General features: G+C 36.6%; 44 protein-coding genes (2 of these 44 only partly in view). 6 read left to right on the top strand and 38 right to left on the bottom strand.

Features of this window, described 5'->3' with window-relative positions; genetic code table 11:
* The 11 genes from BN853_RS02130 to BN853_RS02080 all read right to left on the bottom strand — a co-directional run.
* A protein-coding gene (locus BN853_RS02130; protein WP_030004296.1) for an NHL repeat-containing protein crosses the window boundary here: on the bottom strand, nucleotides 1–246 show its 5' portion. Its footprint begins 1,191 nt before the window's first position; only the first 246 of its 1,437 coding nucleotides appear in the window; the start codon lies at nucleotides 244–246; its stop codon lies beyond the left edge, outside the window.
* Between the two features lie 8 nt (nucleotides 247–254).
* Nucleotides 255–1,163 carry a carbohydrate ABC transporter permease gene (locus BN853_RS02125; RefSeq protein ID WP_030004295.1) on the bottom strand — a complete coding sequence of 303 codons (909 nt, stop codon included), beginning with the start codon at nucleotides 1,161–1,163 and terminating at the stop codon, nucleotides 255–257.
* Nucleotides 1,164–1,166: 3 nt separating this feature from the next.
* Nucleotides 1,167–2,087 (bottom strand): carbohydrate ABC transporter permease, encoded by a 921-nt coding sequence (locus tag BN853_RS02120; protein ID WP_030004294.1) that lies wholly within the window; start codon nucleotides 2,085–2,087, stop codon nucleotides 1,167–1,169.
* Nucleotides 2,084–4,951: an extracellular solute-binding protein gene (locus BN853_RS02115; RefSeq protein WP_030004293.1), complete on the bottom strand. Its 2,868-nt coding sequence runs from the start codon at nucleotides 4,949–4,951 to the stop codon at nucleotides 2,084–2,086. Before BN853_RS02115 ends, BN853_RS02120 begins: the two co-directional genes overlap by 4 nt.
* A gap of 78 nt (nucleotides 4,952–5,029) precedes the next feature.
* Entirely contained in the window at nucleotides 5,030–5,434 is a 405-nt protein-coding gene (locus tag BN853_RS02110) for a hypothetical protein (protein ID WP_157869925.1), read from the bottom strand.
* Nucleotides 5,431–5,700 (bottom strand): hypothetical protein, encoded by a 270-nt coding sequence (locus BN853_RS02105; protein ID WP_030004291.1) that lies wholly within the window; start codon nucleotides 5,698–5,700, stop codon nucleotides 5,431–5,433. The genes BN853_RS02110 and BN853_RS02105 overlap by 4 nt, the downstream gene beginning before the upstream one ends.
* Before the next feature lie 73 nt (nucleotides 5,701–5,773).
* Nucleotides 5,774–8,005 (bottom strand): immunoglobulin-like domain-containing protein, encoded by a 2,232-nt coding sequence (locus tag BN853_RS02100; RefSeq protein WP_030004290.1) that lies wholly within the window; start codon nucleotides 8,003–8,005, stop codon nucleotides 5,774–5,776.
* A gap of 141 nt (nucleotides 8,006–8,146) precedes the next feature.
* Entirely contained in the window at nucleotides 8,147–9,850 is a 1,704-nt protein-coding gene (locus BN853_RS02095) for a beta-N-acetylhexosaminidase (RefSeq protein WP_030004289.1), read from the bottom strand.
* Entirely contained in the window at nucleotides 9,847–11,661 is a 1,815-nt protein-coding gene (locus BN853_RS02090) for a phosphodiester glycosidase family protein (RefSeq protein ID WP_030004288.1), read from the bottom strand. Before BN853_RS02090 ends, BN853_RS02095 begins: the two co-directional genes overlap by 4 nt.
* A gap of 2 nt (nucleotides 11,662–11,663) precedes the next feature.
* Nucleotides 11,664–12,581 carry a hypothetical protein gene (locus BN853_RS02085; protein WP_030004287.1) on the bottom strand — a complete coding sequence of 306 codons (918 nt, stop codon included), beginning with the start codon at nucleotides 12,579–12,581 and terminating at the stop codon, nucleotides 11,664–11,666.
* 99 nt (nucleotides 12,582–12,680) lie between these two features.
* Nucleotides 12,681–13,391, bottom strand: a complete 711-nt coding sequence (locus tag BN853_RS02080) for a GntR family transcriptional regulator (RefSeq protein ID WP_030004286.1) — start codon at nucleotides 13,389–13,391, stop codon at nucleotides 12,681–12,683.
* A gap of 123 nt (nucleotides 13,392–13,514) precedes the next feature.
* Here BN853_RS02080 and BN853_RS02075 point away from each other — a divergent pair, with 123 nt between their 5' ends.
* The 3 genes from BN853_RS02075 to nagB (BN853_RS02065) all read left to right on the top strand — a co-directional run bounded on the left by BN853_RS02075 (nucleotide 13,515) and on the right by nagB (BN853_RS02065) (nucleotide 16,461).
* On the top strand, nucleotides 13,515–14,390 hold the full coding sequence (locus BN853_RS02075) for an ROK family protein (protein ID WP_030004285.1): 876 nt from the start codon (nucleotides 13,515–13,517) through the stop codon (nucleotides 14,388–14,390).
* Between the two features lie 194 nt (nucleotides 14,391–14,584).
* Entirely contained in the window at nucleotides 14,585–15,730 is a 1,146-nt protein-coding gene (gene nagA, locus BN853_RS02070; protein WP_030004282.1) for an N-acetylglucosamine-6-phosphate deacetylase, read from the top strand.
* Nucleotides 15,731–15,735: 5 nt separating this feature from the next.
* Nucleotides 15,736–16,461 (top strand): glucosamine-6-phosphate deaminase, encoded by a 726-nt coding sequence (nagB, locus tag BN853_RS02065; protein ID WP_030004281.1) that lies wholly within the window; start codon nucleotides 15,736–15,738, stop codon nucleotides 16,459–16,461.
* Nucleotides 16,462–16,495: 34 nt separating this feature from the next.
* Here nagB (BN853_RS02065) and BN853_RS02060 read toward each other — a convergent pair whose 3' ends face one another.
* The gene (locus BN853_RS02060) at nucleotides 16,496–18,223 is read right to left on the bottom strand and encodes a family 20 glycosylhydrolase (RefSeq protein ID WP_030004284.1); all 1,728 of its coding nucleotides are present in this window, start codon (nucleotides 18,221–18,223) and stop codon (nucleotides 16,496–16,498) included.
* A gap of 160 nt (nucleotides 18,224–18,383) precedes the next feature.
* Between BN853_RS02060 and BN853_RS02055 the strand changes: the two genes are divergently transcribed.
* The 3 genes from BN853_RS02055 to nagB (BN853_RS02045) all read left to right on the top strand — a co-directional run bounded on the left by BN853_RS02055 (nucleotide 18,384) and on the right by nagB (BN853_RS02045) (nucleotide 20,887).
* Nucleotides 18,384–18,845, top strand: a complete 462-nt coding sequence (locus BN853_RS02055; protein WP_052591138.1) for a GNAT family N-acetyltransferase — start codon at nucleotides 18,384–18,386, stop codon at nucleotides 18,843–18,845.
* Between the two features lie 165 nt (nucleotides 18,846–19,010).
* Complete coding sequence (gene nagA, locus BN853_RS02050; protein WP_030004282.1) at nucleotides 19,011–20,156, top strand: N-acetylglucosamine-6-phosphate deacetylase; 1,146 nt, start codon at nucleotides 19,011–19,013, stop codon at nucleotides 20,154–20,156.
* Nucleotides 20,157–20,161: 5 nt separating this feature from the next.
* Complete coding sequence (gene nagB, locus BN853_RS02045; RefSeq protein ID WP_030004281.1) at nucleotides 20,162–20,887, top strand: glucosamine-6-phosphate deaminase; 726 nt, start codon at nucleotides 20,162–20,164, stop codon at nucleotides 20,885–20,887.
* 77 nt (nucleotides 20,888–20,964) lie between these two features.
* Here the strand turns inward: nagB (BN853_RS02045) and murQ are convergent, their stop codons facing one another.
* The 26 genes from murQ to BN853_RS01915 all read right to left on the bottom strand — a co-directional run.
* Nucleotides 20,965–21,864, bottom strand: a complete 900-nt coding sequence (gene murQ, locus BN853_RS02040) for an N-acetylmuramic acid 6-phosphate etherase (RefSeq protein WP_030004280.1) — start codon at nucleotides 21,862–21,864, stop codon at nucleotides 20,965–20,967.
* A 4-nt stretch (nucleotides 21,865–21,868) separates the two neighbouring features.
* The gene (locus BN853_RS02035; protein WP_030004279.1) at nucleotides 21,869–22,786 is read right to left on the bottom strand and encodes an N-acetylglucosamine kinase; all 918 of its coding nucleotides are present in this window, start codon (nucleotides 22,784–22,786) and stop codon (nucleotides 21,869–21,871) included.
* Complete coding sequence (gene nagZ / locus BN853_RS02030) at nucleotides 22,776–24,347, bottom strand: beta-N-acetylhexosaminidase (RefSeq protein ID WP_030004278.1); 1,572 nt, start codon at nucleotides 24,345–24,347, stop codon at nucleotides 22,776–22,778. The genes BN853_RS02035 and nagZ overlap by 11 nt, the downstream gene beginning before the upstream one ends.
* Nucleotides 24,337–25,476, bottom strand: coding sequence for an exo-beta-N-acetylmuramidase NamZ family protein (locus tag BN853_RS02025; protein WP_030004277.1), 1,140 nt, complete (start codon nucleotides 25,474–25,476; stop codon nucleotides 24,337–24,339). Before BN853_RS02025 ends, nagZ begins: the two co-directional genes overlap by 11 nt.
* Nucleotides 25,469–26,110: a DUF624 domain-containing protein gene (locus BN853_RS02020; RefSeq protein WP_030004276.1), complete on the bottom strand. Its 642-nt coding sequence runs from the start codon at nucleotides 26,108–26,110 to the stop codon at nucleotides 25,469–25,471. The genes BN853_RS02025 and BN853_RS02020 overlap by 8 nt, the downstream gene beginning before the upstream one ends.
* A gap of 12 nt (nucleotides 26,111–26,122) precedes the next feature.
* On the bottom strand, nucleotides 26,123–27,136 hold the full coding sequence (locus BN853_RS02015; protein WP_030004275.1) for a carbohydrate ABC transporter permease: 1,014 nt from the start codon (nucleotides 27,134–27,136) through the stop codon (nucleotides 26,123–26,125).
* On the bottom strand, nucleotides 27,126–28,055 hold the full coding sequence (locus tag BN853_RS02010; protein ID WP_030004274.1) for a carbohydrate ABC transporter permease: 930 nt from the start codon (nucleotides 28,053–28,055) through the stop codon (nucleotides 27,126–27,128). The genes BN853_RS02015 and BN853_RS02010 overlap by 11 nt, the downstream gene beginning before the upstream one ends.
* Before the next feature lies 1 nt (nucleotide 28,056).
* Complete coding sequence (locus tag BN853_RS02005; RefSeq protein WP_030004273.1) at nucleotides 28,057–30,627, bottom strand: DUF5696 domain-containing protein; 2,571 nt, start codon at nucleotides 30,625–30,627, stop codon at nucleotides 28,057–28,059.
* Between the two features lie 10 nt (nucleotides 30,628–30,637).
* A complete protein-coding gene (locus BN853_RS02000) occupies nucleotides 30,638–31,279 on the bottom strand; it encodes a YIP1 family protein (RefSeq protein ID WP_030004272.1) in 642 nt (213 codons plus the stop codon).
* Complete coding sequence (locus tag BN853_RS01995) at nucleotides 31,269–32,735, bottom strand: NHL repeat-containing protein (RefSeq protein WP_030004271.1); 1,467 nt, start codon at nucleotides 32,733–32,735, stop codon at nucleotides 31,269–31,271. The genes BN853_RS02000 and BN853_RS01995 overlap by 11 nt, the downstream gene beginning before the upstream one ends.
* 15 nt (nucleotides 32,736–32,750) lie before the next feature.
* Nucleotides 32,751–33,614, bottom strand: a complete 864-nt coding sequence (locus tag BN853_RS01990) for a carbohydrate ABC transporter permease (RefSeq protein ID WP_030004270.1) — start codon at nucleotides 33,612–33,614, stop codon at nucleotides 32,751–32,753.
* Nucleotides 33,615–33,618: 4 nt separating this feature from the next.
* The gene (locus BN853_RS01985; protein WP_157869963.1) at nucleotides 33,619–34,506 is read right to left on the bottom strand and encodes an ABC transporter permease subunit; all 888 of its coding nucleotides are present in this window, start codon (nucleotides 34,504–34,506) and stop codon (nucleotides 33,619–33,621) included.
* A gap of 61 nt (nucleotides 34,507–34,567) precedes the next feature.
* A complete protein-coding gene (locus tag BN853_RS01980) occupies nucleotides 34,568–37,474 on the bottom strand; it encodes an extracellular solute-binding protein (RefSeq protein ID WP_030004268.1) in 2,907 nt (968 codons plus the stop codon).
* Nucleotides 37,475–37,545: 71 nt separating this feature from the next.
* Complete coding sequence (locus BN853_RS01975) at nucleotides 37,546–39,108, bottom strand: extracellular solute-binding protein (protein WP_030004267.1); 1,563 nt, start codon at nucleotides 39,106–39,108, stop codon at nucleotides 37,546–37,548.
* Nucleotides 39,109–39,331: 223 nt separating this feature from the next.
* Entirely contained in the window at nucleotides 39,332–41,713 is a 2,382-nt protein-coding gene (locus tag BN853_RS01970) for a DUF5011/hyalin repeat domain-containing protein (protein WP_030004266.1), read from the bottom strand.
* 160 nt (nucleotides 41,714–41,873) lie between these two features.
* Nucleotides 41,874–44,654 carry an Ig-like domain-containing protein gene (locus tag BN853_RS01965; protein ID WP_030004265.1) on the bottom strand — a complete coding sequence of 927 codons (2,781 nt, stop codon included), beginning with the start codon at nucleotides 44,652–44,654 and terminating at the stop codon, nucleotides 41,874–41,876.
* Nucleotides 44,651–45,691, bottom strand: coding sequence for a serine hydrolase domain-containing protein (locus tag BN853_RS01960; protein ID WP_030004264.1), 1,041 nt, complete (start codon nucleotides 45,689–45,691; stop codon nucleotides 44,651–44,653). Before BN853_RS01960 ends, BN853_RS01965 begins: the two co-directional genes overlap by 4 nt.
* A 1-nt stretch (nucleotide 45,692) precedes the next feature.
* Nucleotides 45,693–49,472 carry a glycoside hydrolase family 10-like protein gene (locus BN853_RS01955; RefSeq protein ID WP_030004263.1) on the bottom strand — a complete coding sequence of 1,260 codons (3,780 nt, stop codon included), beginning with the start codon at nucleotides 49,470–49,472 and terminating at the stop codon, nucleotides 45,693–45,695.
* The gene (locus BN853_RS01950; RefSeq protein ID WP_030004262.1) at nucleotides 49,473–50,684 is read right to left on the bottom strand and encodes a glycoside hydrolase family 10-like protein; all 1,212 of its coding nucleotides are present in this window, start codon (nucleotides 50,682–50,684) and stop codon (nucleotides 49,473–49,475) included.
* A complete protein-coding gene (locus BN853_RS01945) occupies nucleotides 50,665–51,882 on the bottom strand; it encodes a family 4 glycosyl hydrolase (protein WP_030004261.1) in 1,218 nt (405 codons plus the stop codon). Before BN853_RS01945 ends, BN853_RS01950 begins: the two co-directional genes overlap by 20 nt.
* Nucleotides 51,879–53,039 carry an anhydro-N-acetylmuramic acid kinase AnmK gene (gene anmK / locus BN853_RS01940; RefSeq protein ID WP_030004260.1) on the bottom strand — a complete coding sequence of 387 codons (1,161 nt, stop codon included), beginning with the start codon at nucleotides 53,037–53,039 and terminating at the stop codon, nucleotides 51,879–51,881. Before anmK ends, BN853_RS01945 begins: the two co-directional genes overlap by 4 nt.
* Before the next feature lie 141 nt (nucleotides 53,040–53,180).
* On the bottom strand, nucleotides 53,181–54,026 hold the full coding sequence (locus BN853_RS01935) for a MurR/RpiR family transcriptional regulator (protein ID WP_030004259.1): 846 nt from the start codon (nucleotides 54,024–54,026) through the stop codon (nucleotides 53,181–53,183).
* 151 nt (nucleotides 54,027–54,177) lie between these two features.
* Nucleotides 54,178–55,572 carry an FAD-binding oxidoreductase gene (locus BN853_RS01930; RefSeq protein ID WP_030004258.1) on the bottom strand — a complete coding sequence of 465 codons (1,395 nt, stop codon included), beginning with the start codon at nucleotides 55,570–55,572 and terminating at the stop codon, nucleotides 54,178–54,180.
* On the bottom strand, nucleotides 55,573–56,766 hold the full coding sequence (locus tag BN853_RS01925; protein WP_030004257.1) for an electron transfer flavoprotein subunit alpha/FixB family protein: 1,194 nt from the start codon (nucleotides 56,764–56,766) through the stop codon (nucleotides 55,573–55,575).
* 8 nt (nucleotides 56,767–56,774) lie between these two features.
* Nucleotides 56,775–57,563 (bottom strand): electron transfer flavoprotein subunit beta/FixA family protein, encoded by a 789-nt coding sequence (locus BN853_RS01920; RefSeq protein ID WP_052591132.1) that lies wholly within the window; start codon nucleotides 57,561–57,563, stop codon nucleotides 56,775–56,777.
* 54 nt (nucleotides 57,564–57,617) lie between these two features.
* Nucleotides 57,618–57,671, bottom strand: the 3' end of a protein-coding gene (locus tag BN853_RS01915; protein WP_030004255.1) for a phosphodiester glycosidase family protein. The gene runs 1,539 nt beyond the window's last position; the window shows 54 of its 1,593 coding nt (coding positions 1,540–1,593); its start codon lies off the right edge, out of view; the stop codon is at nucleotides 57,618–57,620.

Raw genomic sequence — 57,671 nt, 5'->3', positions numbered from 1 at the left:
AGAGGTCGCATCTGACACATATAGCTTATTCTCATAAACAAACACGTCTCTTAAATCACCAAGTGTAATTGGATTTCTAAGACCGTTAGTATCAACAATATTTGAGTTATCCACGTTTCTTAGTAAATGCATCGATTCTGCTGATGCGATTTGATCCCAGTAAGCGTAATTATACGCAGCTTTTAAATTTAATTGTGAGGCCAGTACTACTGTTAGTGTCAGTACAAATATTAACGTTTTCTTCATACATTCACCTACTTAATCCCTGAGTGTGCCATCGTATCAATGATACGTGATTGGCTAATAATAAATACCGTAATTGGTACAACTAACATTAATAACGCTACCGCTGCTGAAGCACCTGTTCGTGCAATCCCACCGGCAACAATTTGTTGTAATGCGAATGACAGTGGTTTAAGGTTTTCTGTGAAAATATAAGCCCCACCATCGGTAGACCACAGTTGTTGGAACAACAAGATAATCACGGTCAACCACGCAGGTTTCACAAGTGGCATCACTACGATAAAGAAGACTTTATATTCGCCTGCACCATCCATCTTCGCAGCTTCTAACAACTCGGTTGGAATAGTTACCATAAATTGTTTCATTAAAAACAACCCTAAGGTAAATCCCCACGAAGGAATGATAATAGCTAAATGTGTATCGATTAGTCCTAACCATGAAATAACTAAGTAGTTAGGTACCGCTGTTACTAATGTCGAAAACATCAGTGAGTAAACAATTAATTGATTGATTAAGGCTTTACCCGGAAACTTTTGTTTCGCTAGTGGATAAGCCGCAAGTGCCGCTAAAAATACGTGACCCGAAACCCCAACCAAAGTAATGACAAGCGTGTTATAAAAATACCTAGAAATCGGAATTCGAGTGTTACCAATTAAGTTAAATAACGATGTAAAGTTACCAAGTGTAAAGTTTCTTGGAAACAATTTGGGTGGAAATAAGAAAATTTCATCCAGTGGTTTAAAAGCATTAGCAATCGTAAAGACAAGCGGATACGCACTAAACAGACCAAATCCAATCAGTAGGATACTAAGCATCAAATCCCCTTGCCAAGACCGACTAAGACGTTTTTTTCCTTTTTTCTTAATTCTTTTTTTCTTGATACTTTGTAATTTTAAATCTGATATTTGATTTTGATTCATCTCTTAAGTACCTACCCTTCTTAAGATTTTTTGAACCCCAAGGTTTGCAACGATCATTAGCAAGAATAAAATAGTCGCAATCGCTGATGCATACCCCAGCTCCATACGTTGTGAGCCAGCCCCAAAGTCCATCAAGTGAGTGACAATGGTATGTCCTGAATACTCTACTGAAGGAAACCCTAACAATTGTGTTGAAACAGAGGCAATCCCGAACGATGACGTGATTTGCATTAAGGCACCAAACATCAATTGAGGCATCATTTGTGGTAATGTGACATACCACAACTCTTGCCAACGGTTTCTTATACCATCAATTGCTGCAGCTTCATATAAGGATTTATCCACAGTTTGAAGCCCTGCAACAAACGATAAGAAACTAATCCCCAGCGATAACCACAGTTGCACAACAATAATGATAGGTAGTGCGTAAGCTGGTGTTTTTAGCCATTGAATTGGTGCATCAATGATGTTTAAATTGATTAAAAATGCATTTAAATACCCATACATATCCCCATTAAAGATTAACTGCCACAATAAGAATGCCGAGCCACTAATCGATGGCGCATAAAACACAACCGTCAATATCCAGCGAATTTTCGGTGGTAATTCATTAATTAACCAAGCGAAAATGAATGAAGCAGCGTAACTGATTGGTCCAATAATCACTGCGAGGATCAATGTATTTCTAAGTGCAATTAAGAATACGTCGTCATGAAGTAGTAAATACGTATAATTTTCAAGCCAAACCCACTTAGGTGGATTTAACATATCAAACGTTGTAAAGCTTAAGAACAAACTCATTATGACTGGTAATATGGTAAATGTGAAAAATATTACCAAAAATGGAGCCATCATGCCATAATAAACTTTCTTAGCTTTCATTTGTTTAAATAAAGATTGTTTAAATTCCTTGTTTATTGTCATAGGCCTAGCTCTTTTCTCTTTCTTGCGATCTCTTCATTAATCTTTAAATGGTAATGATAGAGCGAGTCTTGCGGAGAGACGTTACTATTTAATACTGCCCTAAAGGCATTATCAATGTGTCTTCCTACAATATAATCCCCTGGCACGGTTGGAATTCCAACCGCTAACTCACGCTGTTGTTTTAACATGAGGTAGTCTTTAATCGGCCAAGGCAATTGTTCGAATGCTTCGATGTTTGCTGTAGGGTATCTAGCGGCCGAACCAATAATGGCTTCCATCCCTCTTGCATAATCGGTTTGTGTGTCTTTTGATAACCACCACTTCAAGAACGTCCAAGACGCTTCTTTTTCTTTGGTATTTGCCATAATAACACTTGATGTGACGGTTGATACACTTTGTTGCATTAACTCCCCGTCTACCACTTTACCTGGAATTAGTCCATAATCCCATTGGCCTGAAATCTCTGGTGCAAATACGCTTAACGTATTATATAACGAATAGTTCGCAATCCCAATTGGCATCTCACCGCTTCTAAAACGGTTAGCGAAGTTCGCTTCAAGTGCGAACTCATAATCAGTAAATAATCTTGTAAAATCCATAAACGCATCTATGTTTGGTTTTTGTAACATACCGGACTCTTTACCTTCTTCGATGTAAAGATCCCCACCATTTTGTCTAATCATTGCATATAAAACCGTTGACATAGACCCTTGAGTGACTGGAATGTAGAACTCTAAATAACGTTTTTGTAACATTGGGGAGATGTCTATAACCTCTTCCCAGGTTTTTGGTAATTGATTAATGCCTACCGATTCTAAAATGTCTTTGCGATAGAACATCACAAGGAAATCTTCTGTATCAGGTAGTGCATAGGTGTGCCCGTTAAAACTTAACGCTTCCAAAGCGGATTGATTAAACCAAGAAGAAACTTCACTAAAGTCATCAAACGTAGACAGGTCAACAATCGCGTTACGAATCCCCCAGTTAACTGGCATTTTTTGATCCACGCCAATCGCAACGTCTGGACCATTACCTGAGAGTGTCGCTTGTAGCAAGACACCCATATTAACCATTTTGAGATTCACGTTAATGCCTTCTTGCGTCGTAAAGGATTCATCAACTAACTGTCTTAAAAGTGTCGTTTGATCTCTACCAGTCCCAATCCACACTTCAATTGTAGGTCCTTCTACGGTTGTGCCTGTTCCAAAGTCCGAATCGTCTTTAAATGAACCAAAGAATAAGGTTAACTCATGCCAAAATTTTTGGAAAATGTTTTGGCTTATTTTAGGCAATTTATAGTTATCACCTGATAATATGATTTGATCAATCGATAATGGTTGTTCAGAGACTGTGATAACCCAAGAACCCAATGCGGAAATGTTTTGTTCGAATTCTCTTAATCCTTTTTGAACGTTCTTCTCGTCGGTTATAAACTTCTTAACCTGATTTGATGTTCGATCAAACGCAGATATCAGTGAGCTTCTACCACCACTAATTTTGATAATGTCACTTCTTAAAGATTGTAACTCTTCTTCAAAGTGTTCTAAACGAGCATCAAAGTTAGTGACGTATCTCTTTAACAAATAATCTTGATACGGATCCGGGTTAAGACCAGTTCTCATTACGACTTCACGGTAAAAACTTCTAAACTCTTGAATCAAGACGTTGACGCGTTGAACGATTGGCCCATAAGTACCGATGTTAGCAGATAAACTGATGGTATTTAATCCCTCATCAAGGTAGACATACATTGCATCTTTGCCACCAACAGTCACGTATCTTAAATTACTATTGTATTTGAATTCTAATTGATTAGCCTCTAAAAATGGCGTTTCACCATTAATTTTTAAACTTCTTGTCGAAGATTGTCCGCTTGAGAAGTTTTGCATGACTTTAAATGATAATTTGTAAAACCCAGCTTCTGTGACGTTAGCTTGCCATGTAATCTCATCACCAGCAATGCGCCAGTTATATCCACCAATCGCGTTGTATCTAGTAACAAATGCTTCATATGGTGTGAACTTAGAGGTTGAAAACTCAGCAATTGGGTTTAGAGACGGTGAACTCTTTAAATACGCTTCTTCCGCTTCAATGGTTAGGTTTTTCTGAGATACTTTCGCACCATTTGATACATGTGTTTGATAGTAGGTATCATAGCTCACTGGTTTTTCTTCTTGGAAAAGATAAAGACTACCAATGACGACTGGTTCTCTCTTCGATTTTAATGTGACGGTATTTACACCGGCATTAAAATAAAATGCGTAAGCTTCGTTATAATAACCTATGCGGTCTTTAAAGGTATCGGTCTGCCATAAATGGACTTCAACTTGCTTTGGTCTGACGTCACTTATGCCTTCTTTACGACCTTCAGAGACTTTATACGCGTCTTTGAATTGACGTAAGAGCGTCACACTTTCAGCTTCGATGAATGGTGATTCGTCATTAATCAAAATTTGACGTTCAATGCTTGAACTTCGTCCAAGTATTGAGTAATAGTCTAGCCCCAAATTATAGTAACCAGCCTTATCTACGTCAACAGTAAATGTCACATCCCCTGATTCAGGAACGTATAGACCGTTTTTCTCAACACCCAAATCATCCTTAAATGATCCTTTATACGGCGCATCATCTGACACTAGGCCGTTTTCATACGTATAAAAATCCAAATCAAGTTCAATGACTTCATTCGGATAGACCGGATCGTATTTCTTTTTATAAGCTTCATAAGTCAGACTAGAAGTTGTCTCTAGTTCGTATATCGAACCATTATAACTACGCATTGTAGCGCTTTCTTCTTCCATATTTAAGATAAATATTCCTGCAGGAATTGCCACAAGTAACAGCAGGATCATGATTTTTTTCATAAGACACCTCATTCATTTTAAGTTGTATAGTCAATTCAAAAATAGTATATCACGAAATCACTTGACTAGTCAAGTTTATCAAGCACTTTCCAAGATTTTTTTTACCTCTTCATCAAGTGCTTCATCAAGTGGTTGAATCCGTTTATAACCGCTTACTAAAGTCACTAGTATAAGTAAACTAAACCCACTCAATCCAATGATTATCCCTAGAATCGGAATTAAAATCAGTGTATAGGTATAGACAAACCCAATAAGAAGTAACAATAAGCTACGAACAATAAACCCAATCGTCAATAAATAGCTGTGTTTTAGAAGTGACTTGACATTTAAATCGTATAACACAGATACGAATAGTCCATGGATGTAGCTCACTAATGAGAACACAAACAAGAACACCATCAATGAAAAACTAATGAAATAAAACCAATCAAACGGCTCTAAACCAAAGTAAAAATAGACCGAATTAAACCCTAGTATCATCAAAATAAATGAAAATACAACGACTGGTTTAATGGTTTTTTAACCACCCTTTTTAACGTTTTAAAGTACACTTCAAACACATTAACGGACGTTTTCTTTAAAATAACCCTTAACGAAATTGACCCTACTAGAAGCGATAATGGTAATCCAAAGACGACAAGTCCTAGTATGGTTGTTGTAATCATTAACACATTAAGTAAAATCATTTTAAAGAAAATATCTGTGTAATGATAAAGCTTTGAGTTGATATAGCGATCAAAAAATGACATACGATTCCCCTTTGTTAAAAACGTAAGAACAAGCAACTCAAAAAAGCTGCTTGTTCGACGTATAATTAATAAATTATTCTACTTCAACAAACGATACAACGGTTGTTGATGCGTCTTTAAAGTTTGCAATACCTGCTCTCCAACCTTGAACACCTGAGGTTGCCGCTGGGAAAGTATCCCATGCATTAACAAAATGATACGCAACAAAGTCTCTTGCTGCAACGGTACCTACAACACCTTGATTGTCATAAGTTACGTTTATCGCATTTTTACCAATTAGAAGCATGTCGCCAGCTTTAACGTATGAACCAAAACCGACCGTTTGTGCACCGTTATTCGCATAAACCGCATCATCAAACCAACCTTGTTCTTTGGTATACGTTTGTTTTGCTAAGATATTTCTAACAACCGTTGCTTGTAAGTCACTGTTTAACACAACGACCGTACCAAACGCTTCGTTATATATACCTGACCATGAAGTCACCGTTTCTAGATTTGTTACTAAGAATAAATAGTCACCAAGTTTTGAAGCGTCCGTTAGATTTCTACGGTTGAAGTAATCTTCTGCCGTCATAACAACCACGTCTGTCTTCATACCACCAATCATCATTTCGGTCACTACTGTTTGGTCAACAGTCACTAAGTTCGAATTTAGTGAATCGGTATGTGTTGCTTGACCAATGCCTTTAACGACATAACCATTCACACCATTATAGGCGGTAAAGCTTGATACATCAAATGATGTTTCTGTGGTGGTTCCTACTAATTTAGTGTAAGTACCTAGTTTTAAGTACACTTCGTATGTAGCTGTCCCTTCGACTGCTTCCCAAGTTAACACATTAGCATTCTCAGTGCTAATTGTTACCACTGGTGCTTCAAGTGTTTGAATTTCAATTTTCTTGTAGACAATTGAATTTGATTCAAGAGATGAACTCCATTGGAATTGATCTTTTGTATTGGCTACGACTGTGATTGAATAACCATCATTCGTAGAAATTTCAAGTTCTAACGATGATAAATCCACTGAAGTGCCTGTGATTGGTTCACCGTGTAAAACACCGTCAACAAATAATTGATAGTTGATTGCATTTGGTACTGCTTGCCATGATAACGTGTGTCTATTTAATTCGATTTCTGGTGTTGCAATTGGATCTGGTAATGCAATTAACACACGATAGTCTTCGATTAATTGTAATTCAATTTCAGTTAACTCAAAAATATCTTGAGCGTCCTTAGTTACTGCACCACCAGTATAACCCGTGTAGAAAAGGTTAGATACTAAGAAAATACGTGCCTTTTGAGGATCCGCTGGGGCAATAAACATAATATAACCACCCTCAGGAATGACTTCTTCAATACCAGTAAATAAGCTTCCGCCACCACCTGTGTTCCAAACAACATCAGTATGTGAAGTCACAGTTTGTCCATCAACGACGTCCATTTGTAGGAAAACACCTGTTTGGAATCTTGCGTGTACGATGTTATGATCTTTGTCTGTAACAATAAGTGACCCGTATGGTAATAATGGTAAGTTACCGTTTGTAGGGTATTCACTACCATGTTCAAGTACTTGTGCACTAAAGAATTCTTTTGACATGACGAATAATTTGTCTACTTGTCTAAAGCGTGCGCCATATGTTCCTGCATTTTCAAATGCGGCATCGTCATTATAGACGTATTCGACCCAATCATCACCAATGACAGCGGCATCAAGCGTCACATCAAGTGCTTCTTCAACAACGACATCACGATCGATTGAGGTTTTATTGCCTGATTTATCTTCAGCTTGATAAGTGATTGTGTAAGTACCAGCAACATCTTTATTGTAGTCTTTTACATCAACTGTGATTGTAACATCATAGTTATCAACGTTGTCTCTAGCTTGTACGCCATCAAGTAAATCAACTTCTCTTGTTTGTAAGTGAGTTAAGGTTGGTAACATACCACCAATTGCGCCCATAAACGCAGGTGCAACTTTGTCTTCTGCCTTAATCACTGTGACAACAAATGTCTTTGTATCGGTTTCGCTACCTAAAGTAAGTGTCGCTGTTAGCGTTACTTCTTTGTTTTGGTTTGGTCTTGAGACCTTACCAGTAGCTGAAATCGCTTGGTCACTTGAGGTCCAAGTTACCGTTACGTCACCAACTTTTTGATCTAACGTTAGGTCTTTAGTAACAGAATCTCTTGTATCACCTGATTGGAAACCCACTTCAAGTGTTTCGATTGCTTCTTTTACTTTGTCTTTGTCTGATTTGCCATTACATGCGGCTAAGCCAAATGCAAACAGTGCGACTAAAGCAACCATTAAGAAACTTTTTTTAATTGCTTAATCGTTTCATTCTTTTTTCTTCCTTTGTGTTAATTGTATATACATCTACCATCATTATAACGAGACTTAATTGTATAGTCAAGTGTTTTTTGAAAGCGTTTTTTATTTTTTCTATAATTACGGTTTGCTCGAAAACGCAATATCAGCGTATTTGACGGACAAATATGGTTCTTTTGATAGATTCTCATCTAAGTAAGGTATTGAATCCCCTTTTTTAAACTGGGTTGTTACCGTTATAAGTTCATCGACCCTTCTTAACTGAGAATATAGCCTTGATTGAATCACTTCAAGACCAAACACTTTATACGTTTGTTTCCACATACGTTCAAATCCTTCTAAGAATGCCATTAATTGTCTTTTCAAATCAGTCGCTATCGTTTCAATGCCAAAGAAATGATGGTCCTTAAAATAACCCCTTAACAATGCCTCTCTTAACTCTAACTTCTTTAACAGTACGAGAAAAAGTGATTGATAATACGAGTTGATATCACTACTTGCTTTTAATTGATACGCGCGAAATGTGCTAATGAGTGACTGAATTTTGTTGAAATCATAGCCAACAAGGTCATTTAAATAGATACCTAGAAGCACATCATCCCATAAGAGCATCACTGGGTCAAAGCCTTGATGCGAAACCAATGATAACATCGTTTGTGCTTTCGTGTTTAGAATGTGATTCTTATCAAGATAGGTTTCATTAAACTTACTGTTAGACAGTAATTTATTGATGTCACTTAAGCCTAGAAAGCTACTATCATAAACAGCATATGCTCCATCGTCATTCCATTGTGTCAAAATGATTTCATCTAATTGATTATTTATACAAGCTCTTATTGCGTGACTTGCCGTTTCTAAGGTTTTCTTTTGATCGTAGGTCAATCTCGTCCAAATCCATGTACCTGAGGCCATAATGACTTTTCTGTTCATTTCTTTATGTTTTTTGATCATTTGATCATAGACTTCATAATTTTTGTTGTAATAATCCCAGTAGACTAATGTCATCTCTTTTGGTAATTGATTAATGAAATCCTCTTCGAATGAAATCGAATAATCGTAATAGTAATTGGTTTTAGAGCGATGTCTAAAAAACATATCAGACCACATACAAATCTCATCAAATCCAACTGCTTTTGCCTTTTCATAAACCACACTAACATGATTCAAAAAAAGTGATTCAGGACTTTGATACCCGTGTAATTTATAATGTGTACCAAATGAAAATCCAAATGTTTCATCTAGTCCCACGTGAATTTTGTTTGTTTGAAACACTTCTTTACAAAATAAAAGCATCTCGTCTATTAATTGATATGTTTGATCAGAAATTAATAAAACATCTCTTTGATCTTTATATGCTTCTGAGGATGGCCATCTTAGGAATTGACTCATGTGACCAAGTGTTTGAATGCATGGCACGAGACGAACACCAAAATGTGCTGCGTAAGTCACTAGTTCAATTAATTCTTCTTTGCTGTACTTACCTCTTAGATACCCGAACTTTGGGTAGTTCTTGAGTTCATAGATATCCTCTAAGTACAACCAAATTTCATTATAGCCTAAAAGTGCCTGTTTTTTAATGACTGCTTTAAAATAATCGACTCTAAACACAGCATTTCTAGATAAGTCGATCATTGTCCCTTTGACTTTTAGCTTGTCATCCTGTAAAGGCGTTTGAAACATAGACAAATGATTCAAATATAATAGTGCGCTTGGAATATTCTTATAGTATAGTGTTGTTTGATCATGATAGGTTCTTTCACTTAAAACAAACGCTGTCATGTTGTGTTTAATATTCAGTTCGCTAAGTAGTTGATTTAGACTCATTTTTTTCTCCCTTTTACTGTAACAATGCCAAAGGTTATCGCTATTAAACCTACTGCTGGTATAATGATAAACCATGCACTGTCGCTATTTTCTTGATTCTCTGATGGCACTTCTATGTCGACCTTCTTATCGTAGGTATAACTTAAGGTGTCTTTCGTTCCATTTTTTAATTCGTAATAAATCGTAAATGTATTTACACCTTCAACAAGCTCATTAAATGTTGCACTTCTTAGCCCCATGTATTTAACTAATGCGACCTGTCTTTCTTCAGTCATTTCATTGATGATGTACATCCGGTCAATCAATTGGTCCGGATCAACAAAAGAAACGTTGATTGTAAACTTGGGGTCGGTAACTACCCCTTCTATTTCGAACGTTGGTAAAACTGGTTGTTTTTCCATCGATTGATAAAATACGGTTTGAAAAGCCACTTGATTACTAAGTTGATTAACCACACTAACAGCAGTCGTCATCGTTTGATCAATTGTGATATTTTTAATATGACTTGTCAGATCTTGTTTGATGTTGTTGACATAAACATCATAATTTAATGATGGCAGTACAAGCGTAAGCATCTCGTTGTTGTAAGAATGATTGATAACGTTTTGTTCGATTGGTTTGATAAAAAGCAAAGCGTTAGCTACTCGTCTATAAGTTGTTCCTGATTTTTCAGATGGCGAGTTGAAGATTTCAAGCGCCCCATTCCGCTTGATTACCGCTTGGGTTGAACCTCCACCATCCAAATTAAATCCCTTAATTACCCCATTTTCTTTCATTATTTGTGCAAACTCTCTTAAATTAACGCCTTGAGAAAAACCGGTTTGTCTTCCGTCAACTGTAAAAAACATTGGTTCGTTGTTTTCATTAAACCCGATACCTGTTCTTGGGTGTCTTGCGGTGTTATTTGAAACACTTTGTCCCCCCATCACATCAAATGAACGAACAATCGCATCTTCAATAATCATCGAGTCAACACCCACCATGGCATTGCCCTCAGAAAACCCTTTAATGGATTTTTGAACCTTCACGTTGACACCCAAATCAAGCAGTTCGTTAACGACCTCATTCGATGATGAAATACTCGCTTTTTGTGTTGTCGTCTGAATTGTATCATTTCTATATTCGCCGTTAATAAGTGAAAATGACAGATGGGACCCACTGACGTTTTTAGAAAAGAAATCAAAACTATAGTGCTTTGTCGTTGTGTTATTTATCGAACTATAGTTATAATAAACCGCCGTTTGATTTACATCTGATATACGCTGATTGATAGGCAGAATTGGTGTGACATACCTAAGTGCATTTGAGTCTTTATCATAAAAAAATGCATAATACGTTTCTAGATTTACTTGTTTATGGGCTTGGATAAAACGCCCAGCCGGGTTTAACTCAATCGAAAAATATTTGTCATGATTCACTGGATTCATAATTCTTGATCCAAAAATGACGTTTGAATTGATGGATTGATTGGTTGTAAAATAGTCACCGTTGATTGCAGCAATCACTTCATATCCCGGATGTTTAAGTTCAAAGTCTTTGGCAATGGTTAGTACGTCTTGATTGATAAGGTTGCCACTTGGATCAAGATAACTCCATGTTGTCGTTTGTAAACGACCGTCGTTTGTCAGAATCGATATGTTTTGAACAGATTCAATGTTCGAGTCATTCGTTACAATAGCTTTTATGTTTTTCGCTATCAGTCCATCGTTTTGATAAATGGTTTCGTCAGTGATTTGATAGCCTAACCCCTGTGCATAAATTTGAATTGGTACTAAAAATAATAACAAACAAATAATCACTAATTTTTTCATAATTAAATCCTCTTTGGTTCAATTGTAATGTTTTGTCTACCCGTTTTTGAATCAATTGCTGTCGTAATAAATCCTTGTTCGTTTGGACAACTCATTGAAACTGATGACGCTTCATTGAGTGGTGTTAAATACTGCTTGCCATCTTCGCTATAAACCAAATGACACTCATGCCATAAAGCGTTATAGACCGATGTCTTTGTAGGAATCGCTGTTTTTCCTTCATTTCTTGCTTGATCAATTGCATTGACTCGCTTATAAGTTTTTGGCATTTTTGTCCCATGCCCCATGGATTGAAACAACGGGCTTACAAAGTCAGCTGGTGTTTTTAGCAAGTATTTCTTTCTAAGATTAACCGAGTAAGGTAATGTTGATACTTCAATCACCTCAATCGTAAGTTGTAAAAAATTAGGTTTGGGACTAATTAAAGTCATCCGCAAGGTATCACCAGGTAAGTAATAGTGTTCACTAAAACTTGGGTGATATTGTGCATAAACATTTTTCATGCCATTGTGGTTTGATAACACACTCGCAGCGTAGTATCTTTGATTTGCCAAATCATAACCACCTTCATCACTAAATTGGTCAGTGATGTATCGCCAAAATGGCCGGTACACACAAGCCCCTTCAGTAATCTGATTGTTTAAGATTGCCCTTGAGAAGGCTAAGCCAACATCTGACTCATCGGTTGCGTGTCCACCCATGTAAATGGAGGAGACATCTAGGTTTTTGTGATTAAAGTCCACCATTTTGTTGTTATTAAATCCATCATCAAATCGTTTGATGAATGGTAAAGGCAGTGTCACAACCCCTGTTATGCCTAAAAAATCATGCGGTACGCTCATCACTTTATGGTACCATGCACCGCCAAAGCAGCGTTGTTTTTCTTTTTTAATGTTGCTAAAGTCAAGTTCTTTTATCATATTCGCCATCCTTAAGTTTTATTCTAATAAAAGTATAACAACTAATTATCAACTTGTCTAGACATAATAAATGGATAAAAAGAAAAAGCGATTGCTCGCTTATCCTTTGACTGCATGTTGTACAAACTTGTATTGATCAGCACGATAGTAAGATTTCACATATTCAAACGGTCTACCATTTGATAAAAACGTATTTCTAACAATCAATAACGCTGGATCGTTTGGTTTAACGTTTAGTGCGTGACTTACGACTTGACTCGTGGTAACCGCTTCAATGGATTGAATACAGTGAGAGATTTGATAGCCCAGTTCTTTTTCAATGTATTCATAAAAAGAACCCTTTAAATCTTTTTCTTCGATAGTCTTAAATAGTTTTGTTGGTATATAGAGTTGTTCAAACAAAACAGGTATATCATTCCCATAACGAACGCGTTCAATATGATACACTTCATCCTTCTTAGATAAAAACAATTTTTCAGCGATTTCAATCGGTGCCACCATTTTCTCAAACGTTAAAATTTGATTGGATACTTTTCGATTAGTCGCAGCCATTTCTTCTGTAAATGAACGGACACCGTGAATATTCTTTTCAATCTTTCGTGAAGAAATAAACGTCCCCTTGCCTTTGTGTCGATACAAGTAACCATCATTTACTAAATTGTTGAAGGCTTGTCTAACCGTCATTCTTGAGACGTTGTATTTTTCTTTTAGTTCATTTTCGGATGGGACCAAATCTCCGGTTTGTAATACACCTTCATTAATGTCCTTTTTTAAATCATTTTCAATTACCTTATAAATTGGAATTGCCATTTTATTCCTTCTTCCTTAATATTTTGATAAGTTATACTTATCCTCATTTGGTTGTTTTTATCTATTGTTTTTTAGTTTTTTACCCATTATAATGAGTATAGATTTCTGAAAGGCGGTTTTTACATGAATCATTATTTAGTATTTGATATTGGTGGTACTGAAATTAAATATGGGGTTATCACAGAGGATGCCACTTTAATATTTAAAGACAAGTTCCCGTCTAGAGGTACAACAGGCGGTAAATACATTTTAGAAGACATTTTAGAGAAAGTTGCTTTATTATCTTCTTATGAGCCAAAAGGCATAGCAATTTCTTCTGCAGGTGTGATTAATTCCTCTACAGGTGAAGTTTTGAGCGCAACCAATACCATCGTCGATTATATCGGCATGAACGTAATTTCATATTTAAAGGATCGAACTAATCTAGACGTTTCCATATTAAATGATGTCAACGCAATGGCCCTTTGTGAAACAAACGTCGGTGCTGCAAAAGATTCTAAGTTCACAATTGCCTTAACTGTTGGAACAGGCATTGGTGGTGCGATTGTCTTAAACAATCGTTTGATTGAAGGTAACGGTTATAACGCCGGTGAATTTGGACTCATGCGGTTTAATAACCAAGATTACGAACAACAAGCTGCTACTTCAATTCTTGTAAAAAATGCACAAGCTGTCTTTGGTGATACTATCAAAAATGGGATTGATGTCTTTAACCTCTATGATCAAAAAGACGAACAAGCCATCAATTTGGTAAATCAATTTTATGACAACCTTAGCGTTGGTATTGCAAACCTCACTTTTGCATTTAATCCAGAAGTAATCGTGATTGGTGGCGGTATTACCGGCAGAGATAGTTTTATTAATGAACTACAATCTCACGTTATGGCAAAACTAACCCCACATCTTCGGAAGTATACCACACTCGTTGCTGCAAAACACAAGAATGATGCTGGTATGATTGGTGCATTCTTCCATTATAAGAATCAATACATAAGATAGATTTACATTATTTATTATATAACTTATCACTTGACTTTACAAGTTAAGATGCCTTATTTTTTCATAAAATATCAATGAAATGGTCAAAGAAGATTTCTTGACCTTTTTTATTTGACTTATTAAACTTGACTAGACAATTCAATCGGTGTAAACTATAGATAGTCTATTAAATTCACAAGGGGGGGTAATTACACATGATTACTTGTATCAAAAATGTCCACATCGTCAAAGAAAACGAAATCATCTTTGGCTCCATTGAAATTGAATCCGGCAAGATAAAATCCATCATTAAAGGCGATCAAGAGAAACAAAGCGAAAGCGAATTCTTATACTTAGTGCCTGGGTTTATCGACCTACACATTCACGGCTCTAATGGCCATGACGCCATGGACCACCACAACAAAGACTCAATCAAAGAAATGGCTAAATCGTTAGTCCAAGAAGGCACCACTGCTTTTCTACCAACGACTATGACTCAAAGTGTCGAAAACATCACCAAAGCGCTAAGCAATATCAAAGCGTATCACGCATCTCAAGATAAGAGCGCCTCAAAAGTCTTAGGCGTCCACTTAGAAGGCCCATTCATCAACGTCCTAGCAGCAGGTGCCCAACCAAAAGAATGTGTGGTTTATCCAACCATCGAACAATTCGATGCCTATCAAACAGCCAGTGGAAACTTAATTAAAAAAGTCTCACTCGCACCAGAGGTCAAAAACGGTCTTGAATTAATCAAACATTTAAAACAAACCGGTGTGGTCGCATCAATCGCACACACCAAAGCACTTTATCAAACCGTCGTTGAAGCCATCGGTTGTGGGGCTACTTCATTAACCCATACCTATAACGCCATGACCCCACTTCACCACCGTGACGTTGGTGTGGTAGGTGCAGCACTTCTACACAACGAACTATCTTCTGAATTGATTTTTGATAAAATCCACGTCAGTGTAGAAGCCGCAAAAATTCTCTTAAATGCCAAAGGCGTTGATCACTTAGTACTCATTACAGACTCTATGAGAGCCAAATGGTTAGAAGAAGGCGTCAGTGAACTTGGTGGTCAAAAAGTCTATATCAAAAATAACGAAGCTCGCCTTGAGGATGGGACTCTCGCAGGTTCAATTCTAAAAATGATTGATGGCTACAAAAATTTAGTCAACGACCTTGGATTAAGCCTCGTTGAAGCCTCAAAACTGGCTTCAGTAAACCCAGCCAAAGAACTTAATGTCTTTGATCACATGGGCTCAATCGATCTTGGTAAAGAAGCCAACTTCGTCTTACTTGATCAATCACTCAACATCAGACAAACCATCATTGATGGAAATATCGTATACAAAGGATGAAACAAATGAAAATACACGTACTTAATAGTAAAGAACTCGTCAACAAAACCGTCAGTGAACACCTGATTAAATTTGTTAGAGAACACAAAACTGGCGTCCTAGGTTTAGCGACTGGTTCAACACCAATTGGCATCTATGAAGCGCTCGTTAAAGATCACAAAGAAAACAATACTGACTACAGTCAAATCAGAACCATCAATTTGGATGAATACGTCAATCTAGATCAAAACCATCCTGAATCTTATTATAGCTTTATGCACCGCAATTTATTTAACCACATCAACGTAAAACCACAGAACATCCACTTGCCAAACGGTAATGAAAAAGACCTTGAAATGGCATGTCAGTCGTATAATGACGTCTTAAAAAATAACCAACCCGACATTCAAATCTTAGGGATTGGGGCTAACGGTCACATCGGATTTAATGAACCTGGTACATCCTTTGATTCTAGTGTACACATCATTGAACTACAAGAACAAACAAGACTAGATAACGCACGCTTCTTTGACTCAATGGATGACGTACCTAAAAAAGCAATCACGATGGGCATTAAAAACATCATGGATGCCAAACGCATCATACTAATCGCCTTTGGTGAAAATAAATCAGAAGCGGTATACCAAATGGTTAAGGGCAAAGTCACTGAAAACTTACCCGCTTCTATTTTACAAAAACACAACAACGTCGAAATTTACTTAGATGAGTCCGCAGCTAGTAAATTATTTTAAGAAAAAATGTCACCTGATTTTGGTGACATTTTTTTTATTGTTTAGAACTAAGCGCGACATCAATATATTTAACAGGTAAATAAGGCTCTTTGACAATCACTTCTTCTAAGAAATCAATTTGACTAATTTGTTTGTTTATGTAACTTTCAATTTGATATTTAGCTTCTTTTACTCTTGAGATTTGAGCGTGTATTCTGGTTTGTAAAACTTCTAATCCGAATGGTTTATTTCGCTTGTGCCAAAGGTAAGTAAAACTATCGTTTACGCTGTTAATCGAGTTTTCTAATTGAGCCAAGTCGATTAGTGCTTGATTAAAGTCTTTGGTCTCAAAGTAAGCCTTTAGCAAGTTCCTTCTAAACGAAAGTTTGAGTCTAAGAAACTCCGCTAAAATACGGGTGTGTCCCAAAGGTTCAGCCGTTAACTCTTTTTCATAATTCACAAGGTTTCTTAGTGGTGTATCAAACTGAAGGTAATCATAACCAGCAAATTGGTTTAAGTAGATACCTAACAACAAATCATCCCAAAGTAAATGTACAGGTGAAAAACCAAGTTCGTTTATTTTGGATGCAACCACGTAATTCTCATAAGAATTTAACCCTATTTTTTCTAGTAGTTTTCGATCGATCTTATTACTTTTTTGTTCATTCATCAAATCAAATAGTCCAAGGTATTGTGTGTCATAGTCACAATAAGCTCCATCATCATTCCACTGGGTCAAAATCACTTCTTTAATGCCTAATTCTTTTGAAAGTTTCAAATGAATTTTTGCTGTTGCGTCTGTTTTTTTCTTATCGTAGTTCAATTTTGTCCATATCCAAGTACCTGAGGCCATAATAACTTTACGGTTCATCTTTAAATGGTTTTCTAGCATCTTTTTTACTAAGTCTTCATTACTATTGTAGTAATCCCAGTAAACCAAACTCACATTCGTCGGTATCTGATTGATTAGTTCGTCACTAAAAGTGATGTTTGGATCATAATAACTATCTGTGACTGAGGCAGTTCTAAAAAACATATCAGACCAAACACATACTTCCTTATAGCCTGCCGACACACAAATGTCATTGACCTTTTTTAGGTGATCAAGGAATATTTGTTTCGGGTTTTTATACCCGTTAATTTTGTAATATCTTCCAAAGCCATGACCAAATGTCTCATCCATCCCGATGTGAATCTTGTCCGTTTTAAAAATGGATTTCATTGTTTTAATCATCTCTTTGATTAATTCAAAGACCGCTTCGTCCTCAGCAAGTAAAATATCGGATTGATCCTTTAACTTCGTGTTAGAAAACCATCTTAGATATTGTCCCATATGACCAAGCGTTTGGATACATGGCACCAAATGAACACCAAATATCTCTGCATACTCAACAAGAACCTCGAGTTCTTCTTTTTTGTATTTTCCCCTTAAGTATCCCAATTTCGGATAGTTTATCAACTCATAAACATCTTCCATGTAAAGCCAGATTTCATTGTAGCCTAGTTGCGCTTGATTCTTGATCACTTGTTTGAAATAGTCGACCGTGAATACCGCATTTCTTGATAAATCAATCATGGTACCAAACACATCAAATGAGTGGTCTTCTAGTTTTATTCCACTTGTGATGTACTGTGAAATAAACAACAATGCACTTGGTATATCTTTATAGTAAAGCACACCATCAATCAATTTTGTTTCATTTTTTTGAATGTAATCATTAAATGGTAATTGATCAACTTTATAGCCCAATTCAACCAATGCTATTAATACGTTATTAGCCATCGTATCATCTCCCTTACCAATAAATTAACACAAGAAATCCCTAACATAAAATCAAGTTATGAAAGAATTAACCAAAAGTGTAAAAATCATTCGAATCAAATGGTTGTTTGATTATAATCTTGTATAATAAAGGTATCAATTAAAAAGGATGGTAGATGTTATGGCAAATTATGATTTATTGGTTGACTTAAATCAAGTCGATTTTAAAGTAGAGACGGAGGTTGCAATCAAGAGAGTACTTTCACCAGATGCGGATGAAGTCGTTGAATTTATTACTGCTCATTTCTCAAAAAAATGGGCATCCGAAGCTAAGGCAGCACTTTATAAACCATTTTCAAGTTGTTTTATCGCTGTAATCGATAAAAAAGTGGTTGGTTTTGCCTGTTATGACGCAACGGCCAAAGGGTTCTTTGGACCAATCGGTGTGGATGAAACCATTAGAGGTAAGAATATCGGCAAAGCACTTCTATTAAAATCGCTTGAAGGGATGAAATACGAAGGTTATCATTACGCGATTATCGGTGGTGTATCCGACCGAGTCTTTACCTTCTACAACAAATCTTGTGGGGCAATTAAAATCGAAAACAGTGCTAAAATTTATTTAAGCATGATCAGCAAGTAATTAACTCATGGAAGTCCTAATGACTTCCTTTGTTTATTTTAGTAGTAGAAAATTATCAATAACTGGCATTTTTTTTCATCTTGACCCTAACCGCTACAAGTCACTTTAAAAAAGTGGTATGATGGATGTATGGTTTTACGATTATTCACAAGGGGGTAATTACACATGATTACTTGTATCAAAAATGTCCACATCGTCAAGGAAAACGAAATCATCTTTGGCTCCATCGAAATTGAATCGGGTAAAATAAAATCCATCATTAAAGGCGATCAAGAAAAACAAAGCGAAAGCGAATTCTTATACTTAGTGCCTGGGTTTATCGACCTACACATTCACGGCTCTAATGGCCATGACGCCATGGATCACCACAACAAAGACTCAATCAAAGAAATGGCGAAATCGTTAGTCCAAGAAGGTACCACTGCTTTTCTACCAACGACTATGACTCAAAGTGTCGAAAACATCACCAAAGCGCTAAGCAATATCAAAGCGTATCACGCATCTCAAGATAAGAGCGCCTCAAAAGTCTTAGGCGTCCACTTAGAAGGCCCATTCATCAACGTCCTAGCAGCAGGTGCCCAACCAAAAGAATGTGTGGTTTATCCAACCATCGAACAATTCGATGCCTATCAAACAGCCAGTGGAAACTTAATTAAAAAAGTCTCACTCGCACCAGAGGTCAAAAACGGTCTTGAATTAATCAAACATTTAAAACAAACCGGTGTGGTCGCATCAATCGCACACACCAAAGCACTTTATCAAACCGTCGTTGAAGCCATCGGTTGTGGGGCTACTTCATTAACCCATACCTATAACGCCATGACCCCACTTCACCACCGTGACGTTGGTGTGGTAGGTGCAGCACTTCTACACAACGAACTATCTTCTGAATTGATTTTTGATAAAATCCACGTCAGTGTAGAAGCCGCAAAAATTCTCTTAAATGCCAAAGGCGTTGATCACTTAGTACTCATTACAGACTCTATGAGAGCCAAATGGTTAGAAGAAGGCGTCAGTGAACTTGGTGGCCAAAAAGTATACATCAAGAATAACGAAGCTCGCCTTGAGGATGGGACTCTCGCAGGTTCAATTCTAAAAATGATTGATGGCTACAAAAATTTAGTCAACGACCTTGGGTTAAGCCTCGTTGAAGCCTCAAAACTCGCTTCAGTAAACCCAGCCAAAGAACTTAATGTCTTTGATCACATGGGCTCAATCGATCTTGGTAAAGAAGCCAACTTCGTTTTACTTGATCAATCACTCAACATCAGACAAACCATCATTGATGGAAATATCGTATACAAAGGATGAAACAAATGAAAATACATGTACTTAATAGTAAAGAACTCGTCAACAAAACCGTCAGTGAACACCTGATTAAATTTGTTAGAGAACACAAAACTGGCGTCCTAGGTTTAGCGACTGGTTCAACACCAATTGGCATCTATGAAGCGCTCGTTAAAGATCACAAAGAAAACAATACTGACTACAGTCAAATCAGAACCATCAATTTGGATGAATACGTCAATCTAGATCAAAACCATCCTGAATCTTATTATAGCTTTATGCACCGCAATTTATTTAACCACATCAACGTAAAACCACAGAACATCCACTTGCCAAACGGTAATGAAAAAGACCTTGAAATGGCATGTCAGTCGTATAATGACGTCTTAAAAAATAACCAACCCGACATTCAAATCTTAGGGATTGGGGCTAACGGTCACATCGGATTTAATGAACCTGGTACATCCTTTGATTCTAGTGTACACATCATTGAACTACAAGAACAAACAAGACTAGATAACGCACGCTTCTTTGACTCAATGGATGACGTACCTAAAAAAGCAATCACGATGGGCATTAAAAACATCATGGATGCCAAACGCATCATACTAATCGCCTTTGGTGAAAATAAATCAGAAGCGGTATACCAAATGGTTAAGGGCAAAGTCACTGAAAACTTACCCGCTTCTATTTTACAAAAACACAACAACGTCGAAATTTACTTAGATGAGTCCGCAGCTAGTAAATTATTTTAATAACCCGCCAAAAGAACACACCCTCATGTGTTCTTTTTTTTCGAAAAAAAACTCAGCACAAATGGCTGAGTTTTTGATTAAATTTGTTTCAAGGATTCACGAATATTCCCGTTATGTTCATCCAGAATGGATCGGATTTTGTCTTTTTCTTCAATTTTTGACATGATACTAAAAATCGCGTACTTAACTGAATTGTATTTCTTTAAATGTGCATCAGCCGTTTCTAAGTCACAGCCTGTGATATCCATTACGATTGAGGTCGCACGGGACACCAATTTATCGTTTGACATTTGAACATCCACCATGAGATTCTCATAAACTTTACCGATTTTAACCATTGATGCAGTCGTAATCATGTTTAAAATCAATTTTTGAGCAGTACCTGACTTCATACGTGTCGATCCTGTTAATGGTTCAGCCCCTGTAATTGCCTCAATAGGGAACTTAGCGGTTCTAGCGATTAGTGAATTCGAGCTTGTCGTAATACAAGCCGTTACGCAACCGATTTCATTGGCGTATTCAATGCCACCAACTGCATAAGGTGTTCTACCACTTGCAGCAATCCCGATAACCACGTCTTTATTTGTCAGTTTGTGTTTCTTTAAATCCTTCATTGCCGCCTTTTTCGAATCTTCCACTTTTTCGATTGGAAAACGAAGCGCTTTGTCGCCACCGGCAATAATACCGTTAACCATGTGCTTCGATACACCAAACGTCGGTGGACACTCTGAGGCATCAAGTACACCAAGACGTCCACTAGTGCCTGCACCAATGTAGAAAAGTCTACCGCCATTTTGAAAGGCAGTTGTCACTACATCAACCACTTTCGTGATTTGATCAAGTGCTTTTTCAACCGCTACAGGTACTAATTTGTCTTCTTCGTTGATCATTTTTAGAATCTCTTTAGTCGAGACAATATCAATGTTTCTAGTGTTTTCATTTCTTTTTTCTGTGCTAATTTTTCCAATATCTACCATAATACTACCCCTTAACTAAAATCGCTTTTGCCAAATGATATGCCCCTACGACAGGCTCATTTGACGTTTCTTCGATTTTATAATTTTTGATGTGTTCATCTAAGTGCTTCTTTAATGCGTCTTTTACATATGGCGCTTCGTTCACAAATGTGCCACGAAGTGCAATTACAACTTCATTATTTTTTATAAAGTTATTGTGAGCAAGCACGATTTGCTCAGCTAATAACTTGCCTTCATTTTCCAACAACGCTTTTGCAACCAAATCCCCTTCAATTGATTGTTTTGCGATAAATCTAGAGAGTTGGGCAAGTTCGGTTTTATTTTTTTGATACACGTAGGATATTAATTGACGATGCGAAGTAATACCTATCAGTTTCATTAATCCAATAGATAATTCACTAAGCGGTCTTTCTTCTTCTGATTCTTTTATCACTCGTCTCAAGGCTTCGATCACTAAATGATATCCAGAACCTTCGTCTCCTAATAAATAGCCGTAACCACCGATAGATTTGATGCGGTTACCCTCTTTTGCAACAACAGCACTTCCGGTTCCCCCGATTGCCATGATTACACTTTGATCTGAGCTTTGACTAACCGAGTATAATCCTATCATAAGATCAGTCTCTAAATTGACAATAGCGTGAAACTTTTTTTCAAAATCACGTTCTAAGGTCGTGGTTTCTTTAATTTTGCTTGCACCTGATATCCCTAATTGAATGTAGAGTTCATAGTCGGTATCGACAATCTTATTTTGTAACTGTTCAATGGTTTTAGAAAGATTATCTGTCGCTTCTTTCTCATCAATCGAAAAGTTTGAAAACCCTTCTTTTACTCGATGAAGTTCATTACCATCAAAATCAAAGAGTACACCTAAGGTTTTGGTGCCTCCACCATCTATACCGATGATGTATTTATTTTTCACGGATTGGCAACCTCCCATCAAAGGAAAGAGCTCCTCTTAAGTATTCGATTAACACTTTAATTGAGTTTGGTGTGTATTCATAAAGACATACATAATTATCAATTTTATCTGTGTAATGAAGGTCGTATGGGTTTCTCATTGATACAACGTATAATTCGTTATCCAATTGACTTAAAGCTTCAATTGCCTTAATTTGATTGGTATAAATGTTACTGTTATATGACGAGATGACCACTTGATCATATAAATTTGCTTTCTTAACTAGACGACTAATATCTTCATCGGTTGGGTTAATCGGTAAATGCATGGTTTCAATTGATGGTAACTCATGTTTAATTTGCTTATTCATATTGTAAGTTCCATCTGTGTCATCTGCCCCAGAAGTCGCTTTTGGTAAAACACCAATAAATAATGTCGTTCCATTTTGTTGGTAGGCTTTACCCTTAACTAGTGTTGCAGCTTTTCTTACCGTTTCTAATGCAAACGCTTGATGTGTCTCATTTTCAACAATTGGCTTTATCATTTCATAAGCCACGTCGTAATATTTATCATTTAATAGTTCTTTATACTTTAAGACACGACTCACACGTTCATCTAAAACAGCCATTGGTAGTTCACCAGTAGCAACCGCTTCTTTAAAGCGTTCAAATGCTTTAAATTGGAGTGCTTCTGTATGACAGATACAAACTTGGTTCGCCCCAGCTTGAACCGCCATTAGACATGCCTCAACGGTGCCATAGTGATCTTGAACTGCTTTCATCTCCATACCGTCAGTCACAATTAACCCTTCAAATCCTAAATCTTCTCTTAAGAATGTGGTTAAACATTTTTCTGATAGCGTGGTTGGTAGTCCATTTTCCGTGAATGCTGGAAAATCAATATGTGAAGACATAATTGCATGAATGCCTTCTTTAATTGCGCGTTTGAATGGTACTAGTTCAATGGATTCTAAACGTTCAATAGGATAATCTACTTTAGGTAACGCCAAATGCGAGTCAACGTTTGTGTCTCCGTGGCCTGGAAAGTGTTTTGCTGTTGCTAAAATAGTTTCTTGTAAGCCTTTGACATAAGCAGTCCCAAAATCAGCAACTACTTCAGCGTTATCTGAATAACTTCTAACACCGATGACTGGATTTTTTGGGTTGTTGTTGACGTCTAATACAGGTGCTAAGTTCATGTTGATACCAAGTGCTTCTAACTCTTGTCCCATATAAACACCATTTAAATATGCGCGGTTAACATTGCTTGTTGCACCAATCGTCATCGCACCCGGAAAGAAAGTTGAGCCTTCAAATATTCTTGTTACCATACCACCTTCTTGGTCAATACTAATGAACATCGGAATGCCTAAATGTGTTAAGGCTTCTTTTTGAAGGTCCTGATTTAATTTGAATAATTGGTTAGGATTGATGCAATTCCTTGCAAACAAGATGACATTACCGACTTTGTAATCTCTAATTAGTTTGATGGTCCGTTCATCAACGACGTCTGATTGAACTCCAAACATAAAGAGTTGTCCGATTTTTTCTTCAATTGTTAGTTTGTCTAAATTATACTTCATAGAGGTGATACCTTTCCTTTATCTTAGTAAATGTTTTTGAGTCTTGATCAATTTTTTCAAATAATTGGTCTAGGCTGTAATGTCCATTAAAAAGGTCATCGCCTGTCAGTAAATTAAAAAATGGTAATTGGTTTTCACGCCAAGGTTTAATAAAGTCAAACTCCTTGTGTAACTCTTTAATCAAATAAACAATCGCAAACCCGGTTTTAACTGGTTTGAATGCTTTTTTATCCGTGATGTAGAGTTCAATGCCCTCACAAAGTGTGTCTTTATGTTTTGAGAATATCGGTGTAAAATGAAGTTTACGATACTTGACACCAGGTAGATTTAACGCTTCTAGTCGCTTGATTAAATTACTTGCATTTAACCAAGGCGCTCCTAATACTTCAAATGGTTTTGTTGTGCCTCTACCTTCACTTAGGTTTGTACCTTCAATTAAACAAGTTGCCATATAGCTATAGATACTCATAGGTGTTGGAATGTTGGGTGATGGCATGACAAACGGCAAACCAGTGTCCACATAATCCATACCACGTTTGTAGCCTTCCATTGGGATTACTTTAAGATTACAGTTAATCTCAAACGCTTCATTAAAATACTTAGCCAGTTCACCGACAGTTAAACCATAACGTTGAACCATTGGATAATACCCAACAAAACTTCGGTATTTTAAATCAAGAATGTTACCTTCAACTTCTAAACCACCAAGTGGATTAGGACGATCAAAGACAACAAACAATTTGTTTTCATCCTTAGCTGCCTGCATACTGTAAGCCATGGTGTAGATAAACGTATAAAAACGTGCCCCAACGTCTTGAATGTCATAGGCTAATACGTCAATGTCTGCTAACATTTCTTTGGTCGGTTTTCTGGTTTCACCATAAAGAGAATAAACCATAGAACCTGTCTTCTCATCCACGTATGGATCAAGTTTCACCCCTGCTTGTAAATCCCCTCTAACCCCATGTTCAGGTGAGAACAAACTAACTAAGTTTGTTTTTTCTTGGAGTACTTCAATCGTGGTTTTAAAATTTTGACAAACCCCCGTTGGGTTTGTAATTAATCCCACGCGTTTATTTTTAAATAGTTCTAAATAGTCATCAATACGTTCGATGCCAACTTTAATCATTTTTTTTACCTAGCCTTTCAAGATAATCAGTAACTTCATTGGTAATCATTACTGCAATAAGTAGCCAAAGTGATACTCCGGCAAAAACAAATATTAAAGATGTGATTGATGAAAATAAAAGTAAGAATGGCACAAGGGTAGAAATAATTAATAACATGGTTCTTATCACAAATTTTCCTGAGACAAAAAATGCCAATTTAATCATTAAACGAAACTTCATTGTTGGATAGACCATCGATACCGGAAACAAATACAAGTACACAATGTACGCGCCTACTAAAAATGATATCGTCACATAATACCCTAAGTGATAAAATAACCCAGCCCCTTGATTTAGGGTCTCAACGTAATAAGTTACGTTAAGATACCCTAAGACAAGGAACAAAGTCATTAATAAACCTAACATCAATCTGGTTTTAAAATATTCTTTAAAATAGGTAAAGAAGCCTGAAAATAGCTTTGTGTTCTTCTTATTAATGTAATCATGAAACAATCGATACCCACTGCTAAACGAATTAAACATCGTTACTAGTGGAATCGAAAATAAGATCACAAGAAAGTTGATCACTACAATTCGAATGATCCAATCCGCTATTTGATTTAATTTTTGAACCAAAGGATTATCAAACTTCATTATTATCACCTATTAACCGACGATACCGGTTCTTTCAATTGATTCAACGAACAAGCGTTGAACGAATAAATACATAATTAATAGTGGTAACATCATCAATAACGCACTAACGTTAGAGATTAATGCCAAGAACAATGGATTTTCCCATACGTCTTGTCCGACTAAATCAAGCATCCCCTCATAAAAGAGTTGTGCTTTCATGTTTTCTGCTGCGTTAATTAAACGCATCGTTAAAATCGGGAACTTTTCAGTTGAAACTTCAAATATTTTGACATAGTAAGCGTCATTCCAAGCCCAAACAAAACTAAATAGACCCACCGTTACCATCGCACCACGTGCGTTAGGTAACATGACACTAAAGAATGTTCTAAAGACCCCTGCCCCATCAATTTGAGCCGATTCTTCTAATTCTTTAGGTAAGCCAGCAAAGAATTGTCTAAAGATGAAGATGAAAATCCCAGAACGAATCCCCATGCCTAATAGATTCATTAACACGATTGCCCAAGGTGTCCCAATTAAATTTAAATTTCTAAAATATAAATATTGAGATAGTGACAACGCTTGTGGCGGAATCACAATGGTCAAAATGACCAGAATGAATAGAATATTTGAGAACTTTGTTTTGAGTCTTGAAAATGAATAACCCGCAAGCGATGTCGCAAATATTTGTAATAACATCGAAACCACGCTTAGGAAGGCCGTATTGAGCGCTGCGTCTTTGTAATCTAGAACACCAATAGCGAGTTTGATATTAAGTGTTGACCAAATCTCAGGAATCCAAATAACTGCTGGGTTATTAACATCTTGAGGTGCTCTTAAGGCTTGTAAGATTTGCTGGATGGTTGGAAACAATATGACAAAGCTTAATCCAATTAAGAAGGCATATCTAAAGAATGACGAACTGAATGCTTGAAAAACTCTTTTTCTTTTCGCGTTCTTTTTTGGATCTTTTAAGAAAGATTCCACACGTTGTAATTGTTCTTCATAACGTTCTTTTGCTTTTGAAACCAGTTCGTTAGTTTTCATAATGTGAGCCTCCAATCTTAAAGAATTTTGCCAGACTGAATACCACAATTAAAATCAGCAAGACGGATAAAACATAAACCCATGACATCGCAGAGGCCAGACCCCATTGTTGTCTACTTAACTCATCTGAGATTATACCTGAGACAGATGAAGTAAGGAATGTGTCAACGAGCGCATAAACGACCACGGTTAAGATATGTGATGATACGTTTGGTAATGTTATCAACCAAAACATTTCATACGAGGTTGCCCCTTCAATACGTGCAGCTTCATACAAGTGTTTTGGTACAGATTGAATACTTGCTAAAAATAGTAAGATAGGTACACCAGCAAGCGCCAAGATGTCGTAAATACGGCCAATTAATCCAACCACAAAAGCGACGATTGCTTGATTTAGACCCGTTTGTACTAAATAATACTCGAGGTCGAATATTTGCCCAATACCTTGTTCTTCTAAAAGCTGTGTTAATACATCACCACCACCAAGTGCTGTTGCAATTGCTGCCGAGTTTAGAATCACAGGTATAAAGAAGATAGCACGTATGACGGCACGTCCTTTAAACTCTGCATTTAACATAACTGCAATAAATAAACTGAAGATTAGTAATACCGGTAAATTAATTGCCGCATCACCCATTGTTGTCAGTAGTTCAACCTTAAATGATGATAAGGTTGTCACGTGTTCATTAAATGCGTAAATGTAGTTATCAAAACCAACAAATTTTGTAAGTAATGCACCAGCTTTTGGCGTTAGTTCAAAGAAACTATAATAAAGTGATTGAATCAGTGGAAATCCAAATAGGAAAATGATCCCTAATAACCAAGGTAGTAAGAATACAACGCCCCAAAATAGTTTTTGTTTTTTGTAACTTGATAGTGGCTTTGTTGACTTAAGTTTGATTGTATTTTCTTTTTCCATACTAAGCCCCCTGTACCACAAAATAATCCATTGAACTAATCGTCTTACCTTGATAAACAATTGGCGACAAGTTGTAATTTAATACAATCGTTAATCCGCTAGAATACGTTACTTTGTAGACGTTGTTGATAACTCTTTCGTGATTAATTAAATACCCCTTATGTATCCCTAGACGATTCAATTCTTCGGTTTGTTCTTTTATATCTTCTACCCAGTTTACATAGTGTGTTGACATGTAATTATTGTATTCAGTATTGATCAGTTCTTTTGAATCATCGTAAGATAACGTGTATTTCAAGTTAGAACCTGTTTCAATCACTTTTAAGAAATTATAGTCAATACTACGATCTGAAGATAAGTTAATTGATGTTGATGAGTAATCCACTAAACCTGATAATACTAATTGAAGCAATGGAATTTGATCATCAATAATTGAGTATAGTGTTGTTTCAGTTGGTAAGTCAGTGATGTAAGACGCATATGGCATCGCAAATCCAAGTGGATTTGATAACATCACTTCTTTATCGATTTGTTTTAGTAACTGTTCTTGTAAATAAATGGCTTGTTCTTTATAAACCACATTTGCCTTATCGTAACTACCTGCGAGTTTTGAACCAATCGTCGCCATATGAATTTGATCATAATCAAAATCTTTTTCAAGTTTATTATAAATGGCTTGATAATAAAGTGGATTGATCACAAAATCATTTGCTGAGTGTTCATAAGTCGTCTCTGTATACGGTAATCTTGAAGGATAATGATAATTAAACGCGAAAGCTTGCTTCCCGTTTAATCGACTTGCTGTATAAGCGTATTGATCAAAGAAACGGTTGTATTTGCTTGCTGTCATTAAATTGACTGAGGCAAACACATCAATGTCTTTTTGTCCAAGTGACTTGACTAGTTGATCAAATCCTTTTTTCCCGCCAAGCACTTTTTCAATGTCAAATGACGCTTCAATGTCGTTACTTAGCCCACCATTAGCAAGGCCAGCATATAATACATTTAGATCATTGATGCCTTCATCTTCAAGGTTTTCTATAATCTTCTTAGCCTGTTTAAATGTCGTTAAACTGCGCGTTGTGTTATAAGGAACGCCTAAGAAGAATTCTTTTTTATCATAAGCACCAAGCATTTCTGTACTTACAACAGTGTTTCTTGTTGTATCGGTTACTTTCATACCAAGTTCTTCTCTTAGATAGTTTCTATAACTGTTTGCAACCCCAACGTATGTGTTGTCACTGCCGGTTAAAAACTCATATGAGACGGTAAAATCCGTATCGACAATCGATTTTGTCCATAACGTAATCCCGTAGGATGAGAAGCCACTGCCTAAGGTAATCGCCTCTGATTCTCTTAATGAAAATGAAACATAAGCGTTATTGTAGGAATCAATACGACCTGAAACATCGGCGTTAATCCAAGCCATTGTGTCACCTTCTGTAATGATTGCAGCAAACCCACCATTTTCTTTTACCATCCCATAAACTGGTATTGTAATATCTTGTTGTTGTTCACGCATCTTATATGGAAGTAAAGCTAAATCTTGACCATAAAGGCGTTTACGGTATGGGTTTTGATAGTATTTACCATTGTTAAATTCAATGATTGCACCTGACCCATCAGGTAAGACAATGTAGCCTTCGGTTTCTTTGTCATCGATGTGTGAGATTGCTGTACCAAAAAGTGGGTATAATGCAATATTCGCAATCTTAACATCCCCAGTTTCTTTGATTGAATCTTTGATAATCGACGTATTAATGCCTTTTTCAGTCAAAAGTACTTGGATTGCAAGTTCAAAGACGATTTTTTCGTATTCTTTGGTATAGCCATACGCTTTATTCTCTTCGATTGTTTGTTCGAGAGTATAACCTAACTCATTATAGAATATTTGGTATAAGCGGTCTCTAACAATACCACTCATTGATTCGTATGCTTTGATTTCATAAGCGTTTTTTTCTTCATCAAAGCCTGTGTAAGCTAAGCTCTCTAAAATTCGACGCTTTTCTAAGCCTTCAAACACATCTTTATCGATGTACTTAGGAAAGAATAAATAATCGATGTCCAGGTTTTCAATTCGATAAAGCACTTGAAACCCACCATCAATGTAATTGATTGAATAAGTTCTAAGCCCATCTTTCGTAATCGCATTACCTGGGTGTGCAATACTCGTTGTGTAATTATTGATGGTTGCAGATGAACCATTCTTGTTTACATATGTCAATTCTAAGGTTGACTTTTGCTTTTCAATTGCTGTGTTTGTAATTGGCTTAGATGGATCTGTTTCCCAAGGATCTTTTTCGGTTGGGTTTGACTGCCATACCTCACCACTACGTTTATCTTCTACCTTGAAATAAGATGTTGTCTCATCAAGATATAAGTTAAATAAATCATTTGAAGCGACTAGTTTATTGTTGTCATTTAATGTTTCCGCATCAACAAAATCTGTTCGTTCAAATTCAATTGTTTGATTTGTTTTTAACGCACTTGCGCTTAATCTAAACCCAAAGAAATACAAGGATAGTAAGCCTAATGCAATTAAAATAATCGCACTTCTTCTGATTAATTTCATATGCATCCTCCTAGTACCTTAACGATATTTCTTCATATATGGACGCAACAAAACTGATAAATTGTTGAATCAAATCAAAGAATAATAATCCTAAAAACATCATCACAATCATTGAGACAAAGGTTGCGGAAAACGCACCAATGGTCTTAGCTAAACCATAATTATGGATGTTCAACATCCCCATAAACAGCATCCACCCAGTCGAAATATAGGCAATGCCCATCGCTAGATTATAAAACGCCATTTCTTCAAGGGTTAAATAGTTCGAAATAAATACCGCTGGAAATCCAATAATTACCAGTGGAAATAGTGCATACCCGGTGACCATAAAGATTTCTTTAAAATTACCTTTACCACTCATTAGTGTGGTCACTGACCAGTTACCAATTGTAAATAAACCAATGAGTAATGCCACTGAGAAGACTTCTTCCAAGCTATTTAATAAGAGTGGGTTACGTTCGTTAATTAAGAACCCTTCGTATTGATAAGTGTATATACGTAAAAACGCATAAAGTATCATTAAACTAATGGCTACACTCATCTTTGCTTTTTTATATCGTTTAAAATCGTCAAACCCATCAAATGGATGGAATAACAAATAACCAGGGAAACTCAAATAGTTGAATCTGAGGTTTGCTAACTTAGTCTTCATATAAAACTGAGCCTCCTTTTTTAATTGTCTTTCTTACCTTAAGGAAAATTAATCCACCCGTTAGTAAGACCACACCACTCATAATCAAGGTGAAGTTGTCTCTAATAATCTCATTTCGATATTCTTTAAACGCTTTTGAATAGTAATACGTATCATGGCCGAGTTTAAAATAGTCCATTGCTTCTTTAAATTCGCCTTCTCTTAATAAGTATTTACCAATTCCGTTATAAGCAATTTCATAGTTTGTATTTAACACTAAGACGTCTTTCCAAATGGCTGCAGCTTCATCAAATTTACCTTGGTCATGAAAACCAATCGCTTGGTTAACTGCGAGTCCAAAATCGGTTAAGCGGTAGACAATTACGGTACGACTCTTTCTATCTAAAACAAGCAAGTCATCCCCTAAATAGCCAATTGCCACACCTTCAGAAAACTTATCACTCTGTTGGCCTTCATCGCCATTAATGTATAATAAGTTCCCTTCTTGATCATAAGTAAATAGTCTTGAACGCTTTTGATCTAAAACAGTATAAATACCATGCTTTGTATAGGCAATATCTGTTAATAATGAAGGTCCTGTGATCACGTAGTTGTTGTTGCCTTCAATGTACTGAACATCTCCCATTGGTGGGTGATAACCATTACGTTTGATGACGTCAACCCCTTTAGGGTTAATCAATTGAATCGTATTTTTTGCATTGTTTTCGGTTGGTCTTGAGGTCGCATAGATGAAGCCTCTTTCATTAATTGAGACGTTCGTATACTCTGTTGGTAAGAATAACTTTAACTTCGCTAATTGTGCTTCAGTCATTAGACTTCTTCTAAATATTTCAAACGGGGTCAATGATACTGGGTTTACCCCTGTGAATCGGTTAAAGTCACCATTTGATCCAAGTTCGATAATACCTTCATAGACGTTTCTTGCAACAACATACATACGTTCAGTCACATCAACAGTCACTTTTCTTGGTTCAAATGCAATCTCATCAAATGTTTTATCATCAACGGTATCAAATACCTCAAGCACTTCAAATTGGTGATTAAGTTTTAGAATACGGTAGTTACCCGTATCGGCGATATAAATCGCACTTTGTGTCACTTCAAGTCCACTTGCGCCTTTGAGTTTCGTACTAGTTTCTTCAAATGTTGCCTCTTGTTTGTCGAGATAAGACGTGCTGTAATTAAACTCACTATATTCTGCTAATTTATTAAACGATTGGTCAATCAATAGAATTTTGTTTTCGACAGAATCAATCATATAAATTGTATCTTCAAAAACAACCAAATCCTCAGGTGATGAAAGCTTTGAGCCAAGCGTCTGTGCATTAAAGTAAGTCGCGTAAGTCATCCCTGGTGCAGAATGAATAACTTCACCATAATAAGAATAATTATAATTCACTGTACTAATTTGAATGGGTAGAGAGAACAGCAATGAGAATAAAATCCATAATTTCATAAATGTTCCCCCTTCTTATTTCATACCCGAGTGACTAAATGTCTCAACAATACGTGATTGCGATAACATAAAGAATGTCACTGGTACGATCATCATTACAAACGCAACTGCAGCAATCGTACCGGCACGTTCAATCGAGCCTTGTGCGATTTGTCTTAATGCGTATGAAACTGGTTTTAATTCCTCAGAAAAGATAAACGAACCCCCATCGGTTGTCCACAAACGTTGGAACAGTAAGATTACTAGTGTTAACCAAGCCGGTTTCACTAAAGGCATTACAATTTGCCAAAAAATACGGTACTCAGATGCTCCATCGATTTTTGCTGATTCGATTAAGTCATCTGGAATTTGTGTCATAAACTGTTTCATCAAGTAAAGCCCTAAGCTCGATGCGATGGCTGGTAGAATAATTGCCCAGTGCGTATCAATTAAACCAATACTTGAGATAATAATATAGTTTGGCGTTGCTGTTACGTGTGGTGAAAACATCAGCGAGTAAACAACCAGTGAAAAGAAAATGGTTTTTCCTGGAAATTTATACTTCGCTAGTGGGTAGGCAGCCATTGATGCGATAATCACGTGTCCGACAGTCCCCATCAACGTAATAAATATGGTGTTAAAGAAATACCTTGTAAATGGCACCCAAGAGTTTTCCATTAACTCAGATAAATCTCTAAAGTTATCAAACGTTAGATTTCTAGGCAACAATGTTGGTGGAAAACGGAATAATTCATCTAGTGGTTTAAAGGCATTCGATGCCGTCATAATCAGTGGGTAAGCACTAAAGACACCAAATACTAAAAGTAAGGCCATTAAAAAGATGTCACCACCAAGGGAGCGATTAAGTTTTCGATTCGTTTTGATTTTGAATTTTTTCACAATCTTAATCCCCCAACTTTCTTAAGAAGCTTCTTACAATTAAGTTAGCCCCCATCATGATTAAGAACAGTACGGTTGCAATTGCTGAGGCATAACCTAAGTCAAAGCGCGTTGAACCATAGTCTATTAAATGTGTCACGATCGTGTGACCCGCGTATTGAACGGATGGAAACCCAACCAATTGCATTGAAACCTCTGCAATTGCCAAGGAGGTAGTGATTTGCATCACCGCACCAAAAAGTAATTGTGGTTTCATTGAAGGTAGTGTAATATACCAAAGTTCTTGCCAGCGGTTTCGAATCCCATCAATTGCACCTGCTTCAAACAGTGTCTTATCGACACCTTGAAGACCAGCGATGAATGATAGAAAACTCACACCTAAGCTTAGCCATAATTGAACAATAATAATGACTAACAAAATATAATCCGGGTCTTTTAACCATAAGACTGGGTTGTCAATAAAGCCAAAACGGATTAAAAATGAGTTTGCGTAACCATGAACGTCACCACTAAAGATAATGAGCCACATTAAGTATGCATTACCAGAAATTGACGGTGCGTAGAAGATGAGCGTCATAAACGCTCTCATCTTCGGTTTTAATTCGTTAATTAACCATGCAAACACGAAGGCCATTAAATAACTGACTGGTCCGGTAATGACGGCTAAAATTAGCGTATTTTTAATTGCGATGATGAACTCATCATCACTTAATAATAACTTCATATAGTTTTCAAGACCTATGAAACGAGGTGGTTCTAGGAGGTTGAAGTATGTGAAGCTGATCCCAAGTGACATAAACACAGGGATGACGGTAAATGTAAAAAACAACAAGGCATAAGGTGCCATCATAATATAGAGGTGTTTGTGTTTTTTAATTTCGTCGATTTTCATCTTTCTTAGTGCTTTTTTACTTGTGATATCGATTGATGTTGATTGCACACTATTCCTCCTTCTAGTCTAAACCAAACTCACTACGTTTTTTCTCAATTTCAGCATTGATTTTTTGAACGTAATCGTAGATGGTTTCACGTGGGTTTGAAGCGTCATTAATGACTAAACGTAGCGCGTTGTCTAAATGACGACCGGTCATATAGCCACCTGGAACTTCAGGAATACCCCTGACCCAATCCCAAGCTTCTTCTAATTTTTCGTATTCTTTTACAGTCCATGGCAATTGATTCATTGCTTCGATATTTGCCGTTGGATATCTTGCAGCACTACCTAAAATACCTTCCATTTCACGACCAAAACGTACTTGTGTTTCTGTCTTAGTCCACCAATCAAGGTATTGCCATGCTTCAGCTTTTTTACTTGATTGTTCTGTAATCATGATGCCAGTACCAGTTGAGATGGTTTCTCTTCTGACTTGTTGATTACCCTCATCATCTGTATAAATCGTACCTGGTATTGGAACAAAGTCCCACTTCCCCTTAATTTCAGGAGCGAAGACACTTAGTGTATTGTAAGTATTGTAGTAGGTAATCCCAATCGGCATTTGCCCACTTCTAAAACGGTTAACAAAGTTTGCTTCTACAGGAAATGAATAGTCCGTATAAAACTGTGTCCAGCGTTCAAACACTTGAGGACCCATACCTTCATTAAAACCAGATTCACTATTGTTATTAATGTAGAATGACCCATCGTTTTGATAGAACATTGATGAGAACACTGGGTTTGCAGGTAGATTCGCAACTGCGCCTGTCGTTGTTGGTACTGGTAAGAAAAATTCCAAGTTATGTTTTTGTAAGTCCGGAATTAAACTAATCACGTCATCCCATGTATCAGGCACGCCAAGTCCAAGTTCTTCAAAAATGTCTGTTCTGTAGAACATCATTAAGAATATTTGTTGTTCTGGCAGCGCGTATACACCATCATTGTACTGATAAGGTACCATCGCACTTGCCTTAAAGCGACTTGCTACTTCTTCGTAGTTTGCAAACTGCGTTAAATCAGCTGCAGCTTTTCTCATCGCATAGTTTACTGGTGTGCTGTGGTCAATCCCCATTGCTAGGTCTGGTCCTACACCAGCTAAGGTTGCTGGAAGTAACACGGCAGAATTAACTAATTTTAAATCAACTTGAACACCAGTTTGTGGTGTAAAAGTTTCGTCAATCAGTTTTCTTAAAATGTTTGCCTGATCTTTACCAATTGATAACCAAACTTCAATGGTTTCAGTTGATTCTGTGGTTGTTTTACCAACCGCAGCGTAATTTGTAGTAAATGAGGCGATAAATGATTTAAATGAATAAACAAAACTCTCAATCATACTTGCTTTCGCTTTTGGTAATTTAGAATCCCCGTTATGCAAGACAAAGTAATCTATTTCAAGTGGTTGAGCATCTAGTAATGTAATAAGCGTACCCAAGGATGAGATGTTCGAGTTATACGACGTTAAGTTTTTATGAATTTCCCTTGGCTTTTTAATGAAGTCGTCAAGTTGTAATAACATGGTATCCAGGATACCTGTTTTTTCACTCTTTGAACCCGCGACTTGAATTAAACCTTTACGGACTGATCTTAGTGTGTCACGTTCAGATATGAAACGCTCTACCATATGATCAATACGTTCAGTCAATTGATAATCACGGTATGGGTCTGGCTCTGGACCAGTATAAACAAGGATCTCACGATATAATTTATTCAAATTTGAAATTGAATTTTGAATTTGATCGATTAAAACACCATATTGGCCTAGTGACACCTCAAGCATTAACTCATGTGTACCCTCTTCAAGGTAGAACATAAATGCTTCATTTTTTGTGCCTAGTGTTTGAATGCGCCAGTCATTAGAATGTTGAAATTCATAATTACGCATTTCTTCAAATGGAATTTCTCCATCGATATAAATATTTCTACCCACACTCATTCCGGTAGCGAGCTTTTGTTTAACTCTCATCGAGATTTCATATAGCCCTGATTCTTCTACGTCAAATTCCCAAACAATCTTATCACCAGCCACACGCCAGTTGTTACCACCGATGGTGTTGAGTTTGATTAATGAGGCGTGTGAAGGTCTTGTTAATACCGACGTACGGTCATTGAGCGGATATAGCGTTGGTGAGGTTGTAAACAACGGACGCTCCGCTTCTATGATTTCAATTTTGCTTGAGCTTTCTTGATAGTTATTACTTTCATAAATTGCTTTGATTTCTTCATATGTGTTTAGTGGTTTAATTACCTCTAATCTAACCTCTGCAATCACCATTGTCTCTCTTAGGGATTCAAAGGTAACGGTATTTAACCCTTGTTCAAAATAGATTTCATAAGGTTCGGTGACATAGCCCACTGGATCGGTTAACTTGGTTTCAATCCATCTTGGCAATTCCACTTGAGATGGTCTAATATCATTGCCATAAATGTCTTGCTTGATTGACTCACTAGCTCCCCAAAGACGGTGGAAAACCAAATTTTCTAACCCAGGAAATAATATTTCATCGTTCACATAAACCGTGCGTTCAATATTAGAACTCTTACCTTCGTATGGATAATACGTTAAACCAACGTGGTAAAAACCCGCTTCAGTAACATCAAACTCGTAAGTCACTGAACCAGATTCTTCAGTTAAGAGGACATTGTTTAACCCTTGGTAAAGCCCAAGTATTTGATGTTCTCCTTCCAACGTTTTATAATTATCACCACTTAATACAATATTGCCAGTTTGTGGGTAAACGGCATCGTATAATTCTTTGTACTTATAATACGAGGACGAACTCGTATAATCATCTAGATTAATTTGTTGCTTATCACTGACATTGTAACTCAAGTGGTTTTCTCTATTTGACAAAATAGCGAAATCAACCACAGCGTATACTAAGAGTAAAAAGACAGCCGATAAGGTTATAATTAATACTTTTTTCACAAAAACACCCCTTTATATTTGATAGTCCCCCTTAAATAATTAAAGTAAGGGGGACTGTTATTAGACTAAGCTTATGAATTTAAATAAGTATTTAATGCGTTATCATACGCTTGCTTGATGCTATCTACAACCGTTCTTGCATTACCTTCTTTAATAGCGACGTTGATATTTCTTCTCCAACCGCTTTCACCGTATGCCCCAATGCCCACAGCGTTAATCAATTCAAGGTAAGTTTTATCATAAATTTCTAAGTAAGCAGAAACGTATAGCGGATCGTCAAATTTAGTCATTAACGATAATTCAAACTCTTCTTTTAATTCAGCTTCTGTACGCCATAATTGAAGTTCGTTAAACACTTCAAATACAAGCGCTTCTCTTTCAGCAGTCATACCACTTGCAACGTGAAATAAAGCAACACCTGAAACTGGTGAAGCATATTCGCCTTCAAAAGCGTCCGCTTTTGGATAAGGTACAAATCCTAATTCAAATGGAAGTCCACCCCAACGGTTATCTGCCGTAACAAACCATAAACTACCTGGGTGCATAACGACTTTACCTGCTTGCCATTCTGGTGAACCAGCGTCATAGGCAGGGGTTTGTTCAAATACACCTTTTGTGTATAAATTATGAAGGAAATCATATGTTTGTAACGCAGGGTTTTGAGCAAAAGCCACACGTTTTGTTGTTGCATTGATTAATGACCCACCATTAAGAGGAATCATCGACTCTGCATAAGCGGATAATTGACCACCTAGTGCGTATGAACCATCACCTTGTGCGTTCATTAACGTTTGAACTTGCGTTGCCCATTGTTCAAAACGTGACCAAGTCCATTCACCATCAAGGAATAGTTGAGATGGGTTAGCAACACCTAAGCTTTTTACTAAAGCGGCATTGAAATATAGACCCACGTCAACCGTTAAATTGCCTTCAGAAAAACCATAAGTTTGACCTTGGAAGGAACCTATTTCACGGTAACTAGAATGAATACGACTACCTGTTGTATCCAAATAGTTGTCAATTGGCGCAATTGCTTCTGCTTTTGCTAATTGTTGAATCCAGTCAGAAGTTGACCAATAAATGTCTGCTAATGGTTTACCAGAAATAGATGCGTTGATGATTGCTTGAACGCGGTCTGGACCCCAAGGTGCATTCGCAGGGTATGCAATGTAATCGATGTCGACGTTATACTTTGCTTCAACGGCTTTTTGAATATCTTGTCTTTCTTTTGCATTTTTACCTGAGTAAGTTTCATGGAAAGGGTCAATTTCATAAGGTGCCCCATGCATAATTGTTATCTTTTGTGCAGTTACCGCAGTACCTGTGACAGTCACTGTACGTTTAACTTCAACTTTTTTTCCGTCACTTCCAGTAACCGAATAAACAAGTTCATACTTAGCCGGTGTGTTCGTATTAACACTACCTGTAATTTTAATATCAGCTGTGATATCTTTATCCCCTGAATCGGTCGCAGTAACGCCCGCCTTAGGATCAAATGTATCACCAACAGTAATTGTTACGTTCGTTGCGCCTTCAATCTTTGCAGACGCTGCAGCCGGTTTCTTATCGCCACCACAGGCCGCAAGGCTAACTAATGAAACAGTAAGTAGTAAAACTAAAAATACTTTCTTCATTCTTAACTCCCTCTCTTTATTTAAAAAGTTTTTATGCTAGATACTTACGTATGTAAGCATTTTTACACTATCATTATACTATGTTTTAATGTGCTTTTATCTATCAATGTGTGGATTTTCGCATTCGAAAAATTATTTTCACAGATCGTTTTTTTATCAATATCTCTTCAAAGAAGAGAAAGTTCCCAAAATGGGAACTTTCCAATTAATTTAAACTATTTAATTATGGTCTTTTCTTTAGTACAAAGAATGCCGCACCAAATGCTAAACCAGCTGATACTAATGAAACAACGATTGTTACAACTAAGCTAGTTCCAACAGCGTCTTCTTGAGCTTCAATTAGATCTTTAATTTGTTGTTCAGTTAATGTATTGTCGCCAACGTAATCTTTTAGATCATCCATTGCGTCTTCGACTTTTTCATCAACTTTGCCTTCAGTAATTTCTTTAGCAACCACAGTTACTTGGAATGAAACAGTTGCTGAGTTTCCTGCACTATCTTCACCAGTTACAACAACATTGTAAGTACCAGGTGTTGACAATGACATTCCATCATTATTAGTTACGAATAATGCGATGTCATTTCTAGAATCAAAATTATCGATTGCAACAACGTTTGCAAGAATTGCATCATTCACTGAAGCGTATGAACCTTCAACAACGGTGTATTTGTTATCAACAGCAACTAATGTTGGAGGTGTAAGATCATCTATTGTTAGTACATATGAAGCTGATTTAACAATGTCAATATCAAAGTCTGGAATACCAGCTTCAAATTCTGTTCTTGTAACAGTATCACCAAAAACTAATGTTTTAGCTGCATTATATTCAGCGGTTTTATTAACACCAATGATTGCCACAAAGCCACCTTCTTGAAGTGTAATCCCTGATAGCCATGCATCAAACATGTTTTGAGCATTCGCTGGAGTATTTTTACCATTTTCATCTTCAAGATCCCATGTACGTCTATCGATTGTTCTGATAACCTTACCGTCACCACCAACTTCAATTAGAACACCAGCACTACTCCATCCAAATGTTGAAGTTTTTAGATTTGTAACATCTGTAAACATAGAAATATCATTTGCTACTGACGCTAACTTCTCATTAGTTTTAGTGATATTATAAGCATTACCACCAAAAATCACTTGTGCAAGTTTATCTGGAGTTCCAGGAATATTCACATGGTAAGTAAAGTCTAAGTTAATTGTGTAAGTACCAGCTTTAGGGCTATAGAAGTTAAAACCTCTTGGTGTTGAAATATTAATTGTATTTGTAATATCCAAACCATAACCATTGTCAGCTGTGATACCTTCTAATAAGTCAACGTAAACACCTTCATCAGAGAAACGATCTTGTACACCAACAAATTTAGGAGGCATAACACCAACCACGATATCTGCTGTGTAAGTTGTTTCTTGATTTTCAGGATTTGTTACCTTGAAAGTTGCTGTATAAGCCGCACCAAACACAGATGAGTCGACTTTAGTCACAGGAGCACTCGCTATATATTTGTCTTCAACTGCGTCATAAGTAAAGTCGATTGTTTCTAAAACAACACCATCTTGAGCAATCTCAACAGAATAATCTAATTTTTCAGTTTCATTGATAAACAAACCATCTTCATCATTCATTTTGATCCATGAAGCAGTAACACTTGTCGGTAAGTCAAAACTTGCGTTGTAGTCAACAACGATGTTTGTACCCGGAGTTGAAGCATCATCATCAAGTGTTGTAATGCCTTCAAATATTGCTGGTTGAACATCATAAATTAATTCAAGTGGTAAAGTATTATCTGAAACCATCGATTGAGGCATTGACTTGATAAGTCCTAGAGGTTTTATATTCCCTCCTCGGTCTCTCGCACCAAAACTAAAAACAGAGTGACCCGCAGGTATAGTAACGTTCGTTGGGTTTCCATCGATAATATCAGACCACTTTTCAGGATCCAATTCAACGGATGTGTCAACGCCTAATTTAGTAAATGAGGCAAACTTAAGTTCCTCAATAACATAACCTCTTGCAGCTTCACTATCCATTAAAATGCGGATATTGGATAGCTTCATATTTTCCGGTTTTGTCTCAGCAGCATTATAAGTAACTTCTTCTGCTGTAGTCGCAAGACGAAAATCTGGTGTTTCAGCAGTTCCCTCATTGACGATTAAGTAAGTATGTACAGCGTCTTCAAATAAATATAGTTTACCGTTTTCATCAAAATAACTATAGATTAAATGAGAGACACCAGCAGTTAAGTCAGCTCTATTGTTTTGACTCGATAAAACATAAGCTTCTTCCCTATCGTTGATAATAAAAGATGCAAATGCACTGTAACTCATCGCAGTAATTTCTAAAGCTGAATAAACACCATCGTTATTATCATCTTCAAAATCTTTTGTAAATCGTACAGAACCTCTGGTGAGGTTATATCGATAACCATTGTAAATTGCATCGAAGAACGAATCGCCAACTTTCGTTTCTGTACATTCACTTGTTGCTAATAAACAAGCTTCTTGATCGTATGGGTATAGATCAATTAATTCTTCACTCTCAGCAGCGCTATAACGCCCTGGAGCTAGCACTAGGCTTAATCCTAGTAATAAAAACATGACTAACTTTTTCTTTTTCCTCCTAAATGTTGAATCTTCAACTTCATTCTATGTAATATTGAAAGCGCTGTCAATGCAATTTTGGTTTTTATCACACAAAGTGCGCATTCTTACAACTTTTGAATGTTTTTTTCAATACCGTGAAACTTTTTTGAAAATACTAATGAACTGTACCTGGTAAATAAGTGTAGAATGTTCTAGATTGATTCGTACTTCCGTTTGAAACCGTCACCGTATAACTTACACTTAATCCACGATCAGGCATATTAATAACTCTGCCGCTGTGATCAACGTAATCGGTGTCGTGTGATTCGAATGAAATGCTATAGTCACTGAAATTCTTTTCGATTAAATATTCATAGTAAGCAAGTGCTTCGAACAGTGGAATTAGCCCACCACGGATAAGCGACTGTGGACAAACCTTACCTGAGAAGTCTTGATGGTATCTCATGTGAGCGAGTGGTAATCCATAACTTACAAGTTTTTCTGCTGCAAATTTAGCTGTTCGTTGCCAAACGCGGTAGTTATCGCCATCTTGAGCAACTGAGGTTTCGATACCAATCCCATTACGGTTTCCTCCGCCAAGATATATACCGTTTTTTCCAGGTGTACTTCCGCCATCACCAGCATGAAAAGCTACTTCGTCGTCAGGTATGTGCTGATATACCGTCTTATCATCCATTGTATAATGCCACGAAGGGTCATTTGAACTTCCTGTGAATGATGAATCCCACAGGTATTTCGCATGCGAAAATGCTCCTCCACCAGGATTTGTGTTTGCTGTTTCATGAATTACTACCCAATGAATATTTTGATCGTTGTACCTTAACTCTTCACTTAATTCCGTCTTTTTGAAACCCGGACGTATACTATGCTCTATCGGCAACAACATCGTTTTGTTTACATCAATTTCATCAAACAGGTATCTTGAGACAGATTCATATTTGAAATCTAGGTAATTAAACCCTACGCCGTAAACCATCCACTCATGAGGTGTCGAATACATCACCATCGACATGGTTAGCGCATCCATCACGTTGTCTTCACTCAGTGATTCATAAACTTCAGCAGTTAAACTTTGATACACCGTTTCATCACTTAAAAGACTTACTTTAAATGTAACCACACCTGCTTGATGCGTTTGAATCATGCCGTCATTTGAAATGCTAGCTACACTCGGATCAGACGATTCATAAACAAGTTCTTCACTTGCAATTGTATAAGGAAACGCATAAGCATTTAATTTTAGTGTTTTACCTGGTGTCAATTGATTTAATGGTTCATTAAGAGATAATTCAACACCTGGGGTTGTCATCACCTTTAAGTCCATTGTCGTTTTTACTCTAATGTCTATTGAAGATCTTAGTGTTACAGTGACCTCACCACTCTTAGTTGGGGTAATTTTCCCATTAGATAAAGAGATTGTATTTGGATTTGAAGTGATCCAACGCATTCTTGAAGGATCTGTTTCTCTAGGTAATAACGAAAACTCAAGTTGATATTCTTCTCCAATTACTAATTCATCAATTGGGTTTAATATCTCAATGACAATTGGGACTAATGGGTTATACGCATTTTCTGAAATAATTGATGATGCAAGTGAATAATAACCTCTTAATTGGTAATCATTGATATTTTCAAATTTGTCATAATTAGGGATTTCACTGCCCCAATAGTTTAGGGTGAAATCAACGTCTGAATTTTCGCTTTGTTTAGCAAGTACAGTAGCATTTGAAATCGTATTAAATCGAACATAAGCAAATATTTCTTTTTGCAAGTCACCATAGCGTAAATCAAAGGAAACACCTAATCCCACTTGATCGATGGTATTTCTTTCAACTTTAAAGGTTGTTTCTAAGGCATATTCGCTGCCTGCCTTAATCACAACCGCGTTATCAACATCAGTGATTGTGTTTTTACTAATTACAAAGTCGCCATCAATGAAATTTTCAATTGAAATTGCCGTTTGACTACCATTAATGACATTGTTTGTGATAGTAACAAATGACACATGATTTAATGAAATCGAGGTAGACATTGTATCCTTAAAGGTATTGTCTTCAACAACCAAACCTTTGATGTGTCCTTCATTTAAGATGCTACCAGAACCTTCAAACGAAAAGCCTCTAACAACAACGTCATCAGCTTTAACGGTTAGTTTCCCACCGATTGTCGCATTTTCTGATACAAGCGTAATTGACTCTTCAATTACTAAATCGTCGTTATAATTGCCTTCTAAAACTGTGATTACAGTATGCTCTTTAGCACTTAAAAGGGCTTCTTCTATACTGCTAAATAAACTGTAGCCTTTTAGATAAGTCATTTCATTATATACAACCGTTTCTTCAGTCACATTTTGATCAACTAAGAAGACATTATTATCAAGTGAGTTAGGGATATCTTCCACAACGATTGTCACTTCTTTTTTCACATTTGGATTTAGTGTGGTAGTGATTTCTAACTGAGCAGTCCCACTAGACATCCCTGTTATAAGTCCATTTTCATCTACGCTAAATACGTCATCGTTTGATGATTTATAGACGAGTGGGTCTGTTGATGTCACTTGTGATTCTTTAGTGCTACCAACCATTACCATGATGGTGTCATGTTCTAAAGAAATAACAACATCTTTATGAATCGTTACTTTAATGGTAAGACTCTCTTTTTGATCTGTGTTTGATGTGATGATAACTTCAGTCGTCCCATGCGCAATCGCAGTTACTTTTCCGTTTTCATCTACTTCAAGCATACTCGGGTTCGAGACTGTATAAGTCACGCCCTTCTTATCGTTGGTTTCTACGCTGATATTTTTAACGTCTCCAACGACCATAACTAAATCCTTTGTGGTGGTTGTAAGCTCAATTGGTGTTGTTTTCTTCTTACAACTTGCCAAAGATAAACTGACAATCGCGATAAAAAGTAAAACCATGCCTTTTTTCATTTTGTTTCCTCCCATTTCTCTAAGATAACGTTTGATATTTCATCACGGTAAGAAAAAATTTGATTATTTTCTCTTTTGGGATGAACCGCATTCGTTAATAAGACAAATCCGAACTTCTTTTCTTTATTAATGATTAAATGACATCCCGTGAAACCCGTATGGGTAATCATCGCCATTCGATAAGCTTTAAACACACTTTCTTTGGTTGGTTTTTCATACCCTAAAGCACGGTGTTTTAACACACCAAATTGATTTAATCCTTCAATTTGTGAAAGAGACATTAGCTCGACCGTTTCTTTGTTTAATACAAACCGATCTTCCACAAGCGCTTTCATAAATAAAGATAAATCATAGGCTGTTGAAAAGACACCAGCGTGACCTGAAACCCCGTTTAATGCGAAGGATTTTTCATCGTGCACCTTACCTCTAAGTAGCCCAGTAAAAACAGGTGAGGTTCGGTACTCGGTTGGTGCAGCATCATGGATGTTTGGATGATATGATGTGTTTCTCATATTAAGTGGATCAAAAATAACTTCTTTTGCGTACACATCTAATGTTTTTTCACTTATTTTTTCGATTAATAACCCAAGCAACATAAAGCCTATATCCGAATAAACGATTGTCCCTTTTTTTGACTGATCAGGCTGACTTTGAAATAGCTTCTCCAATAGTTCTTCTCTAGATTCTAGGAGATTGGCTTTTTTTATGTCTGCATCAAGCCCACTCGTATGGGTCAATAAATCATAGACGGTAATACCTTTAAATGCGACTGGTAAATAGTCATGAATTTGAGTATCGAGTTTAAGTTTGCCTGTTTCAATTAATTTAAAGATAAGAATGGTCGTTGAAACAACCTTAGATAGTGAAGCAATGTCATATACTTCACTACCTGTTGTTTCTATTTGTTCATCTAAGTTCTCTTTGTAACCAAAATGGCCTGTGGTAATCACACCATTTTCAAGAATACCGTATTGTCCACCTGGAAAGGCTTTATTCAATACGCCTCTTAAAAGAATTTCTTTGATTTGTTTTTCCATATTATTTTCTTTTCTTAAGCACAAAGAACATTGTTAATGAAACAACAGCCACACCAACTGCACTTGAAGCAACGATTAATGCAACGCGTTGTTGTTCACTACGATTATTTGGTTCTTCTGTTTTATCTGGCACACAGACGCCATCAATAATTTCTCCATTGTCACATTCAATTGGTTTTAATACACAACTACCATCAACTAGAATTTCGTCATCACCACAAACCGGATCAGTGCCGCCAGGGGTGACATTAGATGCCCATGGAAAACCTGGTTGTGCAGTCCAATAGAGATTATTTAAGCGATTTAGAGTCTGTGTAACTTCCAAATCCGAACTAACTAAAGTGTTATAAGTGAAGAACGAACTCCCCTTAATGACATCAAATTGACTCGTGTATCGCAATTGCTCGATTAATTCATTCTCATCGTGCCATGTGTTATCAGCAAAACGATAAAAACCATGACCTATAATGAGATCAACACCCGCCGCTCTAGTTACGTTAACCCACCAGTCAACCAAATCGGCAAATGGTGCAACGCTATGATTAAACTCCCAGTAGAGTTGTGGCATGATGTAATCAAGCCAACCCTCATCAACCCACTTCTTAGTATCTGCGTATTGAGCACTGTAGCTTGACATGCCATTGGTATTCGATCCATCAACCCCACCATTTTTCCAAATACCAAATGGTGATATACCGAATTTGACGTAATCTGTTTTTTGCTGGTTGTGTGTTTTTACAATCTCATTGATACTCTCTACTAATCGGTTAACGTTATCTCTACGCCAATCATCACGTGCTAGACCTTCTTGATTGTATTTATTGTAAGTTAATTGATCTTCGCTGTCATACATACCACCATAACTGTAGAAATAATCATCAAAATGGACACCATCAACGTCGTAATTTGTAATCAATTCACTAACGACATTACCGATGTATGCACGAACTTGTGGTTCTCCCGGATTTAGAATCAACTTACCTTGTTTATCAGCAATCACTAAGTCTGGATTTTTCTTTGCGAAATTATCATCTGAAAGCAAACTCAATTGGCTTAACTTATCTTGAGTACCTGTAGAAACACGGTATGGGTTTAACCACGCGTGTACTTCAATACCTCTTTGATGTGCTTCTTTGATCACAAACTCTAAAATATCAAACCCTGGGTCTTTGCCTTCAACCCCCGTGATGTACCTTGAGAAAGGGGCATGCTCGGACGGATAAAAACTGTCATTCATTGGTCTGGTTTGGAAAAAGATGGTGTTAAAATTATTTTGTTTTACCACATCAAGCATCGTGATTAATTGTGCTTTATACCCATCAATAGTTGATAGTCTATCTAAATCGATGTTAGAAACCGTTGAGACCCAAACAGCTCTAACTTCTTGTTCTTTTTCAGTGTAAGTCTTTGGCAGTAATATAGGTGTGTCTGTGCCTCTGTAATTGACTACACTACCATTACGTGTGACGAACAAGTTGTCTTCAACTGGTTTTAAGTTCATTTTAAATCTAACTTGTTCTCTTTGGCTCTGATTTAACGCCTGATCAACGGCATAATATTCTACTGTAAACATCGTGTTTTTACCAAATTTAACAGGTTCCTGATAAAGTGTCCATGCTGTTGGAATGACGTTAAATGCGTCATAATAGCGATAATAGATTAACACGTCTTGATCATCGTGAGTAAAACTGACGTATGTTTCAGTGACGTAGAAATCACCCTCAAGTGTCCCATCTAATTCAACATTGGGGCCAATTGGTGCTTCTTTGTCTATTGTGAATGTTTCGTTGTATTCTAATTTACATCCATCATTATTTCGGTAATAGATGGTGTATTCACCAGACTCATCAAACGTGAGCATCTCTGTGTATGTTTGATAGTTTCCATCATTAATCTTATATTGGACTTCGGTTTCTTTGTCAATTGTCACTTCAAGTGATTGATAAAAACCATTTTGACCAACACCATTTAATTGAATCGTAGGTTTTGGATAGCAATCTGGAACGACCGTGACGAGTAAGGTTTTTTCTATGGATTCTACCCCTTCACTCGTGATTGTTTTTGTGCGTATGAAATAGCGACCACTCGCGCCTAAATCATCTAAAACAATTGGACCAGTGTATTTTTGATATACCCCGACACTACCATGGTTAATCGCAACCCAAAGATTTTCCATGTTGTTTGCTGTGATAACAGCTTGTGCACCAACAAGGTAATTTGACCCGCTTGGTGTCCCAACAATGGTGATTTCAGGCACGTCATTGTTTTCTTTGTTAATGACTACGTTGTAGCCTTCAACCAATGACTCATCGCCATTTAGTGTGACCGCTTTGAGATAGATGGTATGCGTCCCTTGGGTTTGAAAAACCAGTGGCTCTTCATAAAGCACCCAGTCGTTATCACCTAAACGGTAATATATGTCGTGGCTACTTGTGGCAGTTAAGGTCACATCTGTTTTATAAGTGTTTCCTTCTTTTTCCCCTGTGAGTGTCACAACAGGTGATTCAATATTGCTATAATCCCACTGTGAAAGTGGCATATTTTTCCAAAGGTTTGCTTTTACGTTATTTACATTTGTCGAATTTAAGTAACTAAAGGAATAGAATGCTGAACCTTTAATTTCAGGAAACTGCTGATTATAAATGAGCTGGTTTTGAATCTCATATGCGGTCCAAGAACTGCCATTATGGATGCCGTGACCGATGATCAAATCAACACCAGTGCCTCTTGTGACATCTGCCCACCAAGAGACAACTTTGTCGTATGGTGCAAGCGAATGTGACATATTCCAATAGACTTGTGGATTGATATAATGTAGCCATCCTTCTTCAACCCATTTTTTTGAGTCAGCGTACTGAGCACTATAACTTTGCATACCATTGGTCTCTGAGCCTGCTGGATCGGATGATTTATTTTTCCAAATACCGAACGGTGAGATACCAAATCGAACCATTTGGTTATTTGCCTCATTATAAGCTGTAACATCTTGCATGACACCCCTAACGACGTCATTAACGTTTTCCCTACGCCAGTCAGCTCTACTTAGATTATTCTCATTATATAAATTGTATGTTGTTTGATCCTCAGCATCATAAATCCCGGAATAAGGGTAGAAATAATCATCAAAATGAATCCCATCTACGTCATAATTATCCATAAGTTCTTTAACAACATCTCTAATGTATGTTTTAACCTCAGGACGACCTGGATCTAGGATATATGGGTAAACGCCTGAATCATTTGGCTTACCAGCAACCACATAATCTGGGTTTTGTTTGGCAAAATTATCTTGGTGAAGTGTATTCAAATAGGTTTCTTTTGACATGCTTGAGTTAGCCACGCGGTAAGGATTTAACCAAGCGTGAAACTCAATGCCTTGTTGGTGTGCATAATCAATCATCCAAGAAAGTGCATCCCATCCTGGGTCTGCGCCTTCACTACCTGTAAAGTATTTTGAATAAGGTGCGTAATCTGAGGCATAAAATGCGTCATTCATCGGTCTCACCTGGAAGATCATCGCGTTCATGTTATATTTTTTAATTTGATTAACAACCGCTATAAACGCGTCTTTATACTGCGTTTGGTTGACATGAAGTGGCATGTTTAAATTAAATACTGTTGCAACCCAAACTGCTCTAAATTCTCGATCCTTTTCAACGTAATCGTTAATTGTAAACGCCTCTGATTGAAATTCTATTGGTCTTTCTTCTAAAGTAGGGCGTAGTGAGCTTGCTGCCCATACCCCTAATATCAAACTCAGTAAAGTGATTATTCGTTTCATTTATTTTCCCCCAAACAGTTTTTTAAGTTCACACATACCCAAACGGTTTTTATCTTCATCGATAAACGTCTTATAAGTGAAAAAAACATTTCCCTTAACGGTATCGTATTGATTTGCATACGTTACCTGATTTGTAATTTCTAATGGATTTTCATACTCGCCTTCTTGACCTAGACGGTAAGCCCCGTGACCAATATATAAGTCAACGTTCGAATCTTTACATAAATTTTGCCACCAATCGCATAAATCAGCAAATGGCGCAATTTTGTGCCCAAACTCCCAATAAAGTTGTGGAACAATGTAATCACAGTACCCTTCTTTAACCCATTTATAGGAATTGGCGTATTGGTTTTCATAGGATTCAGTAGCCCCTGGTCCATTATTCGATCCATGAGCGTCATTTGTGTTGTTTCTCCAAATCCCAAATGGTGAAACGCCAAATCTAATTTTAGGATTTTCTTTTTTTAGTGCGTCATGAACACCTTTAATTACCAAGTCCACTTGGTGTCTTCGAAAATCACCTAAACTCATCTTTTTATCTTCTCTTTGCTCATAGTCTTTAAGGTCATTGCATGACTCATCAAGCCCTTGATATGGATAAAAGTAATCATCAAAGTGTATTCCAGCGACTTCATAGTTTCTGACAATCTCTATCATTGAATCGATAATATGTTGTCTAACTTCTTCTTTCGCAGGATTTAAAATCATTTGACCTTCTTTATTTAGTATCACAAACTCATTGTGTTTGATTGCGAAATTTAGAGGATCACACGTCTTTATGTAATCTTCTTGTTTGATTATGCCATTTAAAGAGACACGGTAAGGGTTTGCCCACGCATGAATTTCAATGTTGTATTTCTTGGCTTCATCAATCACGTATTTTAAGACATCGAACAGTGGTTTTTTACCTTCTTGCCCTGTAAGATAACGGCTGTAAGGATTGAGTTTCGATTCATAAAAAGCATCATTTGTGGTTCTAACTTGAAATAAAATCGCATTAATATTAAAGGACTTTGCTACCTCTAGCATACGATTAATCTTTTCTTTGTAGCTTTGTTCATCTTCTAATATCGGTAAATCGATGTTTGCGACATTCGAAACCCACATGCCCCGAAACGGTTTTAATTTAAACGTCTCTGGTATTTCTACCTGCTTGTCTGTATTGTAATAACAAATCGGTCTTTCTTTATCTTTATAGTAAAACAGTTTCATTGTTGTTTTTCTCCTTAGGTAAAAATCCTTGAAAGTAGTATTGATTGTTTGAAACAATCTCATCAAAAACCATTTTTGCATTTTTCATGTTTTTAATGGCTGGGTGGATTTGTAATGCCAACCGTGCTTTGTCTATGTTTTTTTCAAAAACTGCATCGCTTAATAACTCTTCATACGCCTTGACGCTTTGTACAAGACCTCTTATTTGAATAGGAAGACTACCAACATGTACAGGTTTTGGTCCATCTTTTGTAATTCTCGCGGTAATTTCAATTGATGCATTTCTTGGAAGATCCGTGATGTGACCTTTATTAGATGTGATTACCACTTGATAATCTCTTTTATCTTGCTCCACACTTGAAATAAAATCAGTCACGCTTTTTGCCATGTAATGTTGATCTTGTGCCAACGTATCTGTATCGATTACTTCCGTGTTTGACATAAATTGTTCAAAAAATTGATGGTGTATGCTTGGATAGACTCCAAGCTGTTTAACAAATTCAAAGCGCCAATCATTGAGTTGTTTTGTCTCATGTAGTTCATCAATCAATTTAGGTAATATGTCATTTTTTGAATTATACAAGTTTAACACATAAGATAAGCCATCTAACCCAGCAACCACAGGAATTAACTGCTTTGGTTGAACTGCCATTTGTTTAATAAATTGTTCTTTCATTTTTAATGGTGATTGCCCAATCCCAATGTATTTTTCGTGTTCACAATAGCGATATATCGATTCATTGATGACACCATTTGGTGTACTTAAATTAATGACCCATGCGTCTTCTGCATAGGTATCAACATCATGTAAAACGTCAATGATTTTCGGAATTAGATTCATTGCTTTAAAATGATTACTAACAATGTAAGCTTCTCTTGACGATACCTTAGAATCGATCAGTGGTTCGTATTGATTGATGTCTTTCGGGTGATTTTTTTCACAAAACGATATCACCACATAATCAGACCCACCAAACGCTTTCTTTTTGTCGTCTGTAATCATGAAATTAAGTGCGTATGTTTTATCATGAACTTTATTCATCAATTCTTGTTGAACTTCTTTTTTTGTTGCAGCATCAAGCCCCGTTTGATACAAAACAATTTCACCAATGTTGGTTTGATTGTTCTCTATCACCTGATCAATGATTGTCTCTAAAAACATACTTCTTCCAACGATCAAAAGTTTCTTATATCTCATGATTTCACCTTCTTATATACAGGACTGATTTGTCCTAAAATGCCATATGTTGTAGCACCTGTGGCTTTAAGCAAATGGTTGTAATGACCGTTTAGTGTTTCATTACCTAAGACCACAAACGCGGTCGCTTCTTTCGACTGACTATTAAACCCTAAGTCTTCTAGTCTCATAATTTTAATATTTGGTAAACCAGTTTGAATTAACTCCATTAAATACGTATTATATGCCCCACCACCAGCAAAAATTATTTCATCTAGTGGTGTGTTTTTAAGTACAAAACGCTCATAAGCCTCGATAATCGAATTAGCTGTCACCTTGGTTAATGTGTGTATGATGTCTTCTTTTTTATGATTCATATATTGATCAATCAATGACTTAGTATAAAGATTTCCAAATAGTTCTCTACCTGTTGACTTAGGTGGGCATTCATTAAAATAACTTTTGGACATGATTTGATCATACATCGATCTAATTAGCTGACCTTTTCTAGCAGTAGCACCATTTTGGTCGTATGGTAAATGATAGAGCTGTTGCATCGAATAATCAATCATCATGTTTGCAGGCCCTGTATCAAAGGCTAAAACTGATGCTTCACTACAGTCTCTATTCAAAATAGTCAAATTCGAAATACCACCCAAATTATGCATGGCACGATTTTTGTTCTTATCACGATACATAAGAAATTCTGCATATGGTACCAGTGGTGCGCCTTGACCACCAAGCGCCATGTCAGCGGTTCTAAAATTAGAGACGGTAGTAATACCCGTTTTTGATGAGATGATTGACCCATCACCTAATTGAAGGGTGCTTCTAATATGATTTTTTTCATCTTGTGGTATGTGATATATGGTTTGCCCATGCGAAGCAATAAAATCAATTTCATCTGAGGTCAGTGAGTGTTCATTTAAGAATTGATTAACGCAATCAGCGAATAAATAACCAAGCTCGAAATTTAGACTACATAAATCTTTTGCAGAGGCATTTTCCAATGAAATGGCTTGAAGTGTTTTATGTTTTAATTCTTCATCAAAAGAGTAAGATTTAAACGCAAGTTCTTTAATTTGGGTCTCTAGATAACTTCCCTCAATCTCGCATAAAACAATATCAACAGCATCCAAGGAGGTCCCACTCATAATTCCAATGGCTTTCTTCTTCATAAAATCACTTCTTTCACATTCATTATAGTCGCTTTACTACGTAAATGAAACGCTTACATCCGTTTTAGGTTGTTTTTTTCACTATCGGAAAAAAAGGATGCTAGAGCGAAAAAAAGGAGCACAGTTTCCTGTGCACCCTACTTATCTTTTAAATCTTTTAAATGTTTGATAGGTCATTTCTAATGTTTTAACCGAACGATCAATATCAACGTACGCACAATGCGAGAATAACGCATCAACAACCGCTAATTGAGAGATTCTTGAAGTCATTGCTGCACTACGAAATTCACTTTCGAGTGACGAAGTGTAGATGCAAATATCTGCTAAATCCGCTAGGATTGATGTACCTAACTTTGTAATCGCTATAATCTTCGCTTTATTCTCTTTAGCTAAAAGCGCCGCTGATATAATTTCTTTTGTTTTACCTGAGTTTGAAATAAAAATAATGACATCTCTTTGGTTGATGAATGACGCATCAATCAACTGTTCATGTGATTCACCTTGTGCAATCGCAAATTTATTGATTCGTCTTAATTTCATCTCTAAGTCCTTACAGACAATGTATGAAGAACCTTTACCAAAAATCAATATTTTTCTTGAATTCATGATAACTTGTGCAGCTTCTTCAACAACTTCTTCATTGTAAAGTTTTAGTGTATCTTCTAATACACGAATGTTATTTTCAATCGCGGTTTTACCTGTGTTAAATTTTTTAGTTAATATAACATCGGAGTACTCACTACCTTCAGGAATTTCTACTTTCGCATTTGCTAAAATGAAGTCAATTTTGAAGTCTTTAAATCCTTTATACCCTAGTTTCTTGCACATGCGAACAACCGATGCCGGTGAGGTGTAGGCTGCTTCTGCGATTTTTTCAATTCCAAAATCTTCTAAATCCTCTTTATGTTCAATTAAATAGTCAAGAACCACCTTTTCAGCCATACTAAGATCTTCCTTGTATTTCAACATATTTAACATTACACTCATTAGATTCACCCCATGTTCAATCTCTTCTATGAGATATTATAACATAAATTGTCAAAATTGATAGCGTTTTCGACAACTGTCTATACATTAGACAAGATTCTTAACTCAATATAATTAAAAAAGATGAGTATATCATCTTTTTTAGAAATTTTTATTCAATCACTTTCCCAGGATTTAAGATACGTTTCGGATCGAATGTGTCTTTAATACCTTTCATGAGTCGCATTTGTTCTTCACCAAGTAGGTGTTTCATGTATTTCTTTTTTGCAAAACCAATACCATGTTCACCAGAGACAAGTCCACCATATTCGAAGGCGCGTTTATAGAGTAAATCAAAGCCTTCTTCAATTTTCTCTTTCCATGTTTTATCTGATAACTCATCTTTACAGAAGTAGATGTGTAAGTTACCATCACCAACGTGTCCAAAATATGGGATACGAACATTTAATTGTTCAGAAACTTCTCTCACATAGGCCAAGTAATTGCTAATGTTAGAGCGAGGTAGCACGACATCAATCTCATCAATTTCGCTTGATGAAGCTTTAATGGCTTCTAAAAATCCTCCCCGAACCGTCCAAATACCTTTTTTACGTTCTTCGGTGTCGACTAAGAAAACATCAATCGCTCCTAATTCAAGTGCCATTTTGCTTGCGATTTCAATGTCATCATTTAAAGCTTGATCTGTGTTTCCATCGTATGACAGTAGTAGATAAGCTTCAAAATTGTTATGAGGAATTTTCTTTCCTAAAAAGGTTTCTGAGTATTGTAATGATTGCTTTTCCATAAACTCAACTGCCGTAGGCGTTACATGATTTTTAATCAGTTCAGGTGCGGCTTTAATCGCATCTTCTCTGTTTTTAAATGGCACTAATAAGGAAGCTTGATGTTTTGGTAGTGATATTAAACGAAGTGTCGCCTCTACGATGATCCCTAGAGTCCCCTCAGAACCAACGATTAAATCTTTCAGGCTGAATCCAGTAGAATTTTTCACAACTTTTCCACCGAATTTTTCAATTTTACCGTTTGGTAATACCACTTCTAATCCACGAACCCAGTCTCTAGTCACACCATATTTGACCGCTCTCATCCCGCCAGCGTTTGTGGAAATATTACCACCAATGGTCGCCGTTTTTTCACCTGGATCTGGTGCGTAAAACAGACCTTCTTTTTCTACTTTTTCATAGATATCTAATAACAATACCCCTGGTTCTACGGTAAGTGTCATATTTGTTTTATCCAGTTCTAATATGCGATTCATTCGTGATAAATCTAGTAAAATACCACCATAAATAGGCACACACGCACCAACAAGTCCCGTGCCGCTTCCACGAACCGTTACAGGAATATTATTTGAATACGCGTAAGTCATGATTTGGCTAATTTGAATTTTATTTTGAGCAATCACATGTACTTCAGGCATGTGTTTAACTGTTTTTAATTCATCATGTGCGTACTCTTGTTCGATTTCATCGTTGAAAAACAACTGTTGTTTTCCAACAATATTGATTAACGATTCAACATCCGTAAGTTCTACTTTTTTGTACATTTAGACGACTCCTATCTCTTTTAATAAGTCATTTAGTTTTGGTATAACTTCATAAATATCTCCAATGATTGAATAATGAGAGACATCAAATAATTTTGTATTGGGATCTTGATTGACTGAGATGATTAGTTCGGATTCTTTCATGCCTTCAATAAAGTGAACTGAACCACTGATACCGAGATTAATCAAAAGCTTTGGTTTTACGGTTCGGCCACTTAACCCGATTTGAAGTCGGTTATCAAACCATCCATTTTCAACAAGTGGTCTAGTACAAGCAATTTGTGCATTCAATTTTTGTCTTAATGGTTCAATCAATTCCAAATCTTTTTGTTTCTTAAATGCTCTTCCAACCGCTATGATTACTTCCGCCTCAGAGATGTCATTCACTTTTGGTTTTTCTATTTTTTCTATCATTTTGATGGTTGATTCTTTGCTTAAATTGCCGGTCTCTTCATAGGTTACCTTTCCAAAAGGTACGACTTTATTTGGTTTATTAAACATCTTATATCTGATGGTCGCTAGTTGTGGGCGGTTATTCGGTGTGTTGATTTTTGCCATAATATTACCGCCAAACGCTGGTCTAATTTGGAGTAAGTCGCCTTCTTCTGTGATATCTAGCATCGTACAATCTGCGGTAAGTCCTGTTCGTAGTCTTGCTGCAATTCGGGGAGCAAAGCTTCTACCTTGTGGGGTTGAACCCATCAAAATAACGTTGTTTTGGTATTTCTTATAAAAATGTTCTACGGCATTCGTATACGTTTCTACATTGAAGTCCTCATAAGCATCGTCTTGAAATACAAAGACTTCATCAACACCATATGACAAACATTGTTCGACTATTTTACTTGCGTCTTTTGCAATAACAATCGCGTAAACAGGTTCATTTGTTTTTTTAGAAATCTCTTGTGCTTTACCTAAGAGTTCAAACCCAACCTCATGTGCTTTGTTGTTTCGTTGCTCAATATAAACTGCAATCCCACGATAAATTGTTTTATCAATTTTAGGTCTTGAATCATCGATAAACTCACAAACCCCTTTTGGTCCCTTTTTGACACAGAGTTTACATACCCGACAAGACGCATTGATTGATAAATACGCATCTGTGTATTCGAATGCATTAAACGGACAAATGTCCATCAACTCACTTGCTACTTCTTTAGTTACTTTCTCATTATTTACTTTAATATAACCCATGATATCACCTACACAAATCGACTTTCTTTTAATATTTCAATCATTTTTGCTGCTAGTTCTTCACTACTACCCACAAGGTGTTTGACCTCATGGTTCTTAGAAGGTGAGAATATTTCATCGACTTGAGTTGGTGAACCATTTAAGCCATAATGAGATTCGTCTTGATCTTCAAATTGTTTAAGAGTCACCATTTCAATTTTATAGTCTTTATATTGTTGTTTTCTTAGATAGGAAGGTAATCTCGGCGTATTATAGCCTTTTTCAATGGTTAGTAAACACGGTGTACTAACTTTAACGATTTCTTCATACTGCTCGTAGGTCGATTTGACAATCAAGTAATCTTTAGTTACCTCAATAATCTCTTTTACATAAGGAATGTGTGGGATACCTAGAAACTCTGCCATTTCTGGTCCTACTTGAGCAGTATCACCATCGGTTGTTTGTTTCCCGCAGATGACTACATCAAACTCACCCATGTGTCTAATCATTTGACTAATTGTATAGGAGGTAGCTAGTACATCTGCACCAGCAAACTTTCTATCCGTAATGAGTGCTGCTTCATCCGCACCCATATAGAGTGCTTCTTTTAAGACACTTGTTGCACTTGGTGGTCCCATCGTAATTGCACTAACGATTGCACCAGTTCTTTCTTTCATTTGAAATGCCGTTTCTAATCCATACAAATCGTACGGATTCATTTTCACGTTATTCCCATCTCTTAATAATACCCCAGTAATTGGATCAACTTGAACGTTACTTGAGGCTGGTACTTGTTTAATACACGTAATAATCTTCAATTTCATTTCCCCCTAAACAGTCGAACAAAGCCACATTTTTGTGGCTTCATTCAATTAATTTGAACCCATTCGTTCGCTTTCTTTTCTTGTGTATTCTCTTAAAAACTC

The organism is Paracholeplasma brassicae (assembly GCF_000967915.1).
In the GTDB taxonomy this organism is placed as follows: Bacteria; Bacillota_I; Bacilli_A; order Acholeplasmatales; family UBA5453; genus Paracholeplasma; species Paracholeplasma brassicae.
The sequence above is the reverse complement of the archived record's forward strand: the minus strand, read 5'-3'. Positions and strand labels throughout refer to the sequence as shown.

What these genes read in the sequence shown, in the direction of transcription:
- BN853_RS02125 (WP_030004295.1), bottom strand. Translation starts at nt 1,163, where the DNA reads ATGAATCAAAATCAAATATCAGATTTAAAATTACAAAGTATCAAGAAA.
- BN853_RS02120 (WP_030004294.1), bottom strand. Translation starts at nt 2,087, where the DNA reads ATGACAATAAACAAGGAATTTAAACAATCTTTATTTAAACAAATGAAA.
- BN853_RS02115 (WP_030004293.1), bottom strand. Translation starts at nt 4,951, where the DNA reads ATGAAAAAAATCATGATCCTGCTGTTACTTGTGGCAATTCCTGCAGGA.
- BN853_RS02105 (WP_030004291.1), bottom strand. Translation starts at nt 5,700, where the DNA reads ATGTCATTTTTTGATCGCTATATCAACTCAAAGCTTTATCATTACACA.
- BN853_RS02100 (WP_030004290.1), bottom strand. Translation starts at nt 8,005, where the DNA reads ATGGTTGCTTTAGTCGCACTGTTTGCATTTGGCTTAGCCGCATGTAAT.
- BN853_RS02095 (WP_030004289.1), bottom strand. Translation starts at nt 9,850, where the DNA reads ATGAGTCTAAATCAACTACTTAGCGAACTGAATATTAAACACAACATG.
- BN853_RS02090 (WP_030004288.1), bottom strand. Translation starts at nt 11,661, where the DNA reads ATGAAAAAATTAGTGATTATTTGTTTGTTATTATTTTTAGTACCAATT.
- BN853_RS02085 (WP_030004287.1), bottom strand. Translation starts at nt 12,581, where the DNA reads ATGATAAAAGAACTTGACTTTAGCAACATTAAAAAAGAAAAACAACGC.
- BN853_RS02080 (WP_030004286.1), bottom strand. Translation starts at nt 13,391, where the DNA reads ATGGCAATTCCAATTTATAAGGTAATTGAAAATGATTTAAAAAAGGAC.
- BN853_RS02075 (WP_030004285.1), top strand. Translation starts at nt 13,515, where the DNA reads ATGAATCATTATTTAGTATTTGATATTGGTGGTACTGAAATTAAATAT.
- nagA (WP_030004282.1), top strand. Translation starts at nt 14,585, where the DNA reads ATGATTACTTGTATCAAAAATGTCCACATCGTCAAAGAAAACGAAATC.
- nagB (WP_030004281.1), top strand. Translation starts at nt 15,736, where the DNA reads ATGAAAATACACGTACTTAATAGTAAAGAACTCGTCAACAAAACCGTC.
- BN853_RS02060 (WP_030004284.1), bottom strand. Translation starts at nt 18,223, where the DNA reads ATGGCTAATAACGTATTAATAGCATTGGTTGAATTGGGCTATAAAGTT.
- BN853_RS02055 (WP_052591138.1), top strand. Translation starts at nt 18,384, where the DNA reads ATGGCAAATTATGATTTATTGGTTGACTTAAATCAAGTCGATTTTAAA.
- nagA (WP_030004282.1), top strand. Translation starts at nt 19,011, where the DNA reads ATGATTACTTGTATCAAAAATGTCCACATCGTCAAGGAAAACGAAATC.
- nagB (WP_030004281.1), top strand. Translation starts at nt 20,162, where the DNA reads ATGAAAATACATGTACTTAATAGTAAAGAACTCGTCAACAAAACCGTC.
- murQ (WP_030004280.1), bottom strand. Translation starts at nt 21,864, where the DNA reads ATGGTAGATATTGGAAAAATTAGCACAGAAAAAAGAAATGAAAACACT.
- nagZ (WP_030004278.1), bottom strand. Translation starts at nt 24,347, where the DNA reads ATGAAGTATAATTTAGACAAACTAACAATTGAAGAAAAAATCGGACAA.
- BN853_RS02025 (WP_030004277.1), bottom strand. Translation starts at nt 25,476, where the DNA reads ATGATTAAAGTTGGCATCGAACGTATTGATGACTATTTAGAACTATTT.
- BN853_RS02020 (WP_030004276.1), bottom strand. Translation starts at nt 26,110, where the DNA reads ATGAAGTTTGATAATCCTTTGGTTCAAAAATTAAATCAAATAGCGGAT.
- BN853_RS02015 (WP_030004275.1), bottom strand. Translation starts at nt 27,136, where the DNA reads ATGAAAACTAACGAACTGGTTTCAAAAGCAAAAGAACGTTATGAAGAA.
- BN853_RS02010 (WP_030004274.1), bottom strand. Translation starts at nt 28,055, where the DNA reads ATGGAAAAAGAAAATACAATCAAACTTAAGTCAACAAAGCCACTATCA.
- BN853_RS02005 (WP_030004273.1), bottom strand. Translation starts at nt 30,627, where the DNA reads ATGAAATTAATCAGAAGAAGTGCGATTATTTTAATTGCATTAGGCTTA.
- BN853_RS02000 (WP_030004272.1), bottom strand. Translation starts at nt 31,279, where the DNA reads ATGAAGACTAAGTTAGCAAACCTCAGATTCAACTATTTGAGTTTCCCT.
- BN853_RS01995 (WP_030004271.1), bottom strand. Translation starts at nt 32,735, where the DNA reads ATGAAATTATGGATTTTATTCTCATTGCTGTTCTCTCTACCCATTCAA.
- BN853_RS01985 (WP_157869963.1), bottom strand. Translation starts at nt 34,506, where the DNA reads ATGAAAATCGACGAAATTAAAAAACACAAACACCTCTATATTATGATG.
- BN853_RS01975 (WP_030004267.1), bottom strand. Translation starts at nt 39,108, where the DNA reads ATGAAGAAAGTATTTTTAGTTTTACTACTTACTGTTTCATTAGTTAGC.
- BN853_RS01970 (WP_030004266.1), bottom strand. Translation starts at nt 41,713, where the DNA reads ATGTTTTTATTACTAGGATTAAGCCTAGTGCTAGCTCCAGGGCGTTAT.
- BN853_RS01965 (WP_030004265.1), bottom strand. Translation starts at nt 44,654, where the DNA reads ATGAAAAAAGGCATGGTTTTACTTTTTATCGCGATTGTCAGTTTATCT.
- BN853_RS01960 (WP_030004264.1), bottom strand. Translation starts at nt 45,691, where the DNA reads ATGGAAAAACAAATCAAAGAAATTCTTTTAAGAGGCGTATTGAATAAA.
- BN853_RS01955 (WP_030004263.1), bottom strand. Translation starts at nt 49,472, where the DNA reads ATGAAACGAATAATCACTTTACTGAGTTTGATATTAGGGGTATGGGCA.
- BN853_RS01950 (WP_030004262.1), bottom strand. Translation starts at nt 50,684, where the DNA reads ATGAAACTGTTTTACTATAAAGATAAAGAAAGACCGATTTGTTATTAC.
- BN853_RS01945 (WP_030004261.1), bottom strand. Translation starts at nt 51,882, where the DNA reads ATGAGATATAAGAAACTTTTGATCGTTGGAAGAAGTATGTTTTTAGAG.
- anmK (WP_030004260.1), bottom strand. Translation starts at nt 53,039, where the DNA reads ATGAAGAAGAAAGCCATTGGAATTATGAGTGGGACCTCCTTGGATGCT.
- BN853_RS01935 (WP_030004259.1), bottom strand. Translation starts at nt 54,026, where the DNA reads ATGAGTGTAATGTTAAATATGTTGAAATACAAGGAAGATCTTAGTATG.
- BN853_RS01930 (WP_030004258.1), bottom strand. Translation starts at nt 55,572, where the DNA reads ATGTACAAAAAAGTAGAACTTACGGATGTTGAATCGTTAATCAATATT.
- BN853_RS01925 (WP_030004257.1), bottom strand. Translation starts at nt 56,766, where the DNA reads ATGGGTTATATTAAAGTAAATAATGAGAAAGTAACTAAAGAAGTAGCA.